General features: G+C 59.1%; 44 protein-coding genes and 2 pseudogenes (2 of these 46 running past the window's edge). 21 read left to right on the top strand and 25 right to left on the bottom strand.

What is annotated here, in order from left to right:
- On the top strand, window position 1 holds a 1-nt sliver of the coding sequence (locus JOE29_RS25005) for a DUF3301 domain-containing protein (protein ID WP_003316050.1). Its footprint begins 392 nt before the window's first position; a 1-nt sliver of its 393-nt coding sequence is all that appears in the window; its start codon lies beyond the left edge, outside the window; its stop codon straddles the left edge of the window (only 1 of its three bases is visible, at window position 1).
- A 129-nt stretch (window positions 2-130) separates the two neighbouring features.
- Here the strand turns inward: JOE29_RS25005 and JOE29_RS25000 are convergent, their stop codons facing one another.
- Window positions 131-1,102 (bottom strand): CobW family GTP-binding protein, encoded by a 972-nt coding sequence (locus JOE29_RS25000; protein WP_210079977.1) that lies wholly within the window; start codon window positions 1,100-1,102, stop codon window positions 131-133.
- Window positions 1,103-1,154: 52 nt separating this feature from the next.
- On the opposite strand from JOE29_RS25000, the gene JOE29_RS24995 reads away from it, so the two are divergent.
- Window positions 1,155-1,529 carry a hypothetical protein gene (locus JOE29_RS24995; protein WP_010422769.1) on the top strand — a complete coding sequence of 125 codons (375 nt, stop codon included), beginning with the start codon at window positions 1,155-1,157 and terminating at the stop codon, window positions 1,527-1,529.
- Between the two features lie 3 nt (window positions 1,530-1,532).
- On the opposite strand, the gene JOE29_RS24990 is transcribed toward JOE29_RS24995, so the two are convergent.
- Together JOE29_RS24990 and zigA are read right to left on the bottom strand one after the other, a co-directional pair.
- Entirely contained in the window at window positions 1,533-2,183 is a 651-nt protein-coding gene (locus JOE29_RS24990; protein WP_099315323.1) for a DUF1826 domain-containing protein, read from the bottom strand.
- Window positions 2,183-3,391 (bottom strand): zinc metallochaperone GTPase ZigA, encoded by a 1,209-nt coding sequence (zigA, locus tag JOE29_RS24985; RefSeq protein WP_017278876.1) that lies wholly within the window; start codon window positions 3,389-3,391, stop codon window positions 2,183-2,185. Before zigA ends, JOE29_RS24990 begins: the two co-directional genes overlap by 1 nt.
- Window positions 3,392-3,531: 140 nt before the next feature.
- On the opposite strand from zigA, the gene JOE29_RS24980 reads away from it, so the two are divergent.
- A complete protein-coding gene (locus JOE29_RS24980; protein ID WP_044313429.1) occupies window positions 3,532-3,915 on the top strand; it encodes a hypothetical protein in 384 nt (127 codons plus the stop codon).
- Window positions 3,916-3,920: 5 nt separating this feature from the next.
- Here JOE29_RS24980 and JOE29_RS24975 read toward each other — a convergent pair whose 3' ends face one another.
- Both JOE29_RS24975 and JOE29_RS24970 read right to left on the bottom strand, forming a co-directional pair.
- Window positions 3,921-5,147, bottom strand: a complete 1,227-nt coding sequence (locus tag JOE29_RS24975) for an N-acetylmuramoyl-L-alanine amidase (RefSeq protein WP_103693980.1) — start codon at window positions 5,145-5,147, stop codon at window positions 3,921-3,923.
- 200 nt (window positions 5,148-5,347) lie between these two features.
- Window positions 5,348-5,869 (bottom strand): DUF3617 domain-containing protein, encoded by a 522-nt coding sequence (locus tag JOE29_RS24970; protein ID WP_003316040.1) that lies wholly within the window; start codon window positions 5,867-5,869, stop codon window positions 5,348-5,350.
- Window positions 5,870-6,038: 169 nt separating this feature from the next.
- Between JOE29_RS24970 and cls the strand changes: the two genes are divergently transcribed.
- Window positions 6,039-7,478, top strand: coding sequence for a cardiolipin synthase (gene cls, locus JOE29_RS24965; protein ID WP_004419280.1), 1,440 nt, complete (start codon window positions 6,039-6,041; stop codon window positions 7,476-7,478).
- 46 nt (window positions 7,479-7,524) lie between these two features.
- Here cls and cfaB read toward each other — a convergent pair whose 3' ends face one another.
- The 5 genes from cfaB to JOE29_RS24940 form a co-directional block, all read right to left on the bottom strand.
- A complete protein-coding gene (cfaB, locus tag JOE29_RS24960) occupies window positions 7,525-8,712 on the bottom strand; it encodes a C17 cyclopropane fatty acid synthase CfaB (protein WP_122255169.1) in 1,188 nt (395 codons plus the stop codon).
- Window positions 8,713-8,949: 237 nt separating this feature from the next.
- The gene (locus JOE29_RS24955; protein WP_210079976.1) at window positions 8,950-10,914 is read right to left on the bottom strand and encodes a heavy metal translocating P-type ATPase; all 1,965 of its coding nucleotides are present in this window, start codon (window positions 10,912-10,914) and stop codon (window positions 8,950-8,952) included.
- Window positions 10,911-11,981 (bottom strand): protease modulator HflK, encoded by a 1,071-nt coding sequence (locus tag JOE29_RS24950; RefSeq protein WP_016569356.1) that lies wholly within the window; start codon window positions 11,979-11,981, stop codon window positions 10,911-10,913. The genes JOE29_RS24955 and JOE29_RS24950 overlap by 4 nt, the downstream gene beginning before the upstream one ends.
- Complete coding sequence (locus tag JOE29_RS24945; RefSeq protein WP_044313431.1) at window positions 11,978-13,012, bottom strand: protease modulator HflC; 1,035 nt, start codon at window positions 13,010-13,012, stop codon at window positions 11,978-11,980. Before JOE29_RS24945 ends, JOE29_RS24950 begins: the two co-directional genes overlap by 4 nt.
- An 11-nt stretch (window positions 13,013-13,023) precedes the next feature.
- Window positions 13,024-14,970 (bottom strand): protease modulator HflK, encoded by a 1,947-nt coding sequence (locus tag JOE29_RS24940; RefSeq protein ID WP_210079975.1) that lies wholly within the window; start codon window positions 14,968-14,970, stop codon window positions 13,024-13,026.
- Window positions 14,971-15,498: 528 nt separating this feature from the next.
- Here JOE29_RS24940 and JOE29_RS24935 point away from each other — a divergent pair.
- From JOE29_RS24935 to JOE29_RS24925, 3 genes are all read left to right on the top strand, one after another.
- On the top strand, window positions 15,499-17,118 hold the full coding sequence (locus JOE29_RS24935) for a glucan biosynthesis protein D (protein WP_003316030.1): 1,620 nt from the start codon (window positions 15,499-15,501) through the stop codon (window positions 17,116-17,118).
- Between the two features lie 376 nt (window positions 17,119-17,494).
- Window positions 17,495-18,778, top strand: a complete 1,284-nt coding sequence (locus JOE29_RS24930; protein WP_210079974.1) for a hypothetical protein — start codon at window positions 17,495-17,497, stop codon at window positions 18,776-18,778.
- Between the two features lie 95 nt (window positions 18,779-18,873).
- Entirely contained in the window at window positions 18,874-20,757 is a 1,884-nt protein-coding gene (locus tag JOE29_RS24925; RefSeq protein WP_137983680.1) for an acyltransferase family protein, read from the top strand.
- A gap of 106 nt (window positions 20,758-20,863) precedes the next feature.
- Here JOE29_RS24925 and JOE29_RS24920 read toward each other — a convergent pair whose 3' ends face one another.
- From JOE29_RS24920 to JOE29_RS24890, 7 genes are all read right to left on the bottom strand, one after another.
- Window positions 20,864-21,502 (bottom strand): response regulator transcription factor, encoded by a 639-nt coding sequence (locus JOE29_RS24920; RefSeq protein WP_003316027.1) that lies wholly within the window; start codon window positions 21,500-21,502, stop codon window positions 20,864-20,866.
- Complete coding sequence (locus JOE29_RS24915) at window positions 21,502-22,569, bottom strand: sensor histidine kinase (protein WP_024665760.1); 1,068 nt, start codon at window positions 22,567-22,569, stop codon at window positions 21,502-21,504. Before JOE29_RS24915 ends, JOE29_RS24920 begins: the two co-directional genes overlap by 1 nt.
- A 51-nt stretch (window positions 22,570-22,620) precedes the next feature.
- Window positions 22,621-23,925, bottom strand: coding sequence for a nitrate/sulfonate/bicarbonate ABC transporter ATP-binding protein (locus JOE29_RS24910; RefSeq protein ID WP_024640682.1), 1,305 nt, complete (start codon window positions 23,923-23,925; stop codon window positions 22,621-22,623).
- Between the two features lie 22 nt (window positions 23,926-23,947).
- Window positions 23,948-25,702, bottom strand: a complete 1,755-nt coding sequence (locus JOE29_RS24905; RefSeq protein ID WP_210079973.1) for an ABC transporter permease subunit — start codon at window positions 25,700-25,702, stop codon at window positions 23,948-23,950.
- Between the two features lie 408 nt (window positions 25,703-26,110).
- Window positions 26,111-28,033: a methyl-accepting chemotaxis protein gene (locus JOE29_RS24900; RefSeq protein ID WP_210079972.1), complete on the bottom strand. Its 1,923-nt coding sequence runs from the start codon at window positions 28,031-28,033 to the stop codon at window positions 26,111-26,113.
- 181 nt (window positions 28,034-28,214) lie between these two features.
- Window positions 28,215-30,245 carry a methyl-accepting chemotaxis protein gene (locus tag JOE29_RS24895; protein WP_044313438.1) on the bottom strand — a complete coding sequence of 677 codons (2,031 nt, stop codon included), beginning with the start codon at window positions 30,243-30,245 and terminating at the stop codon, window positions 28,215-28,217.
- A 425-nt stretch (window positions 30,246-30,670) separates the two neighbouring features.
- Window positions 30,671-30,895 carry a DUF6555 family protein gene (locus JOE29_RS24890; protein WP_003316018.1) on the bottom strand — a complete coding sequence of 75 codons (225 nt, stop codon included), beginning with the start codon at window positions 30,893-30,895 and terminating at the stop codon, window positions 30,671-30,673.
- Window positions 30,896-31,323: 428 nt separating this feature from the next.
- On the opposite strand from JOE29_RS24890, the gene JOE29_RS24885 reads away from it, so the two are divergent.
- Together JOE29_RS24885 and JOE29_RS24880 are read left to right on the top strand one after the other, a co-directional pair.
- Window positions 31,324-32,205 carry a manganese catalase family protein gene (locus tag JOE29_RS24885; RefSeq protein WP_122336462.1) on the top strand — a complete coding sequence of 294 codons (882 nt, stop codon included), beginning with the start codon at window positions 31,324-31,326 and terminating at the stop codon, window positions 32,203-32,205.
- Window positions 32,206-32,241: 36 nt separating this feature from the next.
- Window positions 32,242-32,439: a hypothetical protein gene (locus JOE29_RS24880; protein ID WP_046235637.1), complete on the top strand. Its 198-nt coding sequence runs from the start codon at window positions 32,242-32,244 to the stop codon at window positions 32,437-32,439.
- A 121-nt stretch (window positions 32,440-32,560) separates the two neighbouring features.
- On the opposite strand, the gene JOE29_RS24875 is transcribed toward JOE29_RS24880, so the two are convergent.
- Complete coding sequence (locus tag JOE29_RS24875) at window positions 32,561-33,079, bottom strand: DUF4142 domain-containing protein (RefSeq protein ID WP_003401379.1); 519 nt, start codon at window positions 33,077-33,079, stop codon at window positions 32,561-32,563.
- A 335-nt stretch (window positions 33,080-33,414) separates the two neighbouring features.
- On the opposite strand from JOE29_RS24875, the gene JOE29_RS24870 reads away from it, so the two are divergent.
- The 12 genes from JOE29_RS24870 (at window position 33,415) to JOE29_RS24815 (ending at window position 45,517) form a co-directional block, all read left to right on the top strand.
- On the top strand, window positions 33,415-34,866 hold the full coding sequence (locus JOE29_RS24870; RefSeq protein WP_210079971.1) for an iron-containing redox enzyme family protein: 1,452 nt from the start codon (window positions 33,415-33,417) through the stop codon (window positions 34,864-34,866).
- Complete coding sequence (locus tag JOE29_RS24865) at window positions 34,863-35,831, top strand: class I SAM-dependent methyltransferase (protein WP_210079970.1); 969 nt, start codon at window positions 34,863-34,865, stop codon at window positions 35,829-35,831. The genes JOE29_RS24870 and JOE29_RS24865 overlap by 4 nt, the downstream gene beginning before the upstream one ends.
- A 137-nt stretch (window positions 35,832-35,968) precedes the next feature.
- The gene (locus tag JOE29_RS24860) at window positions 35,969-36,382 is read left to right on the top strand and encodes a VOC family protein (RefSeq protein ID WP_103689300.1); all 414 of its coding nucleotides are present in this window, start codon (window positions 35,969-35,971) and stop codon (window positions 36,380-36,382) included.
- Window positions 36,383-36,656: 274 nt separating this feature from the next.
- Window positions 36,657-37,436 (top strand): ABC transporter ATP-binding protein, encoded by a 780-nt coding sequence (locus JOE29_RS24855; protein WP_057405964.1) that lies wholly within the window; start codon window positions 36,657-36,659, stop codon window positions 37,434-37,436.
- 1 nt (window position 37,437) lies between these two features.
- The gene (locus JOE29_RS24850) at window positions 37,438-38,388 is read left to right on the top strand and encodes an ABC transporter substrate-binding protein (protein WP_057405965.1); all 951 of its coding nucleotides are present in this window, start codon (window positions 37,438-37,440) and stop codon (window positions 38,386-38,388) included.
- Window positions 38,385-39,428: an iron ABC transporter permease gene (locus tag JOE29_RS24845; protein ID WP_057405966.1), complete on the top strand. Its 1,044-nt coding sequence runs from the start codon at window positions 38,385-38,387 to the stop codon at window positions 39,426-39,428. The genes JOE29_RS24850 and JOE29_RS24845 overlap by 4 nt, the downstream gene beginning before the upstream one ends.
- Window positions 39,429-39,612: 184 nt before the next feature.
- On the top strand, window positions 39,613-40,941 hold the full coding sequence (locus JOE29_RS24840; protein WP_057405967.1) for a UDP-glucose/GDP-mannose dehydrogenase family protein: 1,329 nt from the start codon (window positions 39,613-39,615) through the stop codon (window positions 40,939-40,941).
- Window positions 40,938-41,933, top strand: coding sequence for an NAD-dependent epimerase (locus tag JOE29_RS24835; protein ID WP_057405968.1), 996 nt, complete (start codon window positions 40,938-40,940; stop codon window positions 41,931-41,933). Before JOE29_RS24840 ends, JOE29_RS24835 begins: the two co-directional genes overlap by 4 nt.
- An 11-nt stretch (window positions 41,934-41,944) precedes the next feature.
- Window positions 41,945-42,688 (top strand): glycosyltransferase family 2 protein, encoded by a 744-nt coding sequence (locus JOE29_RS24830; RefSeq protein WP_024665772.1) that lies wholly within the window; start codon window positions 41,945-41,947, stop codon window positions 42,686-42,688.
- The gene (locus tag JOE29_RS24825) at window positions 42,685-42,969 is read left to right on the top strand and encodes a lipid-A-disaccharide synthase N-terminal domain-containing protein (protein WP_003367870.1); all 285 of its coding nucleotides are present in this window, start codon (window positions 42,685-42,687) and stop codon (window positions 42,967-42,969) included. The genes JOE29_RS24830 and JOE29_RS24825 overlap by 4 nt, the downstream gene beginning before the upstream one ends.
- Complete coding sequence (locus JOE29_RS24820) at window positions 42,966-44,495, top strand: glycosyltransferase family 39 protein (protein WP_057405969.1); 1,530 nt, start codon at window positions 42,966-42,968, stop codon at window positions 44,493-44,495. Before JOE29_RS24825 ends, JOE29_RS24820 begins: the two co-directional genes overlap by 4 nt.
- 41 nt (window positions 44,496-44,536) lie before the next feature.
- Entirely contained in the window at window positions 44,537-45,517 is a 981-nt protein-coding gene (locus tag JOE29_RS24815; RefSeq protein WP_210079969.1) for an SdiA-regulated domain-containing protein, read from the top strand.
- 458 nt (window positions 45,518-45,975) lie between these two features.
- Here JOE29_RS24815 and JOE29_RS24810 read toward each other — a convergent pair whose 3' ends face one another.
- The 7 genes and pseudogenes from JOE29_RS24810 to JOE29_RS24780 all read right to left on the bottom strand — a co-directional run.
- Complete coding sequence (locus tag JOE29_RS24810; RefSeq protein ID WP_137983211.1) at window positions 45,976-46,386, bottom strand: hypothetical protein; 411 nt, start codon at window positions 46,384-46,386, stop codon at window positions 45,976-45,978.
- A 440-nt stretch (window positions 46,387-46,826) separates the two neighbouring features.
- On the bottom strand, window positions 46,827-47,234 hold the full coding sequence (locus tag JOE29_RS24805; RefSeq protein ID WP_074955069.1) for an Imm63 family immunity protein: 408 nt from the start codon (window positions 47,232-47,234) through the stop codon (window positions 46,827-46,829).
- A gap of 442 nt (window positions 47,235-47,676) precedes the next feature.
- Window positions 47,677-48,081 carry a hypothetical protein gene (locus JOE29_RS24795; RefSeq protein WP_010428178.1) on the bottom strand — a complete coding sequence of 135 codons (405 nt, stop codon included), beginning with the start codon at window positions 48,079-48,081 and terminating at the stop codon, window positions 47,677-47,679.
- Window positions 48,082-48,092: 11 nt separating this feature from the next.
- Window positions 48,093-48,329 (bottom strand): hypothetical protein, encoded by a 237-nt coding sequence (locus JOE29_RS24790; protein WP_010428177.1) that lies wholly within the window; start codon window positions 48,327-48,329, stop codon window positions 48,093-48,095.
- Between the two features lie 237 nt (window positions 48,330-48,566).
- Window positions 48,567-49,025, bottom strand: coding sequence for an SMI1/KNR4 family protein (locus tag JOE29_RS24785; protein ID WP_057405972.1), 459 nt, complete (start codon window positions 49,023-49,025; stop codon window positions 48,567-48,569).
- 6 nt (window positions 49,026-49,031) lie between these two features.
- A pseudogene (locus JOE29_RS25555) lies at window positions 49,032-49,373 on the bottom strand (HNH/ENDO VII family nuclease); the annotation flags it as partial.
- Between the two features lie 195 nt (window positions 49,374-49,568).
- A pseudogene (locus JOE29_RS24780) lies at window positions 49,569-57,671 on the bottom strand (DUF637 domain-containing protein) (its annotated part continues 330 nt past the right edge of the window); the annotation flags it as partial.

Here is a 57,671-nt window from a genome sequence, read left to right as displayed (position 1 = left end):
GCCACGCACGACTCTTGTTGCCGCGATTCAGCGCTCATCTCCATGCGCAAATCCGGCTGACTATCGTGCCAAGGCTCCGGGTTGGCATGCCGTCCCGGACGCTCTGCGTGCTGCCCTCAGCTATCACCTGTCACGCCAGACACTCCGCCATCTGCGCCTGCAACTTATCCACATCCTGCGCTGTGGAAAAGATCAACTCCAGGCGTGAGTCCTGACGCCATTCACTGATTTGCCAGGCCAGCGGAGCCCTGTCTACCACGTTGCCGGAATACCAGCCGCCCTCGCTGTGGATAACCATCTTCGCCCGCCGCCAATCAAGGCTTTCCAGCCAGTGCAGGATGCGCTGCAGGTCGAAGCGCTGCGAGGGATGCCAGCGCCAGCCGATGCTCCAGCCGTCAGCACTGACCTGACTCAGACAGATCGGCACCCTCGGGTCGGTCCATAGCGCGGGCAAGTGGCCGACGCCGTTGGGCAGCATCAGCTTATCCACAGTCTGTTTATCCACAGCGGTGCCACTGGCGAACCCCGGCACACGGCTCAGGGACAGCTCGCCGTGTCGGGTCCAGATCAAGGCATGCGGCAGCAACTGTTCGGCCAATGCCTGGCGAGCGACATCATCCAGTTGCTCGGACTTGTTCATGACCACCAGCCCGGCATGCGCCAGGGCTTCCTGCTGAGTACTCGGCAACGGTTGTCCGGCGAGCATTGCCTGCGCGTCCAGCACCACCACGCCGGGCTGAACATCCAGAACGCCGCGCCACGGCGCTTCGCGCAATTGCGTCATCAGTTGCGCGGGATGGCCCAGCCCCGAAGGCTCGATCAACAGACGGTCCGGCCGCGCCTTGCGCAACAAACGCCCCAGGCCGATCTGGAACGGCACGCCATTGACGCAACACAGGCAGCCGCCAGCCACTTCGCCAAGTGCGATACCATCGGCATCCGTGGTCAGCAGCGCGGCGTCCAGGCCGATCTGCCCGAACTCATTGATCAATATGGCCCAGCGCTCATGGGCAGGTTTCTGCGCCAGCAGACGCTTGATCAGGCTGGTCTTGCCGGCGCCCAACGGGCCACCGATGACATGCGTCGGTATGTTTTGCAGCATGAGATCACTTTTGGCGAATGCGTTGTTCATTGAAGAGCAAGGAAGGATACCGATGCAAGTAATGCGGCTGTCTGCCCGCCTGGCGTTGATGCTGCTGACAGCGTCTTGCGGCTCGGCGTGGGCCGAAGCGTGTCTGGTCCACAGCCAGGCCGAAAGGCTCGACGTGAAGGTCTGCCAGGAAAATATCAACATTCCGGCAAACCTGTTTCACGACAGCTTCTGCCAGCCGCAACTGGCCGGGCAGAAGACCGAGACCACCTATTCGCAACAATGTCCGGCAGGCGCATTCGGCGTTTGCCGCAATGCGCAGGTTGCCAATATGCCGTATCGCGAGCACATCCACTATTACGGCGTCGCCGGTGACGCGCTGTACCTCAAACCCTTTTGCGAAGGCCAGAGCAAGGGGCAGTGGATAACGCCTGACTGAGCATCACGCCAGCCAGTCCAGCGTCAGAATCAACCTGCGCTCGTTGCGCAGCAATTGCGGCGAGCGATGGATCAGGCCAAAACCTTCATTACCGTGCCAGCGCTCGCCCTTGAGCAGCGCCACGTCACCGCTGTTGATCTGCTGGATATGGGCAGCATCCGTCGGCTCAGCGTCCAGACGCCCCAGTTGTTTGCGGTCCATCACCCCTTCATGCAGCCATTGACTGCCAACCCCGCCGTAAGTGGTGATAAGACGCACCGGCACGTGGTCGACATGGAAGCGCGGGCACATGGCCTTGTCGAGCACCCGCAAGCGCAGGCCAACGCATTCGGCACCCAACAGACAGGCATAGGCGCCGACCAGCCAGGAAACGTCGGCAATGAATCCCTGATAGCCCAGCAGGTCGGAATACCCCGTTGCCAGCGCGCTCAGGTCAGGCTCGACCTCGCCGCCCTGCACCTCCAGGGTCATGGATTCGGCTAAAGGCTCACCCATCGACAGCAGCAAGGCACCGAAGTCTTCTATGTGCGCAGGCAGTTGACGCTGCCAGAGCGCCAGGTTGACGCCATCCTGCAGAATATCGCCCAGCACGTCGGGCGTATCGCCCTGTGCCTGTCGGATTGCGGTTTCAGGTTTAAAACGATGAGCCAGCATCAGGCAGCCACCTCTTCATGCCAATCGCCAAACGGATCGGCCAGCGCACGCCAACGGTCGGCGCCCGCCTCCATTTCCGCATCAGTGAGCAGGCAGTTGTCCAGCTCGGCAGTCAGCTGCGCAAAATCAATGTTCTGGCCGATGAACACCAGCTCCTGCCGACAGTCGCCGGTTTCAGTCGACCAGTTCTCCAGAATGGAACTGACGCTTTCCTTGTCCTCAGGCCAGCTGTCACGGTTCACGAAACGCCACCAGCGCCCGGCAAAACCATGACGCATCAAGCCGCCTGCCTGCGACCAGCTGCCCGCATCCTTGTATTTGCTGGCCAGCCAGAAGAAGCCTTTGGAGCGCAACAGCTTGCCGTTGCTCCAGGGACGATTGATGAAATCGAAAAAGCGCTCCGGATGGAACGGTCGGCGAGCACGATAGGCCGTTGATGCAATGCCGTACTCTTCGGTTTCCGGCAGGTGTTCGCCGCGCATTTCCTTGAGCCAGCCCGGTGCCTGGGAAGCGCGCTGGAAGTCAAAACGCCCGGTGTTGAGAATCGTCGCCAACGGCACCTGGCCCATCACCATCGGCACAATCTCGGCCTCCGGGTTGAGGCGCTTGAGGATCGCCATCAGCTCTTCACGCTCACTGGAGCTGATCAGGTCGATCTTGCTGAGCAGGATGACGTCGGCAAACTCGATCTGCTCGATCAGCAGGTCGGTAATCGAGCGATCATCGTCTTCACCCATGGTTTCACCGCGTGTGGACAAGCCGTCTGCCGCCTCGTAATCGAGCAGGAAGTTCACGCCGTCGACTACGGTGACCATGGTGTCCAGGCGCGCCAGGTCCATCAGGCTTTTGCCGGCCTCGTCGCGGAAGGTGAAGGTTTCGGCCACGGGCAACGGCTCGGAGATTCCTGTGGATTCGATCAATAAGTAATCAAAACGACCGTCCTGAGCCAGACGGCTGACCTCTTCGAGCAGATCCTCGCGCAGGGTGCAGCAAATGCAGCCGTTGCTCATCTCGATCAGCTTTTCTTCGGCACGGTTCAGGCTGACATCACGCTGAACTTCGCTGCCGTCGATGTTGATCTCGCTCATGTCATTGACGATCACCGCAACCCGCAGGTTTTCGCGGTTGCGCAGCACATAATTGAGTAAAGTGCTTTTTCCGGCGCCGAGAAAACCGGACAGTACGGTAACGGGTAGAAGATTTGCCATCAGGATTCTCCAGGCAGCTGCAAGGTTTGAACCTTGTTCATGTCGGCTGCGACGAATCCCTCTGGCAGCCAACTCTAATCACAACAGGATGTTATAGTATAACAACCGCAAATAGCTATGGCCTTGCTGAAGGGATCTTCATGAGACGGGTTTCAACAGGCTTGATGGCGATGCTGATCAGCGCGCATTTGATGGCTGCACCACCAAGACCCTCCGCCGATCTCGCCACCTGCACGCGCAGTGCGACGCTGCTGGCGTGCAACGATGCGCACGGCAATAGCTACAGCGTGGCCACCGCCGGATCAACGACCTGGTTGAAGGGTTACGAGGTACTCGACAAGCGCCGCTGGGCGCAGACCAACAGTCGCTATGGCCAGTTGACGTTTTTTACCGGGCTGGCTTCCGACGGCGAAGCCTGGGCAGGCACTGTGCAGCGCGTAGGCTGGACGACAATCACTCGGGTATCCAGCTCAAGCGGTACGCGCAGCAAGATCACCTGCAGCCGCTTGAACGGCTGCCGCTAAGCCGGTCAGACCGGCTGTTCCTGCTTCTGCGCCTGCAGCCAGGCCATGTGCGAATCCACTGGCGGGTTACGCTGGAAATAGCGCTGCAGGCCATCGAACAGGCCATCGGCAACGGCCTGTTGATGACGCGCAGTGACCAGACGCTGACTATCGCGGCTGTTGGAGATGAAACCGGTTTCGACCAGAATCGACGGCACGTCCGGTGATTTGAGAACGGCGAACCCGGCCTGTTCAACGCGCTTCTGATGCAGCGTGGTGATGCCTTCCAGACTGCCCAGGACGGTGTGACCCAGTTGCAGACTGGCCGCAATGGTGGCGTTCATCGACATGTCGAGAATCACCCCGGCAAGCATCGGGTCCTTGTCCTTCAGATTGAGCAGCGACGTGGCACCCAGCAGGTCCGCGCCGTTTTCCCGCTGAGCCATGAAGCGCGCCGTTGCCGACGTTGCACCGCCTTCGGAAAGAGCGAACACCGACGCACCCGATGCCGTCAGACGAGGCGCAGCATCGGCGTGCACGGAAATGAACATGTCGGCGTTGGACTTGTGCGCGAACTCGACACGCTTGCGCAGCGGTACGAAAAAGTCATCGTTGCGCACCAGACGTACGTCGAAGCCTTTCTCGCGCTTCAAGCGTCGGGCCAGCAATTGAGCGATGGAGAGCACCACATCTTTTTCGCGCTCACCCCTCGAACCCACGGCACCAGGATCCTTGCCGCCATGGCCGGCATCGACCACCACCATGATGTCGCGCCCGGTGTGCGCCTTGCTGGTCGGGATCGGTACAGGCACCACCGGCGGCAGCTCAGCCATCTGCACAGGCGCATGGGCCGTGGAACTCATGTCCAGCACCAGCCGATGCCCCTGCCCGCCTTCCGGACCAAGCAGGAAACTGTTGAGCTGTACCGGTGCGGTGAGGTCCAGCACGATGCGCGTGTCGTCGCCCTGGCCGTAGTGCCCGGAGCGAATCGATTTTATGACGGTACGGTCCAGCGCCAACTGGCTGAAGTCGCCGGTCAGCCGTGAACCGCTGACGTCGATGATCAGGCGGTCGGGGGCTGTCAGGGTGAAAGTCTTGTATTGCACCGGGCCGCTCAGGTCGAGGACCAGTCGCAGCTTGTCGTTGGTACGCCAAAGACGGGCGTTACGAATCTGCGTGGCGAAGGCACCCAACGGCAACGTCAGGGCCGCGCTGGCCAGCAGCATATTGAGCAACACTTGGCGTCGGTGCATGGAACGTCTCAAAGAGCAAATTGAGCATCCCGGCTCACGAAGGGTTCATCCACATCATTAGTAACAATATAACATGCAGTTACGAGCGAAAGATGAGGCCCTTCATGAAGATTAAGTCATCTGAAACGCTGCCAGAGGCGACAAAAAATCATCACCTCTAGGCAGCGTGTTCCACGTGGAACATAACTCCATGAATTTGATCAGGTACGCGGGGCGACGTTGCCACATTGGGGCCCCAGCCACACTGCACGGGTGTCCATGCTGCCGTTCTGTTGCTGACCGGTAGCATTGAATGTACCCACAACATTGGTGGTGAACTCACGATCACTCAGGAACTGCGCCTGCCCGGTGCCCTTGGCTTTCGGGCAGCTGAACTGGAAATTCCAGGTCTTGCCGTTGCGCGCAGTAATCTTTTGCGTGCATCCGGATGCCGGGTCAGTCAGCGGAATGTCGTCCGACTGTACTTGCGCCTGAGTCAGGCAAGCCCTCACACCTTTGCCGCCCAGGGTGACGCCCTGCTTCTTCATCATCTGTTCCATCATCGCGCGCTGCTCGGGCGGCAGGTTTTGCAACTGCCCCAGCATCAACTGCATGTCCGGTAGCTGTTGTCCGTCCACTTTCATATTGCTGGACGTCAGCTCCCACAACCCCGGTTGCAGCATCTGCGCCTGAGCCAAAGGAGCCGCCAGACAAAACATCCAAGCCAACATGCGTTTGTTCATTTCAAGATTCCTGATCGGGCATTGCGGATGAAAACGAGACTGGAATAATCCAGCCAAAAGATAAACCTTAGACGGCAGACATGTCGCCCAGTTGCACCCGGAATTAAATAGCGACATTCCTGTTCAGCTGTGGTCTGTTAGGCAGCAAAGGCGAGGAGCATTGTTCCACATGGATTATCACGACCCGTACTTTTTCGGTTACGTCCTGGGTTTCATTCATTTACTCGGTACAGGTGCCGCCATCCATGCATTGCTGACGGTGCGGACTTCCCAAGGCGCCATTGCCTGGGCGATGCCGCTGCTGTTCATTCCCTATTTCACCTTGCTGCCTTACCTGGTGTTCGGCCGAAGCTCATTCGACGCGTACATCAAGGCGCGCCGCCAGGCCAACCAGGAAATGCGGATCGCGATCGGCGACCTCAACTGGCGCCCATGGATGGAAGAAGCTGTGGCTGCGCGTCGATCAGAGGCGTATGCGGCGCTGCGTGCAATGCCCAAGCTGGGCAACATGCCGGCGCTGGCCAACAACAAGGTCAAGTTGCTGATCAATGGCGAGGAAACCTTCGGAGCCATTTTTCAGGCCATCCGTGAAGCGAAAAAGACCATCCTGATTCAGTTCTTCATCATTCATGACGACAAACTCGGCCGCGAACTGCAATCGCTGCTGCTGGAAAAAGCCGCCGAAGGCGTGGCGATCTTTGTACTTTACGACCGCATCGGCAGCCACGCTCTGCCAGGTGCCTATATCGATAAGCTACGCGACGGTGGCGTGCAGATAAAAGCCTTCGCCACACGCGGCGGCTGGCTCAATCGCTTTCAGATCAACTTCCGCAACCACCGCAAGATCGTCGTCGTCGATGGCCTGAAAGGCTATATAGGCGGTCATAACGTGGGTGATGAATACATGGGCCTGAAGCCGCCGCTGGCCCCATGGCGCGATACTCACGTGCAAGTCATCGGCCCGGTGGTCGCCTGCTTGCAGGAGTCGTTCGCTGAGGACTGGTTCTGGGCCACTCGCGAACTGCCACCGCTCAGCCTGCCTGATGAATTTCCCGAAGACGGTGTGCTTTGCCAGTTGCTGACCAGTGGCCCGGCTGATGCGCAGGAAACCTGCTCGCTGTTCTTCGTTGAGGCCATTCATGCGGCCGAAGAACGCGTGTGGATCACCAGCCCCTACTTCATCCCTGACGAAGCCGTCACTGCTGCGCTGACCCTGGCAGTGTTGCGCGGCGTGGACGTGCGCCTGCTGCTGCCGTCGCGCCCCGACCATTACGTGGTGTATGCCGCTTCAAGTCTGTACGCCTTCGATGCTGTGCGTGCCGGAGTGCGGGTATTCCGCTACGAACCGGGCTTCCTGCATCAGAAGGTCGTCCTGGTCGACAACGAGATTACCGCCATCGGCAGCGCCAACCTCGACAACCGCTCGTTCCGCCTTAACTTCGAACTGATGCTGCTGACGGTCGACAGCGACTTCTCCAGCCAGGTGGAATCCATGCTCACCGCCGACTTCAACCTCGCCCGCGAAATCTCCGTGCAGGAAAGCCACGAAACGCGACGCCTGCATCAACTGGGTATGCGTGTGGCGCGGCTGATTTCACCGATTCTGTGAGACCTGTGCTCGCTACGCTGCTTGCCTTGAGGGGCTAAACGGGACGTCACCCATAAATATCCTCACGCGTCAGCGGTAGCCCGGTCTTGCCGTCGGCGAATGGTTTTACGGCGAGTATCTGGTGCAGGTTGATCCAGCCTTTGGTGAATCCATAGGCACAGCCTGCGAGGTACAGCCGCCAGATGCGCAGGGTCTGTTCGGGCACGATGCGCGCGGCTTCGTCTAGCCGGGATTCCAGTCGTGCGCTCCAGTGCTCGAGGGTTTTCGCGTAGTGCGGGCGCAGGCTTTCGACGTCGACCACTTCAAGCCCGGCTTCGCTGATCTGGGCGCTGATCATGGCCAGGTGCGGCAGCTCGCCATTGGGGAAAACATAGCGATCGATGAACTCGCCGGCACCACGCCCGACAGGACGACCGTCGGTATGCCGGGCGGTGATACCGTGATTCATCACCAGGCCGCCCTCCTTCACCGCGCCGAACAGGCGTTGCGCGTACAACGGCAGGTTGGCATGCCCGACGTGCTCGAACATGCCGACACTGACCACCTTGTCGAAGCGCGCATCCTGCGGCAGGTCACGGTAATCGAGCAGTTGCAGGTCGACCTTGTCCTGCAGACCTTCGGCTTGAACCCGCTCGCGAGCCAGCGCCAATTGTTGCTGGCTCAGCGTGATGCCGAAGACCTTCACGCCGTATTCGCGAGCAGCAAAACGCGCCAGCCCGCCCCAGCCGCAGCCGACGTCCAACAGGTACTCACCGCGCTGGAGCCGCAACTTGCGGCACAGGTGGTGGAATTTATCCTGCTGCGCCTGCTCCAGCGATTCGTCGCCGGTCTTGAAATACGCGCAGGAGTAGACCATCTCCCTGTCGAGCCAGAGCTGGTAGAAGTCGTTGGAAACATCGTAGTGATAGGCAATCGAGGCAGCATCAGTGTCTTTGTCATGCTCGACCCGGACCGGATTGCCTGCGCTGTCGTCATCGTCCACCAGCGCGTGGGTCAGTTCATCGCAGACCCGGACCACTTCGCTGATTGAACCCTCCAGCTCCAGCCGTCCCTCCACGAACGCGCTGCCAAGCAGGCCCAGGCTGGGGTGGCTGAAGTCGGAGACCAGTTGCGGATCCTTGACGACTATCGTGACGCTGGGCGAAGGCCCGAGGTCCATCTGATGACCGTCCCAGAGCTTTAGCCGCAACGGCAGATGGAGATTCTGCAGGGCCGTTGGAAGTTGTGTAAGCATTTCAAAATCACCCCCTTATCCAGAAACTCAAAAAAGAGTAATCCAGCAAGGGCCCCGCAAAAGGGCCCGAAAAAGGCATTGGCGACGGCAAAACTGCTATGAATCAACTGCGGGGGAACAGCCCTGTGCCCTCTGATTCGAGCCGAGAGTCAGCCTGAATTTGGATCACACAATGAAACACAGCGCTTAATCTGTAACAGAATTAGTCAAAGCTCAAGCCGTTTGACGCACTGATCATCAGTGCAGGCGTGAGACCTGATGTTGCACACCCACGTCTTCGAGCTTGAGCAATGGCTCCTGAAAGCGCAGCAAACGTCCGGCGTTGCCCAATACCAACAGGGTGCTTAGATTGTGCAGGATAGCTGCGACCATCGCACCCGCAGCACCAAGCAGACCAAAGGCGGCCAGTGCCACGATGGCCAGCGTCCAGCCCAGCCCGATGATGACGTTGACCTGCAGGGTATGACGACACTGGCGGCTGAGTCGCACGCAGGTGCCGAGGCGGCGCAGGTCGCTGCCGATCAGCACGATGTCGGCGGACGCCAGCGCGATATCCGCCCCACCCGCGCCCATCGCCACGCCGACCACGCCCGCCTTCAGGGCCAGCGAATCGTTGACCCCGTCGCCCACCACCATCGGCCGGAACCCTTTGGCAATCTCACCCATGACGCGGTTGAGCTTGTCCTCAGGCAGCGCCTGAGCCTGCACGTCAGCGATGCCGATATCGTGCGCCAGGTTGTCGGCCACGCTCTGCCGATCGCCGGTCAACAGCAACTGTCGCCCCAGGCCCAGGCCACGCAATTCGAACAGTGCCGCCTGGGCTTCGGGTTTGACGCTGTCGGCCAGCAGCAGCCAGGCGAGAAAAACACCGTCCAGCGACAGCCCGGCCAGCGGGCCGTCATGTGCAGGGACGGTAGGCGTGATGATGCCCATCTGCGCGAACAACTCCGGGCGGCCCAGTGCCGCATCACCCTGCCCGGTCGAGGCCACCACCCCCAGACCCTGGCGCTCACGGGTGTCGGTCAACGGCAGCAGCCGGGCGTTGTCCACCAGCCCGGCCAAAGCCCGGCTCACCGGGTGGCTGCTGACCGACCCGAGGCTCGCGGCCAGCTCCAGCAATTGCGGATGCTGTGGACCGTCAGCCTGCACCGACTGCAAGCGCAGTCGGCCATAGGTCAGGGTGCCGGTTTTATCCACAACCAGTGAGTTGAGGTCAGCCAGTTCTTCGAGAAACGCCGAACTGCGGATCAGAATCCCGTGCCGCGCCGCGACCGCAATACCGGCAATGGCAGTGGCCGGGGCCGAAAGCACCAGCGCACAGGGACAGGCTGCGACCAGCACTGCCAGCATCGCCTGGGCATCCTGAGTGATAAACCAGGTGAGCGCCGCGATCAGCAAGACCAGCACCATGTAACTGCCTGCGTAGCGCTCCAGCAGACGCGTGATAGGCGGCTTGGAACGCTCTGCGCTCTGCATCAGCGCGATGACCTTGCCCAGCGTCGACTGATCGCCGATGCGGGTCACTTCAATGCGCAGCAGGCCGTCCAGATTGATGGCGCCACCGAACACCTCGACCCCGACAATGGCTTCCAGCGGGACAGATTCGCCGGTGATCGACGACGTATCCAGACTGGCTTGCCCGGACAGCACCCGACCGTCCGCCGGAACGCGGTCGCCCGCCCGCACCTCCACCTGATCGCCGGCTTTGAGCATCGCGTTATCAACCTCACGCACACTGCCGTCGGCGCTCAGCAAACGGGCCTGGCTGCGGGTCAGGCGTCCCAGCGCTTCGATGGCCTCCTGCGAGCCGATCACACTGCGCTCTTCCAGCACATGACCGAAGATCATGATGATCGGCAGCAAGGCGGCGGTCATCAGGTCACCGGTGGCCCAGGCACCGAGCATCGCCAGCGCGATCAACTGGTCGGTGATGCCGTGCAGGCTCGGATGCCGCAAGCTGTGCCAGCCGGCGCTGATCACCGGTATTGCCACCAACAGTGATGCAGCGCCCAAGAGCAACTGGCTGACACCTTCCTGCTCCGGGGCAAAAAACCGCCAGACCAGTCCCAATCCCAGCAAGCCCAAGGCCAGCATCGCGAGGGTTAGCTGCCGGGCGGCACTGCGCTGTTCTGCGCTGCTCAGCAGACTGCCAGGCGCTTGCGGCTGGTCGGCGTCGTGGGTGTGAACGGCTTCGCCACTCATTGTGGTGCTCCCTGAATGATCAGGCGGGAATCGTCTTTGGGGTCGACCGTGGTCACCGAACCTGCCTGATGCAGAATGGCCGGTACACGTTCACGGTAGAGGCGTTGCATCAGGCCGGGGTCGCTGCGGGTTTCGGCTGATTGGGTCAGGCTGACGACCGTTGCAGTGGCCGCCTGCGCCTTGGCCAGACGCTCGGACGCCTGTGCGTGCGCCACTTGCAGGGTTCGGTCGGCCTGTTGATTGGCGGTCTGGGTCAACTTTTCGGCATCAGTGCGTGCATTGGCCACGGCCTGATCGGCCTGCTGACTGGCCGTCAGCACGGCATTGAACGCATTGACTGCGGAGGTCGGCAGGCTCGACTGCACATCCACCCGAGCGACCTCGACACCGATGCCCATGCCTGTCGCCTTGAGCTCGGCCAGACGCTGATTGATGCCGCGCACCAGATCGCCACGCAGCCGTTCACGTCGCTCGGCAGCCTGGCTGTCAGCACCGATCAGCTCGGGACGGGCAACCAGAATGGTGTCCAGGTCCCGCGCTGCCGTCAGCGCCACAGCGCTGCGATTGACCAGTCGGTCCAGCGCGGGCAATACATGCTCGCCTTGCAACACGAAGGCAGTGGGGTCAGTCACTTTGTAAAACACCGTGACGTCCAGTTGCACCACACCGGCATCGCCAGTCAGCAGAAAACCGGAGCCTGCCAGTGCATCACTCATGGGTGCCGACAGTGTCGCGATTTCATCGGCCTTCAACGCGGCAGGCGAACGCAGCAGGGTTTCCACGCGCCGCTCGATCACCCGATCAGCCGAAGGCAGCAGCACCACCTGTTCGAACGGCTGCGGCCAGGCGACCAGCAATCCTGCGTTCTGAACCCGTTCGATCGCGCCGAAGTGCATGACCACCGCGCGGTTCTGTGGGTCGATCTGGCGCACGTTGGACGTCGCCCAGGCCAGCGCGGCCAGCAGTGTCACGCCATACAGCCCAATAAACGCCAGACGACTCGCCTGCAACCAGGGGCTGTTCACCGGCGGGCGCTGCGCCACGGCTTCGTCGACCGGCTGGCTCATGGCTGCGTTCCGCTCTTGCCATCCAGCGTCGGCGGGCCGTCCACCAGCACGCGGAACGGCGCGGCGTCGGTACGCAGTATCAGACGCGTGCCGGGCGTTACGATGGTGCCCAGCGTGTCCAGCGAGCGCAGCAGGTTGTAGAGCTGCGGCGAGCCCGCATAGGCACGGCCATAGATCTGCGCGGCTTCAACCCGCGACTGTGCTTCAATATCGGCCGCCTTGACCGTGGCATCGGCTTCGACAATCCGTGCGTCGCGCTCGGCGGCCGAACGAATCTGCGCCGCCTCTCGCTTGCCCACGGCGGTGCGCTCGGTGGCGATGGTCTCGCGCTCGGCGCGCATGCGGTCCACGGTAGCGTTGAGCGTCACCGACGGCAGGGTCAGTCGTTCAACGCCGACCTGCAAGACACGCACTCCGTAAGTCGCCAGCAGTTGCTGATCGATCTGCTGGCGCAGCTGATTTTCGAAGGCGGTGATATTCACTTTGCTGGCGTCGGTATTCACCAGGCTGGAGAGGTCGAAACTGCTCGCCGTGGTTTCCAGCGCCGAGCCGACAAAAGTGCGGATCTGCCGCGCCGCTTCGTCGGGCTGGTTCTGTACTGCGCGCATGAAGCGCTGCACGTTGTCGGCGTCGCCCTGCACCTGCCACGCCACGTAGGCCTGAACGATGATGCGCAAGCCATCGCGGGTACCGACGTCCTGCAGACCGCTGGAGGTAGTGCGCAGGCGCAGGTCCACCGGGATGGTCGCCTCGAACGGTGCCGGCCAGCGCCAGTTGAGGCCCGGCTCCAGCAGGACCCGGGACGGGTTGCCGAAGCGCGTGACGACAGTCGCCTCGCCCGAACGCACCTGCACCAGGCTCGCTGCTGCAATCGCAAACGCGATCAGCAGCGCAGCCAGGCTTGCCCGCCGCCAAGGGAACGCTGCCGGGCCGCTGGCGCCATGATGATGGTGATGACCGTGGCCGCCATGGCCGTGGCTGTCATGGCTATCGTGGTCGGCGTGATCGTGATGATGATGGAACAGACTCAAGGGACGACTCCTTACTGAACGGCTTTACGCGGCGCCGTTGGGTCTGCCGGTGGGGTGAAGGTACGCAGGTCGATGGTCGGCGCACTGTCGCCGCCCAGACGATGATCCAGTATCAGCAACTTCGCATTACCCAGGCCCTCGGTCAGTTGGGCCAGGTATTGCTCCAGCAAAAACGCCTGGCCTGCCTTGGCATAGGCCTGACGTTCAGCACTGAAGCGCAGGTCTGCACCCTGTGCGCCGGCCAGAATCTCGCGGGCGGCGGCACTGGCCTGATCACGCGCCACGCTGGCATTGAGCTGCGCCTGATTGGCCTTGTCGCTGGCCGCGCCGCGTTCGCGGGAGATCAGCGCCTGTGCACCGATCTGCGCAGCCTGAACAGCATGATAGGCGTTGGCAGCACCGGCGGGCGGGTGGATGGCTTCAACCACCGTGGCGAGCAATTCGACGCCGCTGTCCAGACGCTGCAAGTCGGCCTGCACGGCCTTGCCGATGTCATCGGCCAGGCCGCTGCGCTGTTCGCCGAGCAGTTCATCCAGCGTGCGCGAAGCAAAATCATGCACCAGCACCCGGCTGGCCGTGCTGCGAATCAAGGCCGGAATGTCAGCGCTGTTATAGGTCGACGCCATGGCTGCGGCATCTGTCAGGCCAATGCGATAGACGAATCGCACGTCCATGTTGACGATCTGAAAGCTCTGCTTGTCGCCGGCACTGCTGGCAATGACCTGGGACTTTTCGTTGATATGGCTGGCATCCCACAGACGGTTGGCGCTGCCCGGTGGCGGGCCTTCGGCCGGGTCCAGCGTCTGCTCGAAGGTGTCGGCGGCAGAAACGCTGGTCGCCAGCTCATGAACCACACCGTTTTCAACCGCCAGCACGCGCCCGAACGGCCAGGGCAAACCCACATGCAGACCGGGACCGAATACATCAACCGGCTTGCCGAAGCGCTCATAAATGCCCCGCCCCTGCATGGGGATTTCATGCACGCCGCTCAGCACCCAGCCCAGCGCTGCGACCACCGCCAGCACCGGCAAAAAGGCGCGACGCATGTAGGTAAAGGCCCAGATCTGGCGCAGATCGATGCCGAAACGGTTGTGCAGTTCGTGCTGCAGGGCAAGCAGCGGGCGCGGCGGCCAGCGCAACAGGTCAGCGATGAAACTGGCGGCCAGCAGGCGCGGTTCGCTACGTGGGTTGCGCGGGCTGAACACCGACAGCACAGCGCGCAGCAGGAACTCCAGCGCCACGCCAAGCGGCAGCAGGCCGATCAACACCGCCAGCCGCGCAGGCCAGACACGCTCTGCACTGGAGAAGAACAGGCACAGCGCGCCAATCAGCAGAACGATGAGCGTCATGCGCACCAGTTGCGCCAGCGCTCCGGCCTCCGGCGACTGACTGTCGGACTCGCTGCTCAACTGTCGCTCTATGACCAGCAGCCCGAACGCCAACAGCAGCATAACGCTGCCGGCCAGGCTACCGGCGGTGGAGAGGTCGGCGCCGGACAGCGCCAGGTTCCAGAAGGCGCGAACGACGATCAACGCCAGCACCGCCCAACCGGCAAGCCACAGGGCCGAGCTGCCCACGTGCCTGACCAGCGATTTGCCGGAGTCACTCAGCCGTTCAAGCAGACGCTCGTACCAGCCGCTCTCGTCGCCAGCAGACAGGTTTTCATCGAGCGTGTCCGCATCCGGCGAACGCAGCGCGCGAGCCCGCCACAGCGCGACATGTCGCGCCGACTGCAAGCCCGCCGTGAGCAGAAACAACGCCGCCGAGGCGTTGCACAGCACCGCCATCCACAAAGAGCCAGGGGAAAACAGATCGATGGACAACGCCAGCAGCAGCCCGAATGCTCCTGCCCCACCGGTCAAATACATCAATCGTCCCAGACGCCGAACCTGTTGCACCGCCATTTGAAAACGCGGCAGGCCTTCAAGGCCTTCGTGCTCATCCAAATCAACCCGCATCACTACCCCGGCACCCGCTTATTTATCGCCCTTTGGAGAGCCCTGCATTGGCATCTGAATGCCAGTGAATCATAGCGTTACGATATAACACGCGGAGTGAAACTTTCGTCAGGACTATTAGCTGAACGAATGTGCGATAGCGGCGCTGCCCAACGGGAAAATCGACCGGAAGTTGTGCAGGTGGCGAGCCCGTGCGTCAGCAAAATGATTGCTGAATATTGCTTGGCAAAAAAGTTTTTAGCGTCGGCCGAAGGCATCGAGTTGATCGGCGCTTCTTGCCCCGATCGTCTGAAAGCCTTGCGCCAAGCGGCGATGCGCTTAATCGATTAGTCTAAAGCGAGGAAAAAAACAGCGTCATAGCCGTCAATACGCCGGATTCATTACCCATGATCGGCGTTTTTTTTTGGCCGATTTCCGAACCGTATCTCGTCTTTGTTATCTGTTGTGGGTAGTTTGCGTTCGGCAAGGAGTCGTTGGCGCGCCATTTTTTGTGCAGGACGCACAGAATTACTCAGAGGCTTCACCTTTATGAATCGCAGAAATCTCCTGAAAGCGTCCATGGCGTTGGCCGCCTACGGCAGCGTATCGGCCTCAGGGCTTTTTGCTGCGCGGGCACTGGCCGCCGCAGCCGATGGCGAGATCGAACACTTCGATTTTGCAGAGTTGCAGGCGCATGCCAAGAAGCTTGCGAGCAAAGGGTATGTGAGCAACAAGCAGGTGCTGCCACCGGTACTTGCGAACATGACGCCGCAGCAATTCAATGCCATCCGCTACGACCCGAATCACTCGCTGTGGAAAGACGTCCACGGCCAGCTCGACGTGCATTTCTTCCACGTCGGCATGGGCTTCAAGACGCCCGTGCGCATGTACAGCGTCGATCCGCAGAGCAAGCAGGCGCGCGAAGTGCACTTCCGCCATGACCTGTTCAACTACGAGAACAGCGGCATCGACAAGAACCAGGTCAAGGGCGACCTGGGCTTTGCCGGTTTCAAGCTGTTCAAGGCGCCTGAAATCGCCATCAATGACGTCGTTTCGTTCCTCGGCGCCAGCTACTTCCGCGCCGTTGACAGCAACAAGCAATACGGCCTCTCGGCCCGCGGCCTGGCCATCGACAGTTACGCCAAGCGTCAGGAAGAATTCCCGGACTTCACCAAGTTCTGGTTTGAAACACCGGACAAGAACGCGACGCGCTTCGTGGTTTACGCACTGCTCGATTCGCCGAGCGCGACCGGTGCCTACCGCTTCGACATCGACTGTCAGGCTGGCCAGGTGGTCATGGAAATCGACGCGCACGTCAATGCGCGTACCGATATCCAGCAACTGGGCATTTCGCCGATGACCAGCATGTTCAGCTGCGGCACTCACGAACGCCGCATGTGCGACACCATCCACCCGCAAATCCACGACTCGGATCGCCTGTCGATGTGGCGTGGCAATGGTGAGTGGATCTGCCGTCCGCTGAACAACCCGGCCAAACCACAATTCAGTGCGTTCTCCGACACCGATCCGAAAGGTTTCGGGCTGGTACAGAGCGATCATGAATTCTCCAGCTATCAGGACACGGTCGTCTGGTACAGCCGCCGTCCAAGCCTGTGGGTCGAGCCGATCACGGCGTGGGGCGAAGGCGAGGTCAGCCTGCTGGAACTGCCGACCACCGGCGAGACGATGGACAACATCGTGGTGTTCTGGACACCGAAGACGCCGGTCAAGGCCGGGGATTCGATGAACTTCGGCTACAAGCTGTTCTGGAGCCCGCTGCCACCGGTGAGCACGCCGCTGGCGCAGGTCCACGCGACGCGTTCAGGCATGGGCGGTTTCCTCGAAGGCTGGGCACCGGGCGAGCACTACCCGACAACCTGGGCACGCCGCTTCGCGGTGGACTTCAACGGCGGCGGTCTGGATCGCCTGCCGGAAGGCACCGGGATCGAACCCATCGTCACGGTCACCCATGGCAAGGTGCAGGACTTCAACATCCTCGTGCTGCCGGACATCAAGGGCTACCGCGTGACCTTCGACTGGGTACCGGACAGCGACTCGGTCGAGCCGGTTGAAATGCGCATGTTCATACGCACTGGCGACCGTACGCTGAGCGAGACCTGGCTCTATCAGTACTTCCCGCCTGCACCGGACAAACGTAAATACCCTTAGTCCGCAGATGGGTGACGCAGAGCGTCAGGAAGGGCATTCCTACGAGCGTGAGGAACGATAAGTGTCTGGGCTGGAGCGTGAGGAACGACAGGGGTTCTCAGGAACATTATCGTGCTCATGCTCCAGCGTGGGCACGCCGTCCTGGACGCTCCGCGTCCTGTCCCGGGCACGGGGCGTGCAACCCATAACCATTAATCCTGACTAATTAATTGACAGTTGCCCCAACTGCGACTGATATACCTGTTGTCATGCCGTTGCGAGCGTCCGCTCCAGACCCCCATCTCCCAAAGCCTGCCTGTGTCGACACGTCCTCGTGATCGTCGGGCGGTAGCTTTGTCCGCGCAATTCCCCTGACGTATTTCACAAGGCAGCCAGCATGGCGTTGAATACTGCGAACGGCGTCGACGCCAGGTCGTCGTTAATGTCCTTTGACAAGTCCACGGTGGTGGTGTGGGTCGCCATCAGCCTGATGCTGGTCGAGACCTTTTCCGGAGCCTTGCGCTTCTACTTCGATCAGGCAGGTCTCAGTCCCCTGCTCTATCTGCCCAAAGCCGCCTGCATCCTGCTGTTTGCGCTCGAACTGCGCACCTTCAGGGCAGGAAGGCTGTTCTGGACATTCATGATTCTGTGGCTGCTTTCCGGGTTGCTGGCCATGCTGCATCGCGCCAGCGTGCACAACCTGGCGTTCAGCCTGTTCGCGCTGAGCCCGCTGGTGTTCGGCCTGGTATGTGGCCGGCACCTGCTGTATCGCCGCAAGCTGTTGTACCGCGCCATTGGCTTCTGCCTGCTGGCTTCGCTGCTGGGGATTGCCCTGGACAAGCTCACCTCCGTGCCATGGAAGGGCTACAGCTACAGCGTCGGTGAAACCCAGTTGAGCGCCAATACCTCATGGAGTGCGGACGAGGTGGATCGCATTGCCGGTTTCGCCAGAGTGTCCAACGTGCTGTCGATCATGATCGCCTTCTACACGCTGTACCTGATCATGTTCCTGCGCTCGCGCCTGATGATGTTATTGCTGAGTGCGGTGGCGCTTTACGCCATCGTGCTGACCACCAGCAAAGCGCCAGCCGCGGCCTTCGCCCTGACCATGGTGCTGCTGTTGTTACGGCGGATGAGCTGGACCTGCAGGACAGTGTGCACCGTGGTGGTAGGCATCGGTCTGCTGTTGCCGGCGCTGGGCCTGATTGTGAGCCCTGATGCCTACGCGGTCAGCAGCGGCGGCTCTCTGGCCTCGCTGTATGACCGCATGATCAACACCTGGCCCGGCCTGATCAATGCGATGAGTCGCGAAGGCTGGATGATCAGCGGCGCAGGCTTCGGCATGGTCGGCAGCACGATGGGGCTGTTTCCGGTGGACGGTGCCGGAGTCTTTCTCGGTATGGACAGCTCCGCCCTGTACCTCTGGGCAATGCTGGGCGTGCTCGGCTTGCTGCTGTATACGCTGCAGATTCCGCTGTTGTTCCGACTGATCGATGATCAGACCCGTGTCGGCCATATGCTGCTGGCAATCAGCTTCTGCTGGTGTCTGATCAGCTGGACCACCGACATGTTCGAGGTCGCTGTCGCCAACCTGTTCATCGGCCTGGCCATTGGTCATGTGATTGCCGGCAGAGAACCGTCTGCGAGCCATGCGCCCGGACTGTCGTCGACTGCACGCTGACCGCCACCCCATCATCACCGCGCTGGCCGCCGACACGTTTCGGCTGATCACCGGCAGCCTCTTCCTCACGATCAGCCAACGGATGGCTTTCTCAAATGGACTTCAGAAAAGACATCAATGGCCTGCGCGCCATCGCAGTGATTGCGGTACTGCTCTTCCACTTTCACCCCGACTGGCTGCCTGGCGGCTTCGCCGGTGTGGATGTGTTTTTCGTGATCTCGGGGTATCTGATCACCGGGATCATCCTGCGCGGCTTGAGGAGCGGTAAGTTCAGGCTGGCGACGTTCTACACGTCACGGGCCAGGCGCATCGTCCCGGCCCTCGCTGCGCTGTGTTTTGCCTTGCTGCTGCTGGGCTGGTTTTCCCTGCTACCGCTGGACTACCGCGCGCTGGGCACACACGTGGCGAGCAGCCTGGGGTTCGTTTCCAATATTGTCTATTGGCGTGAGGCGGGGTATTTCACCGCCAGTGCCCATGAGAAATGGCTGCTGCACACCTGGTCGCTGTCGGTGGAATGGCAGTTCTACCTGCTGTACCCGATCGTGCTGCTGATGCTCAGTCGCTTCGTCGCGCTGCACAACCTGCGCTGGTGGGTACTGGGCGCAAGCCTGACAGGCTTTGTAGCGTGCGTGTCTGCCTCCTCGCAATGGCCGGAGGCGGCGTTTTACCTGCTGCCGACCCGCGCCTGGGAGTTGCTGGCAGGTGGCGTCGCCTGTCTGTTCCCGCTGCAATTGAAGGCCCTGCAGCAGCGCGTTCTGGAACACATCGGACTGACGCTGATCGTGGCCGGTTTCTTTCTGCTGTCCGTGCAGGACACATGGCCGGGTTATCTGGTGCTGATGCCGGTGCTGGGGACGTTCGCGGTGATCGTCGCCGCACGCAACGACTCGCTGCTGACCTGTAACCCGCTGGCCCAATGGACCGGCACACGGTCGTACTCGCTGTACCTTTGGCATTGGCCGGTGGTGGTGTGGATGAATGACGCCGGGTTACTGGGCGAGACCCGCGCAGTGCTGGTGGGCATCGGCATGGCCGTGACGCTGGGTCTGGTCTCATGGTGGCTGATCGAGCAGCCCGCCAGCAGGCCGTCGTCTGATCAGCGCAGCAGATATGCCACGCTCGGCACGCTGATCGCTCTGGTATTCGTGGGCGGAACACTGGTGAGTGCGACTGGCGGTGTGGTATCGCCCCTGCGCCCGGTCAGCGTTTCGGACAAGGCACGTTTCATTCAGGAATACGCTGATCGTCAGCACAACCTGTACGAGCCTTACTGGCTGAAATGTGATGCCTTCTCTGCCCTGACCCAACGCGGCCAATCAGCCATCGACGAAGCCTGCACGCGCAAGCAAGGTGCGGGCGGCGTGTTCCTGTGGGGCGACTCTCACGCGCAGGCGCTGTCGCTCGGCTTGCGTACCTTGCTGACGCACAGCACGCCCTTCTATCAAGTCGCCTCAGCCAGTTGCCGCCCCGCTCTGAGTGACCATCAAGGACGTACCTCTGCGACCAGCAGGGCCTGTGACTACTCCAACAGAACGGCCCTGCAGGGCATCGAAAGGCTGCGTCCGGACATAGTGGTCATCGCGCAGAAGGACGGGCATGACAAGACCGACTGGACGCAGATAGCGATCCGGCTCAAGGGGCTTGGCGTGAAGCATATCGTGCTGATCGGCCCGGTCCCGCAGTGGAACCCGTCGCTGCCCAGCGTCATCGCCAACCGTCATTGGGGGCTGAGCGAATCGCACATCCGCGATCCGGCTCTGGATCAAAGCGTCATGTTGGTGGATCAGGCAACCCGCGCACTGGCCGCATCGGCAGGCATCCAGTTCGTGTCACTGATCGACAAACTGTGCATCGCCGATGCCTGCCGGGTACGCCTGGAAGACAACCGCTCTCTGCTGCAGATCGACTCGGGGCACTTGAGCGCAGAAGGCTCGTTGTACGTGGTGCGCAACTACGTACTGCCGCAGCTGGTGAACTAGTGAGCTGCTGAGTACAAACGTCCTGTTTCTGGAGGCTGTAGCGGCCTCCGGCCAGAGTCAAAAGCGGACTTGTGTATAACGATGAGGGCTCGGCGTGGGCCGTCGATCAGTGCAACTCTTTGAGGCGCTCGGCGAACTTGACGAGGTCGGCGAGGGAATCGGCTTCCATCTTGCGCATCACCGAGCCACGGCGGACCTTGACGGTGATTTCGCTCACGTTCAGCCGGGCTGCAATCTGTTTGTTGAGCAGGCCGCTGACCACCAGTTCCATCACCTGCTGCTCACCGAGATTGAGGCTGGCGTGGCGGCGCTGCAGTTCGGCTTCGACGGCGGCACTCTGGCGCCGGCTGCGATCCTGCGCCAACCCCTGCTGAATGGCGTCGAGCAAGTCCTGATCACGGAAGGGCTTGGTCAGAAACTCCACCGCACCAGCCTTCATGGCTCGCACGGACATGGGAATGTCGCCATGCCCGGTGATGAAAATGACCGGCAAGGAAATCCCCGACCTGGCCATGTGTTCCTGAAAATCCAGGCCACTCATGCCCGGCATGCGGATGTCCAGAATCAGGCAGCCCGGCGCATCAGGGCGCGGGGTGTCCAGAAACTCGCGGGTCGAGCCGAACAGCATGCTGCGCAATCCGACCGAGGCCAGCAGGTCCTCCAGCGAAGAGCGCACCGACAGGTCGTCATCGAGGACGTAGATGATCGGCTCTTCGGTCGGTGAGGCGGTGGCGGCTGTGCTCATCAGGTTTCCATCTTTCCGGTGGGCAGGGTGAAGTGAAACGTAGCACCGATTGCAGGGTTGGGCGTGACCCAGATGCGTCCGCCATGAGCTTCGATGATTGAACGACTGATCGCCAGACCGATCCCCATGCCTTCCTCCTTGGTGGTGTAGAACGCGTCGAACAACCGATGGATGTTTTCCGGCTGCACGCCGATACCACTGTCGCTGACCGCAAATCCGATATCGCCGCCGTCATGCCAGCCCACCCGAATCTCCAGTTGCGCCTGATCCGCCTCGAGCTTTTTCATCGCATCGACGCCGTTGAGCATCAGGTTCAGCAACACTTGCTGGATCTGCACCCGATCAGCCAGCAGCGGCGGCAGGCCCTCCGGAACGTCGACCAGCAGTGCGACGCCCTGCCCCTCTATCTCGCTGTGTGCCAGCGCCACGATCTCGGCAACGGTATCGGCCACGCTGATCCACTCCTTGTGAGTGGACGAACGCTTCGCCAGCGCGCGCACCCGGACGATGATGTCGCCTGCGCGGTTCGCGTCACTGATCATACGGTCGACGGCCTGCCGGGCCTTTTCCAGATTGACCGGCTCGGTGGCCAGCCAGCGCTGGCAGGCATTACCGCTGGTGACAATGGCCGACAGCGGCTGATTGACCTCGTGGGCAATGGACGCCGTCAGTTCACCCAGTTGATTGACCCGTGCGATCCGCGCCAGCTGTGAGCGCGCTTCATGTACCGAGCGGATGGCCAGCGCCATGCGCAGCGCCAGCCAGGTGGTCATGGCAATGGCCGCCAGGCTGATAATGCAATTGATCAGCCCGGACGCCTCACTGCCTCTGGAGGTCGTCATCTCGTAACTGATCACGGTCAGCACCATGCACAGCAATGCCATCGCGATAACGCCTGTGGCCGGCAGGAACCTGACCGCCAGCAGCACCACAACAATCTGGAATACGCCCACGGCGATTTCCAGGTCGGTCAAGGTGTCGGCAACCGCAATGACCAGCGCCAGCATCAGCAACGCGATCAGCCGCACCGCCATAGCGGCCTTGCCGTAGGATTCCGGTTCACGCATGCGCATCATCCCGCTGATTGCAAAAGGGCCGTTGAGTATGTCCTACAAACCTCAGGACGGGTTGTCCAGGCTGAACTGATCGGCCAGTTCGTCATAGGCAAACAACTCCGCGTAGCGCCCCCATTGAATCACTGCGTTGAGGGTCTGCATGGCATCGCTTTCAGACATGAAGTCTTCGAGTTGATCGCGAAAGCGCCGTGCCGGTGCCGTGTGCGTGGGACGATCATCCAGCACCCGCCGAATGTGCGCCACCAGCGGCACGAAGCTCAGCAGGTGCTGGGCGAACAGTTGCTTGCGCTCGTCGACATCCGCCAGCGCATAGCGATTGGCGGCTGGCAGCAGGCGAATGTCGCCGCCCTTCAGTTCAGCGAAGCGCAATAGTTGCAGCACCTCGGCAATCGGGAACAGCTCGTCGGCGTTGTAGTGCAGCGCAGCAGCCAGCTCCGGCAGGTCGGCCTTCAGGCTGTAGGGCGGCGCGTGAATCGCCTCGATCAGCCCGGCCAGTGCGTTGGTGGAAACCTGCGGCAACACCATTCCCAGCCCGGTGCCCGGAAACACGCCCTGACGAATCTCGCCGGCGTCGTTGTCCTGGGTCATCAGCACGTAGATTTCTTCCACCAGCGCCCGGAAGATCGGGTCCTGGCGGTTGCGCGGCTGGGGCAGATCGACCTTTATCTCGCTGATCACCCGCCCAGGATTGGAGGAGAACAGCAGGATGCGGTCGCACATCAGCACGGCTTCGGCGATGTTATGCGTCACCATCAGGATCGACTTGATGGGCATGCGCCCTTCGCTCCACATGTCCAGCAAGTCAGTGCGCAGGGTTTCGGCGGTGAGCACGTCGAGCGCGGAAAACGGCTCGTCCATCAACAGCACGTCAGGATCAATGACCAGCGCGCGCGCCATACCCACACGCTGACGCATGCCTCCGGACAGCTCCTTGGGGTAGGCGCTCTCGAAACCGTCCAGACCGATCAGATCGATGGCCGCCAGTGCGCGCTTGCGGCGTACCGCGGCGGGCACACGTTGCGCTTCGAGGCCGACTTCGACGTTTTCCAGCACGGTCAGCCAGGGAAACAGCGCAAAACTCTGGAACACCATACCCACCGACATCGCCCGCCCTTGCGCACGACGCGGGAAATTCACCTCACCTTCGGTGGGCACCACCAGCCCGGCGATGGAGCGCAGCAGGGTCGACTTGCCCGAACCGGACCGGCCCAGCAGGCCCACTATTTCGTTCTCATTGAGCGTCAGGGTCACGTCATCCAGCACCAGGCGCTCTTTGCTGCCTTTGCCGTACACATGTCGGACTTTCTGAACATCTACCAGGCAACGCGTTTCGACAGCCATCATGATGGCGCCCTCCCCTTACACAAGATCAGACAAGACTCAGACGTCGCTCGGCAAACCCGTACAGCGGGCGCCACAGCAACCGGTTGAACGCAATCACGAAGACCGACATGACCACGATGCCCAGCGCAACGCGCGGAAAGTCACCCGCCTGGGTCGCATTGGCGATGTATGACCCCAGGCCTGCCGCTTCCAGATGCTGATCGCCCCAGGAAACCGCTTCGGCGACGATACTGGCGTTCCACGAACCACCCGACGCGGTCAGCGCACCGGTGATGTAGTAGGGAAACACGCCGGGCAGCGCGACACGGCGCCACCACTGCCAGCCGCGCATGTTGAACATGGTCGCCGCTTCGCGCAGGTCAGTCGGCAAGGCACTGGCCCCGGCGATCACGTTGAACAGGATGTACCACTGGGTGCCGAGCACCATCAGCGGCGACAGCCAGATGTCCGGGTTCAGGTGCAGGCCGACAATCGCGATCACCGCAAACGGAAACAGGACGTTGGCCGGGAACGCCGCCATGAACTGCGCGATTGGCTGCAAGCGTTCAGCCCAGACCGGACGCAAGCCGATCCAGATACCGACGGGCACCCAGATCAGGCTTGCGATGACGATCAGTACGATCACACGCACCATCGTCGCCAAGCCCAGACCAAAGGCCGTGACCATGTCGCTGGCGCCCAGTGACGCCTCGATGAACCTGAACAGGTACACACTGCCAGCCAGGCAGGCAGCCATGACCAGCCCCAGCCACGCGTAGTCGAGCACACGGGCGACGCCTGGTGTGAGCTTCACTTTCCACAGCCGGGAGAACACGCGCCAGTCGATCAGCATCAGGCACTTCCACGGTGCAGCCAGGACCGAACCCAGCATCGGTGCCACACGGGAATGGCCCAGCAGGCTGTACATCCATGAGCGCGGACGCTTCGACGATGCGGTTTGCTCGAAGCGGAATTTGTCCGCCCAGGCGACGATCGGCCTGAACAACAACTGGTCATAGGCCAGAATCACCAGCGCCATTGCGCCCACTGCCCAGGCAATCGCAGCCAGGTTCTTCTGCTCGATGGCCAGCGCCAGCCAGGACCCAATGCCCGGCAGATTGACCGTGGTATCGCCGACCGAAATGGCCTCGCAGGCGACCACGAAAAACCAGCCGCCAGACATCGACATCATCATGTTCCACACCAGCCCCGGAATGGCGAATGGCAGTTCCAGGCGTGTAAAACGCAGTACCGCAGACAGCCCGAACTGACGGCTGACGTCGTTCAGATCACTCGGCACAGTACGCAGTGACTGATAGAAACTGAACGCGAGATTCCAGGCCTGACTGGTGAAGATGGCAAAGATCGCTGCGCATTCGACGCCCATCTGCCGACCGGGAAACAGGCCCATGAAGAAGGTCACGGTGAACGTCAGAAAACCCAGCACCGGCACCGACTGAAGAATATCCAGCGCCGGGATGATCACCTGCTCGGCCTTGCGACTTTTGGCTGCCAGCGTGGCCACTACAAAAGTGAAGATCAATGAAGCGCCCAGCGCGATGAACATACGCAGCGTAGTGCGCAAGGCATATTCGGGCAGGCGCGCCGGGTCGAGGCTCATGGGGCTGGAATTCAGCACGGTCAGCGGCTGCATCATCTGGCCAAGACCATAAATGAACAGGCCAATGAACAGCGTCAGAATGGCCAGGCAAATACTATCGGCCCAATAAGGCGTGCGTGCACCGGGTTTTACGAAACGGGGCGTCCGCAGGCTTTTACCGAATTCAAATATCGAATGCATTGCTCACCTCGAGCCGGCCGCGCAGACGCAGACCCACCCGTTTTATAAGCAAACAGGCAGTCAGCGATAACAGATAAAGGCCGTGAGTTAATAGTTGCCGTACAGTGAGGTAAAGCTTATAGCGTTTCGATCAACCGTAGAAACCTGCAAAAGTAGCTCATGTTTATCTGTAAGTATGAGTGAGGTATACCAACGTATAGTTATATAACTATCGCAACGATAGGTGGCCGGCTGGACTATCGTGCGACGCTCCGCGTCGCATGCCGTTCTGGACGCTCCGCGTCCTCCCTTGAGAAAGCGGTGCGGCCTGGAGATGTAACGCGCAGCGGCACGACATGCATCCCCACGCTGGAGCGTGCGCAACGATAGGTGTCCGTCTGCTCCGCGTGGGCATGACCGTCAGGTGGATCACACCCGGAAGTGGCCGACCATCATCTGCAGCTGGCCACCCAGGCGTGCCAGTTCGACGCTGGAGGCTGCGGTTTCTTCGCTGGCTTCGGCGGTCTGTTCGGAGACGTCGCGAACATTGACGATGCTGCGGCTGATTTCGTCGGCCACCGAGCTTTGCTGTTCGGCAGCGGCAGCGATCTGCTGGTTCATCGCCTGGATGCTCGAGACGGTCCGGGTGATGCTCTCAAGCGACGTACCGGCCCTGCGCGTCAGTTCGACACTGCTGTCTGTCAGCGTGCGGCTGCCGAGCATGATGCCCGACACCTGACGCGTGCCATTCTGCAATGCCGACACCAGCCCTTCGATTTCTTCGGTGGACTGCTGGGTACGTTGCGCCAGACCGCGAACTTCGTCGGCCACCACGGCAAAACCCCGGCCGGCTTCCCCGGCACGCGCGGCTTCGATGGCGGCGTTGAGGGCCAGCAGGTTGGTCTGCTCGGCGACCGCCTTGATCACATCCATGACCTTGCCGATCTTGTCACTTTCCTGCTCAAGCACGTTCATTGCGTCAGATGAGCGAACCACCTCGGCGGCCAGACGTTCTATCTGCTGGATGGCCTCACCGACGACCTTGTCACCGTCACGCGCTTGCTTGTCGGCATCGGAGGCCGCCACGGACGCCTGCTCGGCATTGCGTGCCACTTCATGAACAGTCGCCGACATTTGATGCATGGCGGTGGCCACCTGGTCGGTCTCGACCTTCTGGCTGTTGACCCCTGCACTGGTCTGCTCGGTGACCGCCGACAGTTCTTCGGCCGCGCTGGCAATCTGCGTGACGCCATCGCGAATACCAGAGATCAGTTCACGCAGCGTCGTACCCATGCGCTGGATGCCTTGCTGCAAGACGCCCAGTTCATCGCGTCGGGTGACCGCTTCGGTATGGGTCAGGTCGCCGGACGCAATACGTTCGACGATGGCCAGCGTATCGCGCAATGGGCGAGTGATCTGACGCGTGATGACCACAGCGGCAAGAATGCCCAGCAGCATGACCAACACCACACAACCTGTCTGCAGGCTGCGCGCCTGAGCGGTGTCTTCCTTGCCCATCTGCATCTGCAGGCCGTACAACTCTTCGCCCAGTTTGACGATGGTGGCGCCTTGAGTGGTCAGATCCTTGCGCACGCTCGCAGCTGTCTGAGTGGTTGCCTTGAAGGCATCGACCGAGCTGCGGTAATTGCGCAGAGCGCTTTCAAACTGTGCGATCTGTTCGCGGTTGGCAGTGCCAAAAGCGGCTTTGAGCCTGTCCAGATGACTGATCGCGCTATCGAGCTGCTGGAAGGCTGCTGTCTCGTTCTTGTCGTTCGGATTGCCGGTATAACCGCGCACTTCATAACGCACCAGAACCAGGTCTTGCCGAGCGCTGTTTGCCAACTGGGCCAGATCGAAGCGTGCCGGATCAGAAGGATCGATCTGCATGACCGCATTGTTCAACGACTCGACGGCCTGCATCGCTGCTGTGCCATTGGCGGTCATCTCGTTGCGCACTTTGGCCCCGGCCTGGTACGCCGCGCGCATGCTGTTCAGGGATGCTTCATAGTCGCGAGTGACATCGGCCAGTTCGCGCAGCGGTCTGAGGTTGACCGGATTGTTGAAGCTGACGAGCAGTGATTGCTGCTGCGCCTTGAACACATCCAGCTTGCCTTGCATGTTCTGTGCTGCGGTTTCATCGCCGTCCGTCAGCATGTATTGCAGACGCGCGACTCGCAGAGTGGTCAGGTTGTCACTCAGCCTGGTGATATCGCCGATTCGGTCGGTGCGATAGATGAGCTTGTCGAGGCTGGTCCAGCCAACAAGGGCGAGGACAGCCGTGAAAAAAAGAACGGTCCCAAAGCCCAATGCCAACTTCATGTTGACGCTGATATTCGCAAATCTGCTGTTCATAAAATCTCCTGAAAATGCTTTTTTGTGCGCAACGAAAGAGCCGAGATTTGTTTTTATGGACAGCAAACCCGCGCGCCAGAGCTATCGGCCGCAGAAGAGCAAAACTTGATCGGAAAAAGGCAATCCGCGCGAGCGCGCCGATTAGGGAGGGAAATCGGGGGCTGAACAGCCCCCGATTCAATCAGGCAGTCAGTTTGAAACGCGCCACGACATTGCGCATGTCGCTGGCGACCCGCGCCAGTTCATCGGCGGTGACCGCATTGTTATCGATACCCAGCATCAACGTCCCGGAGCTGTTACGAATCTCCATGACATTGCGGTTGATGTCTTCGGAGACCGCATGCTGCTGTACGGCAGCACTGGCGATCTGCGTGTTCATCTCGACGATACGCTCCACGCCCTGACTTATGCTCGACAGGCTGCCCGAGGCATCGCTGGCGGCACTGATACACGCATGAGCCTTCTGCTGCCCGGCCTGCATCTGCTGCACGGCAGCGTCGGTCGCACTTTGCAGTTGCTGGATGATGCCGCGAATTTCTTCGGTCGACGCCTGAGTGCGCGAAGCCAGCGTGCGGACTTCATCAGCCACTACAGCAAACCCGCGACCCTGCTCGCCCGCCCGCGCAGCTTCGATGGCAGCATTGAGGGCCAACAGATTGGTCTGATCGGCAATGGTGCTGATGACCTGGATAACGCCACCAATCGACTGACTGTGCAGGGCCAGCGCCTGGACTTTCTGGGCACTGACTTCCACTTCTTCGGCCAGCGCCTGAATGGTCGAGTGAGCCTGATGCATGATGCGCAGACCGTTACGTGATGCGGTGTTCGCTTCATCGGCGGCCAACGCAGCACCTTCGGTGTTCTGCGCCACGTCGGCAACGCTCGCGGTCATCTCGTTGATCGCGGTCGCCACTTGCTCCGTTTCAGCCTGCTGCGCGTTCATTGATTGCTTGGCCAGGCCGATGGATGCGCCCAACCGGGAAGCCACATCAGTCAGTTCGTAAGAGGTGCGGTCCATGTGCGAGATAGAACTGGCGAAGGCGTCGGCCATCAGGTTCAGGCCGTTGGCGATATCCGCCACTTCGTCCTTGCTGACGACCGCTACGCGGGCACTCAGATCGCCCTCGCCCAGACGGCGGGTAACGCCCAGCAGGCTGTCGATGGTCAGGCGCAAGGCACGGTAGATGCTGCAGAACGCGTAGAGCAGCAGCAAGCCCATGATTACACACATGGCAATGACGACTTCGCGTTGCAGCACCAGAGCGTCGTTGCGCGTATTCAACTCATCCTGAAGCGCAGTCTGAATTTCGTCCTGAGCCTTGTAGAGGCCCGAAACAACGACGTTGCCGCGCGCACTCAGCGCCTGCCCCTGCTGCACCGAGAACTCTGTGCCTTTTACGTACGCGTGCAGGTCGCCGCGAAAGCTGTCCATCGCTGCAGTAGAGGCAGTGATCGGGTCACTGATGCGCGCGGCCAGTTCTGGCGAACGGCGCTTGAGCAGTCGAATGCTTTGCTCCAGCTCCGCACGAAATTGCAGTTCGATCTTCAGCAGGCTCTCGAGCGAGCCACGCATCGATACACTCAGCCCCTGACCGGTTATCAAACCTGCCGTAATACCGCGGATCTGACCGGCGACGTTGATTTCCCGGGGCATACGGATGGTGCTCAGGTCGATCAGAAACAGCGAGGCGTAATCTTCGTCCAGCACCATGCCTGAGGTAGCCGAGACGTAGTAGATAAAGTTGAGTGTCTGGGCCAGTTGCTCATTCCACTGGGCGAACACTTCATCCTGCGACAGGCCTGGCTTGATACTGTCCATCAGGGAACGGGTGCTTTCGCGCAGGCGCTGTACGCGGTTCTCGGTTTCCAGCTGCTGCCCTTGTCGCGCATCCATGTCGGCAAGGTTAGCAAGAGCAGTCTCGAGCTGAGCGCGGTTGCTGGTCATATCCTGAGCGGCAGAGGCATCGCCGGCCAGCAGACGGTTACTGACCGCACGCTGCAGCATGGAGAGTCGCAGAACGGGGGTGGTCAGTTGCAGGTACTCACGGCCAACGCGCTCTTGCGCGACGGTGTCGATGCTTGCATTCAGGCTGTTGAAAACCCGCAGACCGAGAACGATCAGCGGGATAACGATAATGATGGCTAAAACGGCAAACTTGGCAGGGAAGCGCAGGCGATTGGTCAGGTAGATACCAGGCGAAAAGATGTTCATAGTTTTCTCTTTTTAATTAGGGGTCCAATCCGGGTGGAAAAGCTCCTTTCTTTGCATCACGGGTAATACGGGCCGGCTGTGCTGCGCTGAACGCGGCAACCCATTCAGATAGAGGCACATTGACATCACTTGAGAGCAATGGCCTATCAGGAAGTTCAATGGGTGCTATAGCCTGATACTCGGGCTATCGACCAAACCACGGTTAACGTGAGGTCAAGATCATCGGGAGGATGGCGGGCTAGAGCGATTTGCCGCTAAGACGCTTGCAGCAGGCATGATCCGAATGAGGGTATTCAGGTGAATCAGGCGGGAAACAACCGTTCATCTGACAGTCTGGCGACCGTAGACTTTGCAAAAGGGTAATACCGTCGTGCGCCACGGTGACGCACGACGGTAAGCGTCGTATCGAGGTGATCGAGGGCTATTCAAGCCCTCGCCCACTCCACGTTCGACAGACCGAGCTTTTCCGCCTGAGGCTTGCTCAGCTTCGGCACCGGGTCGGAACGGTACTTGGGGATCGCACCGAACCCGGCATCCACCGAAGCCCAGTGCCAGGCCTCTTTGTTGTCCATGGCACCTGCCCTTATGTAGAACGTCTTGTAACTGCCATGCAGCAGGTAATCGATACGGTAGTGTTTTTCATCAGCCATTGGGGTGCTCCTGCTTTGTCGACTCGCAAAACAGATCGCAGCAGTTTCAAAAAATTCAAAATATTAATACCATCATTTAAATGATGTCATATAGCCATAAGCTATGTGTCCTTATAACTGAACTATGGGGTTTAGTTGACGATAGAGTTTGTTTATAACAGCGCTTTTCACGCTGTTTCCTGCCTTGAACAGTGAGCGCCTACAGGTCAGTCCAAGTAGGCTTCTCCGCCACGATGAACGTCCATTCAGCGACGCCGGGGGAATAATCAATTTCTATTGAACTGCAGTTTAAACACCGTCGGTCCTTTTTAAAAAAAGTTAGCAGTAACGATCGTGCTCTTCAGTCCCTCATAACCTGTGACTGCGTTGAATCGAGCCCACGCACATGGGTTGACGCTTCCCGAGAGATCAAAGCCTGAGGATACGACATGTTCATGTATAACAAGCGACTTCAATATACCGTACGTGTAGCAAGACCCAATCCTGGACTGGCCAACCTTCTGCTTGAGCAGTTCGGCGGGGCTCAGGGTGAACTGGCTGCAGCCGGACGCTATTTCACTCAAGGGTTGAGCGAAGAAGACCCAGGCCGTAAAGACCTGCTGATGGATATCGCCACCGAAGAACTGAGCCACCTTGAAATTGTGGGTTCCATTATTGTCATGCTCAATAAGGGCGCTAAAGGTCAATTGGCTGAAGGCATCGAAGAAGAGGGCGAGTTATATCGCTCTATCAACGGTAACGGCAATGACTCACATATCACCAGCCTGCTGTACGGCTCCGGTGCGCCGCTGACCAACTCTGCCGGTGTGCCCTTTACAGCGGCTTATATCGATACCATCGGTGAGCCTACAGCAGACTTCCGTTCCAACATCGCCGCAGAATCCAGAGCCAAGATTGTTTACGAGCGATTGATGAACGTGACGGATGACCCGGGCGTTAAAGAAGCGCTGGGCTTTCTCATGACTCGCGAAATTGCGCACCAGTTGTCTTTTGAAAAGGCCCTGCACGCCATCCAGCCCAACTTCCCGCAGGGCAAACTGCCGGGCATGCCGGAATTCACTAACAAGTACTTCAACATGTCCGGCGAACCCAATGTACGCGGCGCCTGGAATCAGGGCGGTGACTGGGAGTATGTGGAATCGCCACAAGCGGCTGTCGATGGCGGCGATGGTACGGCCTCGGTCACGCTGGATAAAAAGGACACCGAGGTGCTGGAAATGATGAAGGAACGGACCCAGTCCGACCCGGCCGCCAACCCGATTACCGGTGCCGACCTGGGCTCTGGTTTTGTCCAGGGCAAAGACGCCTGAAACGGCAACCCTTGTTTTGATCAGGAGAATGGAATCATGAAAAAACTCAGCTCCAGTCAACCTCTCACGCCCCGCGACCAGCTGGATAGCGCGTTGACCAACAGGGTGTTTGTAAAAGGACTTCGTGCCTTCGAGGCGCAGGCGTTGCTTGCACGCCGAGGCTTTCAAGTGGTGATGGCGACCAAGGGTTTCGGCGTTGGAACTCTGCTTGAAAACGACCTGCCACGTCGATGATCCAACGGATCATCAACGGCACGCGCCTCAACCAATCACTTTGAAAACGTAATGATGGTTTCTCAGCGTTACCCGCATGACGCTCTACAGGGTGTAGATCCCGTCATGCGGTGCAGAGGATTTACTTCTTGGCAGCATCACCGCCATGCGCAGCAGCGAGTTTTTTCGCATGCTCCAGATGCTTCTCCAGCGTAGGCAGCGTTGCCTTTGCAAACGCCTTCAGCTCTGGATCCTTGCCATTCTCGGCCTCTTCCTTGTACAGCTTGATCGCCTGTTCATGCGCGGAGACCTGATTGTTGGCATAAGCCTGGTCGAACGACTTCTCGCGCATCTCCAGAATCATTGCCTTGGCTTTGTCCATCAGCATAGGGTCTTCGGACACTTCAAGGTTCTTGCTTTTTGCGATCGCAGCCAGCTTCTCATTGGCAGCGGTGTGATCCGTGACCATCTGCTTTGCAAATTCCTTCACATCTGCAGAGACACCTTTCTCATCCTGTGCGAGCTTGCCAACCTGAACTTCGGCGATGCCTTTGGCAGAAGCATCTTCTACGAAATCATCAGCGTCCTGAGCAGCAACAGCCATTTGCGAACCTAGCGAAAGCACAACGGCAATGGCGCTCATGCGAAAATAATTGTTCATTTTCGGTCATCCTTTTATGGGCTGAATACGTCATCGTTATCGATGACATGAACGTTACGACCGGCTTCAAATACCTGCGTTCAGCCTTTTTGATCGGACACGGCATACGCCGATGCCGCGGTCACCTGTTGCGGATGTAAACCCGGACCGGCAATGAAATTTTTCCGCACGACCATCGCCCCCCCTGGAATAGGCACGATCGCCACCTATCGGTACCCGGAAAATTACGCTGAATTTCCCTGTACTGAGGCACTCACTTATCTACGTTGCATAGAAAAACAGAAGCCCCGAATGACCGCGTCAACGTGATGTTCAACTGCCGAGGTACGATTTTCATGACGTCTCTTCAAGTGATGACCGGCGATGCCGTCGTCAAAACCGTCGTTGAAGAAGCCTGTTCAAAAACCGTCTATCAATCATGGATGAATGAACGTGCTCCCGAACATCAACACGATGCGGTCCTGTTTCTGAATCACTGCCTGGCCCTGGCCGAGCGGGAACACTGCGACCTTCCGGCCCAGCCTGAAGCGCTTGAACAGTGGATGGAGCAGAACGTAGGGGTCGTGGCTGATCAATACGCGCTCTATCTTGAGCAACGCCGCGCAGGAAAACCGAGACGGTTTTTCAAAAGCAAAGCGCACGCGATGTATTTCATTCAGCAAGTTGCACCGACCAAAATGGTCGACGGCGCCTGGCTATACGGATTGCTGCCACGCTGGGCAGACTACCGTTTTCACGGCCTGATTCGTACGTACCTTGAAGAACTCGGTGACGGCGAACAGGCGCAGAATCACGTCTCTCTGTACCGGAAACTGCTGGCGGATCTGGACTGCGACACCAGCGCTCCACTGGCAGACGATGCTTACCTGCAGGGAGCGATTCAGCTGTCACTGGGGCAACTGAGCGAGCAGTACCTTCCCGAGGTCATTGGTTACAACCTGGGCTATGAACAGCTGCCACTGCACTTGCTCATCACATCATTCGAGCTGAATGAACTGGGCATTGACCCTTACTATTTCACCCTGCATGTGACGATCGATAACGCCAGCACCGGCCATGCGCGCAAGGCTGCGCAGAGCGTCCTTGAGTTGCTGCCGGTCGGCCAGGAGCGCGACGAGTTTTATCGTCGTGTCGCCAGTGGTTATCGCCTCAATGAGCTGGGCATGGGTTCAACTCAGGTGATCCAGTCGTTCGATCTGGAGCAGGAAGTGATCGCCATGCTCGAGCGCAAGCGCACGTTCGGTCAGCACATGCATTCCGACTACTGCCGTCTCGACGGCAAGACCGTCAACGAGTGGCTCGCCGAGCCCGATCAGATCCCGGAATTTCTTGCCGTACTGGAGAACAGAGGCTGGATCAAGCGTCACGAAGACCCTCTGCACAGTCGCTTCTGGAAACTGTTCGAAGGCGCCGGTGCACCGATGTTCGGCGTCTTCAACGGTTATGAAAAGCAACTCGTGCACGATTGGATCGCCGGCGAGTGGCTGTCGGATGGCAGTGCACAACCCACGGTCGGCAAACGGCTTCCGGAAGCCTTTCGCGCGCGCTTTCGCAACCTGCAGGACGGCGCTCAGCCCTCCCCCGCGCTTGCGGTGCCTGCGTCGGCGGATGCTGATCCGGACGTGCGCGAACTGCACATGAAACTGGAATCTGCGCCCGCCTCGGAGAAGATGTCCACGTTGATCGAAAGCATGTCGCCGGCAAGACACGCGACCGCCGCCGGCCTGCACGCGACGCGTCTGTTTGTGAGCAGCATGGCCGAGCGCATGACAGGAGCCCACGCATGAGTCTTCCCCTCCCCGACAGCGCCGCGCTGATTGCGCTGGCACAGCGTCTTGAAACCAGTGGCTATCGCTTTATCACGCCCACACCCCTGACCCATCGACACGTCAATCAACGCCCGGAAAACCGTACTGCCGCGTCACTGCGTGATGTCTTCGGCTGGAGTCGGCTGATACCGGAGTCCATGCTGCCGGTCGAAGAGGCTCAAGGGCTGCTGGCGGCCGGTATTCTGGAACGCAAGGAAGACGGCCTGAAAAGCCGGGTGAGATTTTCCAGCCTGAATGACCTGCTGCTGGTGCATTCCGCGTTTCCTACCGCAGATGAAGACTCGGTATTTTTCGGTCCGGATACCTATCGCTTCGCGCAGTCCATCGATCGTCATCTGCAAGGCACGTCGCACCCGATCAACCGCGCCGTCGACATCGGCTGCGGTACGGGCGCCGGTGCCATGTTGATCGCGGTCGCCCGTCCGCAGGCTCAGGTGCATGCCGTCGACATCAACCCCAAGGCGCTGCATTTCGCGCAGACCAATGCCGCGGTCGCCGGGCTGAAGAATATGGAGTGCTGCCACAGCGATATTCTCTCGGGCCTGAGCGGAAATTTCGACCTGATCGTCGCCAACCCGCCCTACATGAAAGACACCAAGCGCCGCGCCTACCGCCACGGTGGTGATGCATTGGGCGCGGACCTGTCCGTGCGCATCCTGCGCGAATCATTGGACCGCCTCACGCCGGGCGGCTCGCTGGTGCTTTACACCGGCGTGGCCATGGTGGGCGAGCACGATCCGTTTTTCGAGGCCGTGCAGGCCGATATCGACCATGCGGCACTGGCATGGACGTACCGCGAGCTGGACCCGGATGTCTTCGGCGAAGAGCTGCTTGAAGAGGGCTACGAGGACGTGGACCGTATCGCAGCGGTCGAACTGGTAGTCACCGACGGTCCGCATGACCCACCGAAATATCTTCAATAGTTCATGCTTATAGCGCGCATAAGAACCGAGCATTGGTCAGCCAGTCAGCATCCCGGTGACACTTGCTACGAGCCATCGATCAACACCTTGCTGTTGATCGATGCAGGCTCGTAGCGCACCGAAAAGGATGACGACACATGCCACGCCTGAACAGGATTATCGAAACAGCCCTCTACGTAGAAGATCTGGCGCACGCCAGGGAATTCTATTCCGGCACCCTTGAACTGGAAGTGATGTTCGAAAGCGCGACGCTGGTGGCCTTAAACGTCGGCGGTGTGAGCACCCTGCTGTTGTTCAAGCGCGGCGCGTCACTGCAGACGCAGTACCTGAGCGGCGGAGAGATACCACCCCACGATGCACAGGGCCGGATTCATGTGTGCTTCGCCATCAATGCCGACGAGATGCAACCCTGGGCTGATCGCCTTGCCAAAGCCAGCGTCGCCATAGAAGGCCGCACCGAATGGCCCAAGGGCGGATCAAGTATCTACTTCCGCGACCCTGACGAAAATCTCGTCGAACTCCTAACGCCCGGCTGCTGGGCGATTTACTGAATCGCCAAGGTCACGCGTTGTTCTGCAAAGGTGGGTCAATAAAGCGGGCAATCGAATGTTGATACGCGAGTGTGCCGCCCCTCAAATGTTATGTTATAACAATTGAGTGTTTTTAACTCAGCCTTCCCTAGCGATCTTCCCACGCCATGATCAAGCCTGTTTCCCAATCCTTTCCAGTCACCACAAAGCACGCCTTGCAGGCCGGTCAGCACGCTTGGCAATGGCTACCGGGTGAGCCGCCCTCGCGGCACGTCACTGTGGGTACGCGTGTTTGATGCTGGCGCTGGAACGCCTCGCGTGGGCACCGGAACAGACGTCAGTCTGCACGCACGAACACTTTGCCTTGAAGGATATCGACCTGCAGATCGCCGCAGGCGAGTTCGTCGGCCTGATCGGGCCCAATGGCAGCGGCAAAACCAGCCTGCTGCGTTGCGCATTCCGCTACAGCCGCCCGCACAGCGGCAAGGTCGCCATCAAGGCCCGCGATATCTGGTCCTGCAGCCCGCGCTGGTGCGCCCGGCACGTGGCAGTGGTTGCCCAGGAGTTTCCCGATGCATTCGGCCTGACGCTGCTGGATGTGGCAAACATGGGTCGCGCGCCCCATCAAGGGTTCTTTGCCGCAGACAGTGATCACGACCGCGCAATTGTACAAAACGCGCTGAACGCCGTCGGGCTGGCGGGCTATGAGCAGCATCGGTTCGACACGCTTTCCGGCGGCGAGAAGCAGCGTTGTCTGCTGGCGCGGGCGCTGGTGCAAGAACCCCGATTGATGGTGCTGGACGAGCCCACCAATCACCTCGACCCGCGCCATCAACTGGAATTGCTCGGGCTGGTCAAACAGCTCGGCATGGCCACGCTGGCCAGTATTCATGACCTGAACCTGGCGGCGGCATTCTGTGATCGCCTGTGTGTCATTCATCACGGCCGGCTCATTGCGCAAGGCACGCCCCGGGAGGTGCTGACCCCGGAAATGCTGTTCAACGTGTTCGGCGCCAAGGCGCTGGTCGACAGCCACCCTCTGCGTGACTACCCACGCATCACCTGGATACCCTGAGATGAACTGCCTGTCCGCCCGCCTGGCTTTGGTCGCGTTGCTATGCAGCCCGATGGCGTATGCCGCCTACCCCGTCACGGTGCAAAGCTGCGACCGCTCGGTGACGTTCACGGCTGCGCCGCAGCGTGCCGTCAGCAACGATGTGAACCTCACCAAAATGATGGTTGCTCTGGGTTTGCAGTCGCACATGGTCGGCTACAGCGGCATCACCGGCTGGAACAAGCCCGACCAGGCGCTGTTGCGCGACCTGGGCAAGCTGCCCGAGCTGTCCAGTAAATATCCGTCTCTGGAAACGCTGCTCAATGCCAACGCCGACTTCTATTTTGCCGGCTGGAACTATGGTATGCGCGTGGGTGGCGATGTCACGCCGCAAAGTCTCGCCCCGCTGGGCATTCAGGCCTACGAACTGACCGAATCCTGCGCCCAGATAATGCCCCGCACCGAAGCGACGCTGGAGGATGTCTACAACGACCTGCTCAATCTGGGTCGGATATTCGATGTGCAGACCCGGGCCGAAACGCTGGTTGCACAGATGCGCCGCAGCGTGAGCGACGTCGAGAAAAGCGTGGCAGGCAAATCGCCGCCCAGGGTATTCCTGTATGACAGCGGCGAAGACCGGCCGATGACCGCCGGGCGTCTGGCCATTCCCCAGGCGCTGATCAGCGCTGCGGGCGGCCGCAATGTCATGGGCAACGTCGCGGCCAGCTGGACCCACGTCAACTGGGAGTCGGTCGTGCAAAGCAATCCCGAGGTGATCGTGCTCGTCGACTACGGCGAAGTCAGCGCTGCGCAGAAACAGCACTTTCTTGAAAGCAATCCGGCACTGCAATCCGTGGACGCGATCCGCAACCGGCGTTATGTCGTGCTGCCCTATGTGGCGGTGACGCCCGGCATCGACAATGTCACGGCCATCGAAACGCTTGCAGCGGCATTTCATGACGTGAAGCGATGACGCTGGCGCAGTGGCTGACCGAACGGCCGCGTCGTTACCTGGGCCTGTTGATCGCTCTGACGCTTTTGCTGCTGATGTCGTGCCTGGTGTGCATCACCTTCGGCGCGGCCCCCGTGCCCTTGAGCCGGGTGATGGCTATCCTGATGTTCAAAGTCTCAGGTTCTGCCGAACATCCACCGCTCTGGACAGCAGGTCAGGAAACCATCGTCTGGCTGATACGCACGCCCCGCGTACTGCTGGGCGCGCTGGCAGGCGCAGGGCTGGCGCTGATTGGCTGTGTTCTGCAAGCCGCGACCCGTAATCCGCTGGCCGATCCGCATTTGCTGGGAGCGACCTCGGGCGCCACGCTTGGCGCAGTGATCGTGGTCATGCATGTGGGCGAAGTATTTGGCATGCTGACATTGCCACTGGCCGCCTTTGTAGGCTCGCTGGTCAGCCTGTGCCTGGTGCTGTGGCTGGCCAGTCACCAAGGCCGCCTGGACAGCCAGCGCCTGCTGCTCGGCGGCGTGGCCGTGTCCTTCGTGATGATGGCAATCGCCAACCTGTCGTTGTTTCTGGGCGACCACCGCGCCAGTTCCTCGGTGCTGTTCTGGATGCTCGGCGGGCTGGGTCTGGCCCGTTGGGAATTGCTTGCGGTGCCGTTTATCACAGTGCTGTGCGGTTGGGTCCTGCTGCAAGGGCTGGGTCGTTCACTGAACGCGCTGATGGGCGGCGACCAGACCGCCGTGAGCCTTGGCCTGCAAGTGCGCAACGTGCGCCTGCTGGTTTTTCTGATCGCCTCACTGATGACCGGCGTACTGGTCGCCCTGTGCGGCTCCATCGGTTTTGTCGGCCTGATGGTGCCGCACATGGCCAGACGTCTGGTGGGCTCGGAGCATCGACGATTGTTACCCGTCGCCACCCTTCTGGGCGCATTGTTGATGGTCTGGGTCGACGTCATCTCCCGCACGCTGATCGCCCCCGAAGACCTGCCGATAGGCATTACGACCGCCTTGTTGGGAGGGCTGTTTTTCATTTTCATGATGAAGCGCGGTCAGTGACTGGCAGTCCTGCTTGCGGCGGGCAAACAGGACTGCCCGCGGCCCTTCTGGCTACATGACAAACTTGTGTCATCGTTTCTTAACACCTTTATGACATTTATTTTGCGCTGGTTATTTAAGGCTGCCGACGCACCTGAATACAAACCGGCTCATCCATTCATGCATGAAGCAGAAGGAGCGACACTTGAGAGTGACAGTGTTCGGAACCGGTTATGTGGGACTTACCCTTGCTGCTTGTCTGGCTGAAGTAGGCCATACCGTGTGTTGCATGGACGTCGACAGCAAGCGCATTGACGCGCTGCGCGAAGGCATATGTCCGATATTCGAACCTGGTCTTGGCGAACTTCTACGCAATGGCCTGGACTGCAAGAGACTGAGTTTCACGACCGATGAAGTACACGCCAGTCGCTTTGCAGAGTTGCTATTCATCGCAGTCGGTACGCCAGCGCAAGCCGACGGCAAGGCGGACCTGAGCCAGGTGCTTGCCGTACTGCACTCGGTGATCAGACACGCCGAAAATGCCCCGATAATTGTCAACAAATCGACCTCGCCAGTGGGCACCGTCGACCGCCTGCTCGCTGAGATCGCTGCCAGTACGCGACGCGATGACGGCTTTGAAGTGATCAGCAACCCCGAGTTTTTCAAGGAAGGCTGCGCGGTCAGCGATTGCCTGCGTCCGGATCGCATTATCGTCGGCGGGGCCAGCCCGCGGGCGCTGGAGCAGATGCGCGAGTTGTATCAGCCGTTCAGTCGCAACCGCGAGAAGTTCGTGGTCATGGATGCGCGCAGCGCAGAGCTGTCCAAATACGCTGCCAACTGCCTGCTGGCGACCAAGATTTCGTTCATCAACGAGATCGCCAACCTCGCTGAACAAGTAGGTGCCGACATAGAACAGGTGCGGCTAGGCATCGGCTCCGACCCGCGTATTGGCTATGACTTCATTTACCCAGGCTGCGGCTTCGGCGGCTCATGCTTTCCCAAGGACTTGCAGGCGCTGATCGGCACAGCCAGCGAGCACGGCGTGGAAACAGCGTTGCTCAACGCCGTGGAACAGGTCAATCGCCGCCAGAAGCACCGCTTGTTTGAAAATATCCATACGCATTATCGTGGTGATCTCAGGGGCAAGGTCTTCGCCGTCTGGGGACTGGCCTTCAAGCCCAATACCGATGACATTCGCGAAGCCTCCAGCCATACCCTGCTCAAAGCGCTCTGGGCAGCCGGTGCCAGGGTTCAGGCACATGACCCTCAGGCACTGGAAGCGGTCAGGCATCATTACGGCGAGCGAAACGACCTGCAACTGGTGCAGTGCAAGCAGGATGCTCTGGAAGGCGCAGACGCTCTGGTGGTGGTGACCGAATGGCAGGACTACCGCGTGCTGGATCTGGACCAGCTCGGCGAAAAACTCGGTGATCGCGTGGTGTTCGATGGCCGCAACCTGTTCGACCCGTCGCAACTGCGTGAAGCGGGCTTTACCTACTACGGCATTGGTCGTGGCCGGGCGACTCCGGCATGACGGTGCTGGTGACAGGTGCTGCGGGGTTCATCGGCTTTCATGTCGCCAGGCGTCTGTGCGAACTCGGTGTGGAGGTCGTCGGTATCGACAACCTCAACGATTACTACAGCGTCGAGCTCAAGCAATCGCGCCTTGCCATACTCCAGCGCCTGCCAGGTTTCACGTTCCACAGGCTGGACATCACCGATGCCGAAGGTCTGTCCACCCTCTTCTCGCAAAACGCCTTCGAACAGGTCATTCATCTGGCGGCGCAGGCCGGTGTGCGTTATTCGCTTGAACAACCGAATGTTTACGCCCAATCCAATCTGGTCGGCTTTATCAACGTGCTCGAGGCCTGTCGGCAGTATCGACCGGCGCACCTGATCTACGCGTCGAGCAGCTCGGTCTACGGCGCCAATACGCGCATGCCGTTTCAGGTAGAGGATGCCGTCGACCGGCCGCTGTCCCTGTATGCCGCCACCAAGCGCGCCAACGAACTCAGCGCCTACAGCTATTGCCACTTGTACGGCCTGCGCGCCACAGGGCTGCGCTTTTTCACCGTCTACGGCCCCTGGGGCCGGCCGGACATGGCGCTGTTCAAGTTCACAAAAGCCATGCTGGCCGGCCAGCCTGTGGATATCTACAACCACGGCGAAATGGCGCGGGACTTCACCTACATCGACGACATTGTCGAAAGCATCCTGCGCCTGCGTCTGCTGCCGCCCGATGCGGTTGGCAGCGAGCCGCCTCATCAGCTCTTCAACATCGGCCGGGGTCAGCCCGTCAAGCTGCTGGAGTTCGTCGATTGCCTGGAGGCCGCGCTAGGTCTGCGCGCCGAAAGGCGCTACCTGCCCTTGCAAGCGGGCGACGTGCTGCAAACCTGGGCAGACGTCAGTGCGCTGAGCCAATGGATCGACTTTCAACCGCAGGTCTCGGTCGACACCGGCGTAAGGGCCTTCGTCGACTGGTATCGGGAGCACTATCAGGCCCGGATCTGTGCGCCACTTCAATAACAAGGACTTCCATGACCACGCCCACTTTTCTCTCCGTCGTGATCCCGGCCAAAAACGAAGCCGATAATCTGCCCAGCCTGATAAAAGAGATTTGCACAGCGCTGGACGGTGAGCGCTACGAGATACTGGTCGTTGATGACGGCAGCACAGACGACACCTTGAAAGTGCTGACGCACCTCAAGGACAGCGGGCTGACCATGTTGCGGATCCTGCACCACGAGCGATCGCTCGGGCAGAGCACTTCGGTCTATCACGCAGCACTGGCGGCCAACGGCACCTGGCTGGCGACCCTGGACGGTGACGGTCAGAACGACCCGGCGGATATTCCCGGGATGTTGGCGCTGGTACGCGCTCACGCAAACGGCTCCGGGGCGATTCAGCTGGTGGCCGGTCACCGGGTGAATCGGCGCGATACCGCCAGCAAACGCTGGGCCTCGCGCTTTGCCAACGGCCTGCGCAGCCGGCTTCTCAAGGACGCGACTCCAGACACCGGGTGCGGCCTGAAACTGATCGAGCGGGCAGCGTTTCTGCGCCTGCCGTACTTCGACCATATGCATCGGTTCATTCCAGCGCTGATTCAGCGACATAACGGCCGTATGGTCACGCACCCCGTCAACCACCGCCATCGCCAGGCCGGCGTGTCCAAGTACGGCAACCTGGACCGCGCGCTGGTCGGCATTCTTGATCTGGTCGGGGTCTGGTGGCTGATCCGTCGGACTCGGCTGGATGTTCAGGCACAGGAACTGCGGCCATGAAGCCGGACAACGAGACTTTCTGGCTGATCCTCGGCTTTGTCGGGCAGGCGGTTTTTACCGGGCGCTTTGTCCTGCAATGGCTGTACAGCGAATTCAAGAAGCGCAGCATCATCCCGGTGGGCTTCTGGTACCTGAGCATGCTGGGCAGCACGATCCTGCTGGCCTACGCCATTTACCGACAGGACCCGGTCTTCATCGCCGGCCAGGCCTTTGGTCTGCTGGTGTACATGCGCAACCTGCAGCTGATCAGCCGACAGGCCAAGACACCTGAGGAGCAATGACGGTGCGAACTCACCTTTCGCCTCGCCTCGAGGGATGGCTACTGGTCGCGCTGGCCGTTTTACTGGTCGGGGGCGGCCTGGGCTTGCGTCTGCCGCAGAACGTGGACGAAGAGCGTTTTCTCGGCGTTGCCCTGGAAATGCTGCAGAACGGCTCATGGTTCGTCCCGCACCGCGCCGCGCAGATCTATGCCGACAAACCGCCGCTGTTCATGTGGGCGACGGCATTCTTCATTTGGCTGACCGGCAGCCCGAATATCGCGCTTTACCTGCCCGGGCTGCTCTCTGCAGGCGCAACCACCGCAGTCCTCTACGATCTGGGCACCCGCCTGTGGAACCGACGCATCGGTCGGTACGCCGCCTTGTTGTTCCTGGCCACCTATCAGACCTACAGCATCCTGCGCACCGGGCAGATCGACAGTTTTCTGTGCCTGTGGATTGCGCTGGGCTTCTATGGCCTGGTCCGCCACGTGCTGCTCGGGCCGGCCTGGGGCTGGTTCTATTTCAGCTGTGCGGCCATGGGTCTGGGCATCATCACCAAGGGCGTCGGTTTTGTTCCCGCGTTGATGCTGATCCCTTACGCCTATGCCGCGCGTAAAGGTTGGCACGGTGTGGTGGCCATGCCTGGACAGGCCGCGCGCTGGGCGCTGGGTCTGCTGGTGTTATTGCTGGCCTGCTGCCTGTGGCTGGTGCCGATGATTATCTCGGTCGTGCGTGACGGCGGCCCGGAAGGCTTCGCCTACGTGCAGGAAATACTCTTGCACCAGACGGCCAATCGCTACGCCAGCGCTTGGGACCATCGCGAGCCCTTCTGGTATTTCTTCGTCAAAGTCATCCCGCAGTATTGGCTGCCGCTGGTGTTGGTGCTGCCCTGGCTGATCCCGGCCTGGCGCCGACAGTTGAGTAAGCACGATGGCCGGGTTCTGGTACTGCTCGGCTGGGTGTTGCTGGTACTGCTGTTCTTCAGCCTCTCCAGTGGCAAACGCAAGATCTACATCTTTCCGGCGCTGCCCGGTCTGGTACTGGTGGCTGCCCCCTTGCTGCCCTGGCTTTTGAAACGCTGGTTCCATGACCGCGTCAGGGCTCGGCGAATCGTCCCGGTGGTGGTGGTTGTCTGGCTTGGTCTGTGGTTCGCCAGAGGGTTCGTCGAACCCGTCATAGAGGGCCAAAACCCACACAAGGAACTGATGGAACAGGCCGCTTATGTCACGCAAGGTGCCGATCTGGTGCTGGTCAACTGGCGCGAGGGGCACTGGCTCTATGCACGCCAACCCATTGTGCATTTCGGTTTTGCCAAGCCATCGGCAACCGAACAGGCCGCCCGTTGGCTAAGAGAACACCCCGGCACCTTTGCGCTGGTGCCAGGCGAGCAACTGGCCAATTGCTTCTTGCCGGAAAAAGCCCGGCCGCTGGGACAGACCTCAAGAGCTGACTGGTTCATCGTCGATGCCGATGCCGACAACGGCCTGTGTAAACCGGAAAGTCCTATGCAGGCCTATCGCTTCGCCTGGCAGCAAAATGTTGATTAATCCCCCGCCCAGCCGCCCAACACGCGAGAGTGAATGAAACCATGCAGCTGGAAACGATCAAGGCAAAGCGCCTGACGTGGTCGAACGTCGCTCGAAGGCAGGTATCACTCGCACAACTCGTGCTGAGTGCAGGTGCTCTCGGGCTGCTGATCCTGGCCTACGCCGTGTCGACACACTTTCAGGTCCACCAACAGCTGTATCAGTACGGTCGCACCTGGTTAAAGGGCAATACGGCAGCCGACAAGAATATCTGGCTGCCGGATTTCCATGTGGTTATCGACGCCAAACCACTTGCCCCGGACGTCGCCAATATCTCCGGGATCACCTACGACTACGACAATGACCGACTGCTGGCAGTGACCAACAAAGGCCCCATACAACTGCTGGCGCTGAACGCGAACGGCGACATAATCGACCGCTACCCATTGATCGGTTTCGACGACACAGAGGGTGTGGCTTATCTGGGTAACGGTCGCATCGTGCTGTGCGATGAAGATCTCCAGCAACTGGACATCATCACGTTGCCGACGGAGGCACGCCCCATCCACGTCGAGGAAGCTCAGTTCATTGCGCTACTGATCAACCCCAGTATTCATAACAAGGGATTCGAAGGCGTAACCTACGATCCCGCCAACGACCGCCTGTTCGCGATCAAAGAGCGCGATCCACGCCAGATGTTCGAGGTTTCCGGCGTCCTGCGCTCCATCGATCAGGGCCGCTTGCAGATCAAAATTGCCGACCGGCTGGACTGGATCACGAAAAGTGTCGCTGCACGCGACCTTTCAGACGGCTACTACGACCCGCGAACCGGCCATTTACTGCTGCTCAGCGACCAGTCGCGCTCGATCACAGAACTGGACAGCAAAGGACGATTCGTCAGCATTCGATCACTGCTGGGTACCTTCTCCGACCTCAAGCACAGCGCCCCCCAACCCGAAGGCCTGACCATGGATCGTGCAGGCAACCTGTACGTCGTGAGCGAGCCGAATTTGTTTTACAAGTTTTCGAAAGTGCCGGAATAGGTAGTGAAGAAACCAGGCCTTGAGGGCGACTTTCGGGGAGTGGGGTCTGTTTTGGGAGAGCTTACGGAATTCGGAAAAATGTGCCAGTTGCTCAGGAACGTGAGCCGTGACAGATCGGGTTTTCGCGGTGGTTGCAATGATGAAGTGCTCCTGATTGTCACTCGATTCAAAGTTAATCACAGCAAATAATCTAGCATCCTCAAGCGTGCCGTCAGCTTGGGCCTATTCCTAGGCCTAGTCGATAACCTACCCGATAGAACCCACGGCTTTTGTTAGAGGGTATGGACACAGTATCAGGCGAGTGACTGCCTTGCTTCTGCAATGAAACCTCAAGGAGATGAGTGCAAGTCAAACCATTGATATCGACTTGTGCTTAAGTATAAGTCGAAATTCAAGAAATATTTGCTCGTCAAAGCTGTTTTAAAGCACGAGCAAACTGTATAAAAGACTCTAAAACCTCAACGCCATCGCACACCAACACAACAAGAGCCTCCTTTCGGATCCAGGTAAGAAGTTATAAACCCCCAAAAAAAATCATAAGAAATCATATTCTCATTTTTTTTATCAGGCTTACCTAGCAAGTCTTCAAGTATTTTGTCATGCAATTCCCTAAGAGCAGTGAGATCAGAGTTTACGGAGCTGATAACTGTAAATTTAAAACCAATCAGTGCATCACGATAAAAATCAAACTGCATATTTGATCTTTGTCCAAAAACCATGTGTGGACCGCTTACACAAGATGACCAATCTCCATTAATGCTTGATTCGATATAAACACCCAATCCCTTTTCAAGCTCAACCTTCGTCAGCCGAGGTTTAAGAGTAAATTTATTGCCAATTAAAACATAACCATATTTAGTATCTACCATAGATGACACTCACTGATTTTTAAAAGGAATAGAGCACAGGGGTACGAGTATGTTCTCAAAATTCGGAACGAATATCTGATCAACATTTCCAGTACCTAGATCAGGGTTAGCCAATGCGACTCCCGATGCAGCATCCGCATCCGAACTCAGCCTGTAGACGGTCACACCTCTTCTATATTTTGGATAAGCTGGATTATTTGTATTAGGGGCGATCTGAAGCCCATCGTAATACCCGGCAGCTGTGCCATCTGTAGTTTTAAAACCTTCTATCGTTGTGTAGTTGGGTGACTGACCTAGTGCTGTGCCAACAACTAAATCTCCCTCACGAATTTTAATATCACTATAGACGCCTACACCAAATTAAGGATCAGTTCCTTGCCAGCTTGCCGCAACTTTTTATGGAGATTGGGCTTTTGGACCTACTCAGCTCTTTTGTATTGCTATACATCTGAGTACGGGGCGTTAATTAATATTGATTCAATTTCATCAGCCGCCTTTCTCTCCCACTCCTCACTGATACGACCAAGGATTGAAACATACTGAAAAAAAAGCAGTCTTCGCGAGTCAACACCGACACGTCTATTAGCCAATTCGTAGTCTGATGCCAACTTAAATGCTACATCACTAATAAACCAATACAGCAACTCATCCAGAGAAGCTGTATGCTTTCTGAATATTTCAAAACACCTCTCAGAGCATACATAATCAAAGCCATCAGATTTCACTTCCACATGAGGGCTTCCATTTTCTGGAGAACTATTTCTTACAACCAAAAGACACCTTGGAGCTCCAATTTTCTCACCCAAAGAGTATACGGATTTTTGTATTTCTTCGATTACTGACTTCATATTAATTAGTCCTTCTCAGATAACCTTCCTTCACTAATCGCTCAACATTAAACCTTTCAGAAAGGTCAGGCAAGATTTGAGTCCCTCTGCCTAACTCACCAAATGCAGGAGCAATCTCTCCCTGAATAACTGGCAATGGCCTGAGCACTTCGTACTGATAGTATTCCTCGGCTTTTGAGCCAGGCGCCAATGCTCGTTGTTCAAAAGGAACACCTTGAGGTGATAAGAAGGATCCTTGAGGTCCACCATAACGGTCCAACTTAGTACCCACTGGTAATGTGTTCTTAATAGGATCGCCAGAGAAACCCAAGTTTTCCGGCCAATCCCAACTACCATCAGCTTTCTTAAACTGATCGTAGTAAGAAAACCCTCCGACTTCATTATCTGCAGTAGCGCCGATTGATGCATGGGTCGTTGGTGGAGTTACTTTTGGCCCAACTCATCAACTGTCGCTCTGATTCAAAATCTTTACCTCGCGCCAGTAAATATTTTCTGGTAAAGGCTGATTCTGATTGAATCGGGAGAAAACTTCGATCACATCGTCAATATTAAACCACTCATCTTTCTTTAATTGAACACGCCCTGCACCAAACGACAGCAAGCTCCCATCTTCAAAGTTCGTGCTGGAATTTGAATGATACCCTCTAAACAGAGCTTTACTTTTTGCGTCATATCTTTCAATAAAGCAAGTGAATCTGCCTCCTGCCACTTGCACATAATTACCGTCGTCGTCAGTTATGCATGCGTATGAGCTTGGACCGTAGCTTTTTAATTTTTTTAACACTTTTACAAGCTGCGCCTGGTTAACGTCAATTAATACGGGACTATTTTCGGCTTCGAGCTTCATATTCCTCACCTTCACGGCACATAAACTGTTGTAGCGCTTTCGATGACTTCGCCTTTTAGCCGTCCCTTCCCTTGCGCCCCAAACTGATTGACAAAATAATCGGTGAATTCTTGATAGCTGGTCTTACTAGCAGTTCCGCTTTTCACCTCAAGACCGTGTAATTTACCATTTGCGTCACGGACTACAATGTCATACCTACGATCACCGAGAGGCCCTTTAACGACCATCTCAGTGCCTACAACTTCCATTCCATTTACTTCTAAATGCTTAGCAAACTCATCTGCCTTAACTGTTCCCGGAGGAGCTAGACCCTTCGGGCTAGCAAATTTTCCGTCAGGGGTTCGATAGCTTCCATCTGAATGCAGATTTACTTCGGGGGCTAGGTCGGTCTCTGGACCAACTTTCTTCCCGCCCGTCGCATCTGGGCTTGCTACCTCTTTTGGACCTAGCCTTTCTCAACCTTTATTTAAACGCAGAATCATTATTCAACTGAAAGAAATTATTCTTTTTTCTAAGAAATCGATAAAGTTCTTCGCATACAAACTAGAAGTTTTATCAGAAAGTTCAAGCCTATAAACAGGATACTCCCCATCATTAAGACCATCGTCCGTGGCAAAATAAAATGATTCCCCTGCACCCGGCGGTTCGCAGATAAATAGCCTCTCCTTCCCACACAACCCATTTCGACCGTTAACGATTGACATATAAACGATATCACCCCCCCTTACACTATCAAAATCCATTTCGTAGATACTATAAATCTCCTCCCCAGATATTTCCCCGCCAGAATAACACTTCAGCCACCATTTATAGCTATCAGGCAACTTCAACCCAAGACGAGCTTCAGCTTTATAAATCCACTCATCAGCAATCCCGTCACCATATTCAGCAAACTCAACGAAATCCGACTCTTTAATAAGATTAATGATTCTCGAATAATCCACGCCTAATTACTCCCCGCTCCGAGCCCGCAACTTCCAATATTCCGACTGATAAGAATTAAACTCTTTAGCCTGCTTTGTCAATGTTTTTGCATTCAAATCCGTAGGAACTGAAACATAATCAGTCGTAGGGTTTCTGTATTCTGCAGAGTCTTTGTAACGAGTATACCTAAAGCTTTGAGCGGCATTGGATGGGACATGAAGAACACTGCTATTCTGGCTATGGAAAACAGAACCAACTTCTGCAAGTGAACCACGAGTACCAGCGAATCCATTAATTTCAGTTTGCGAGAGATGATGTAACTCAACTGATTTCCCATCATACCCAATTGGTGCTCGACCCGAGGCCATCCTCTCAAGGTTTGAGCCTTCAACAGTTTTACCTCGTACTCTCCAGGTCGATAGGGCCTCTGGGTCAAAGAGGTCGTTACGTTGATAAACAGTCCTATCTAGAACTGTTGTTTTATTCCAAAAAATATCAGCTTTAGGCGTTGTACTTGCAACACTACTACCCGCCATCGTGCCCGTACCAGCAGAACCTGGCCCTTTTGGACCTACAAAGTCGTAATCTCCGGGAACCGGAATCGGCTTGATAGGCGGCGTATCAAAAAGCTCTTCGGTAGACTTTCCTGCAAAGCCGAATTCGTCACCCCCCTTCGCAACCGCTCCCCACTTACCCAGCGAAACGACCCGCTCTACCGGTACAAGGTTCAGCCCGAACTCCACATTGCCCTGATTGCGGATCGCAGCAGCCGCTTCGTTATTGCCCTGCATCTGGTAAGCAGTTGCCAGCCCTTCCTTGCTCTGGCTTGACTCAAGGCTGTTCCATGCGGAGGCGAGAGGGTTTTTGGTCAGTGACATCACGCCATTGGCCAGTTGCTCACTGCTCTGCACCGGGCTGCTCAGCAGCGACCAGGCAGAACTCACCGTATTGGAAATGGCTGCCTTGGTGCCCTGCCATGTGCCGGAGAGACCGCCGCTGACCGTGTTACCGAGGTCGTAGGAAACAGCGATGTTTCTGTCGTAGAAGCGGGAGTAGTCGTACGTCAGGTCCCCAGTATAAGCACCCTGAAAGTTGATCGAGTTGATTGAAGTGTCGGTGTACCTTGCTGGATTGGTCTCCGCAAACTGGTCGAGCAGCGTGGACGTTTCAGCCGGGTTGTATGCTCTTTCAGCATGTGTAGTCGGCACATCGAATGAAGTTGGCGCAGCGTATTGGCCAGCTATTGGTGCCAGTGCGTTACCCAGATATTTAAGGGTAGTTGCGTCCGGCACCGTGCCATTCTCGGTCATCACTCCGTTCCAGTTCTTGTCGGTATAGTAGACCGCAGCTTGGGCCAGACGCCGCTCGGCTTCTGCTGGAGAGATATTCGTATCAGACGCAAATTGCGGTGCTTCCTTCTTGATCAGATCGACAGCTGTCGGGTGCAGTTGCTCGTTATAACGCTCAACATTCCCCGCCACCCACGCAGCATCATTCGGATCGCCGTTCACCAGTGAGCCCGCCGCAATGCCGACGATCTGGGCGGTCGCGACGCGGAACTGATCGTCCGTCACAAAACGGGTATCCAGGTACTTGCCGAGGTTATCCGTCGCGACGCCCGTCAGCCCCTCAGCCGCTCCGGCAGCAATTGCGCCGGTTTTGAAGTCTCCCCCACGGGCGGCTGACAGTGCGCCGCCCAGCATGGCGTGCAGAAAGATTTTCTCTGCCGAGCCGGGGCTCAGATCCATGTAGTCTGCAAAGTCACCCAGGTTTTTGTTGCCAACGGCAGCTGCCAGATCAAAACCTTGCGATACCAACGCAGAGCCCAGATTGTCTTTCAGGCTACCTCCGTTAATGGCCGTGGAGATGCCGCTCTCGATAACCGCATGCGTGCCGCTGCGCACGACTGCATCCTGCGCTTTCTGCCAGCTGAGCCATTCACTGGAGTAGCCCGGATTTTGTACCGGCCCACCTGTGATGACCTTCGCCCCATTGCCGTTGGCCGGGCTTGCACCCTGAAACCAGGTGCTGTCGGCATAGTTCAACGCACCGGCAGTCAATGCGCCAATGGTGGCGTTCTTCAGGCTGTCGCTGCCAAAGGTATCCTTGAGAGCAGTGCCCAGATTGCCCTTGTTGTTGATGACGCTCACCGCGCCGGTGCTGGCCATGGACGTCAGTGCTGCCGTGGCCATTACGTTACCCCAGCCGGCAGCTGTATAAGAAGCGCCAGCTGCGAGAGCTTGAGTGGTGGTTGCTGCCGCCATGGCGCTTCCCGAACCTGCGGTCGCACCTGCTGCGCCTCCTGCCAGCGCACTCGCCCCGCCTGCCGTTAAAACTGTGACGATGATGATCACCGCCAGCATCGCTCCCTGGCCCATGCCCGAGTGGCTGTATTTGAACGAGTCGTGAAGCTCTTTCACCTGCCGCCAATCCACATCCCCGCGCTTCTCGGCGTCCTTGATCCAGGCCAGTTGCGGGTCGGCCTTGACCATGGTGTCGATGGTCTGGCTGACGGTTTGTTGATTGACTTGTTTGACGTCGATCTTCAGCCCGTTTACGGCCTGGATCACGGTCTGGCCTTGGGCCACCAGTTCGCTCTGGCGCAGGGTTTCGTCGGTGTTGCCTTTGCCTTTCATCGAGAACCAGGCCATGTCGCTCTTGCTCTTGGTATGGCTCTCGTCGTGCAGGTCTTTCACGCCTTCGAAGGTCACTGCCCCGCCGCTTTGCAGGGTCAGGTCCTGGCCGCTTTTCAGCTTGGCGACCTGGTACAGCTGATCGCCGTTGCTGGCCAGTGTGAGGTTGCCAGCAGTGCGAATTTCAGTACCAACGTTGGTGGTCTGAGTGACTTCATCGCGCTGGGCTTTTTTCGCCCCGAAACTACCTTTTGCCTTCATGTCGTACAGGGTGTGCGTGCTGTCCTGTGCGGCGAGTAGGCTCAGGGTGTTGCCGCTGTACAGGTACGCTTCGTTGCCGGCGGTGATCTTGCTGGCGACAAGCGTGGTGTTGCGGCCAGCCTGGACGCTCACGTTGTTGCCTGCGGTCAGTTCGCTGGCAAGCTGGGTGGTGCGGTCGTTGGCTTCAGTGATGCGTTTTTTGCCGTCCTTGGTTTTGGTCGCGATGTTGTGAACATCGCCCGCCGAACTGACGTTGATGTCCTGACCTGCAGCCAGCCTCAGGTCATTGCCCGCGCTGGCCTGACTGGCCAGAACATTGATATCCCGCCCCGCATCAATCCCAAGATCGCCGCCCGCTGTAACGGTTGAACCCAGGTTTTTCACATCCGTGGTGATGACCGACTTGTGCCCGCCATCGAACAGTTCGTGCTTTTCGCTGCTGTCGGTTTTGGCCAGCAGGTTGATGTCGTTGCCCGCCTTGAGCGACAGGTCGCCACCAGCGCTCATGGCGCCGTAGTTGGTGATGTCGCGACCAGCGTTGAGGGCGAGGTTTTCACGAGCGGTGATGGTGCTGCCCGCGTCGGTTACGGTGCGCATACCCGCGCCGTCACGCACCTGGATGGCGGTGCGGTCGTTGAGGATGTCGCCTTTGACGGCGGTGAGGCTGACCTGCCCGCCACGAATCTCGCCGGCCATCGCGTTGCGCATGCTGTCTTGGGCGATCATCTGCAGGTTGTTGCCGGCGTCGACCAGCCCGCCCTGATAGATACTGCCACCGCTGCTGACGTTGAGGTTGTTACTGGCGCGCAGGGTTCCTACGTTGATCAGGTCGCCGCCCGAGATCAGGTTCAGGTCGCGGCCCTGGATGAGGCTGTTCCCGCGCAGGTTGCGTGAGTCTGCCTGTGCCAGGTACAGCACCGGTACAAGGACTTTCTGGCCGTCGACGACACGGTTTTCCATCCACACGATGTCGTGGGTCAGGGCGCTGACCTGTTCGGCGTTCAGCGCGACGCCGAGGCTGAGGTTCAGGGCGCTTTTGCTGGCCAGCGCGTTGTCCATGAGATAGCGGTACTGGTCGTAATCGCTGGTGAGGCCGTCGGCGAGGAAGCGCTGTCCTGTTTGTGCCAGTACTGCGTCGCGTATCAGGCGCTGTTCGTACAGGCCGTCACCCAGACGACGCCAGTTGTTGTCGGGGCTGATGTTGAGGCGACTGAGGATGTAATCGGAACCGAGGAACTGCGACAGGTTGGTCAGGTTCGGGTTGGTTTCTATCAGGTAATTACTGGTCGGGTCAGGGTTGCGAATGAACAGTCCGTAATCGCCTTTGGGCAGCTGGAAGGTCGCGCCTGCGGTTGGGTCCACGGCGGCGAACGGAATGCCGCTGTAGTCCACTGGAGTGAAGACCGTCTGCACGCTGCCATCGGCGGCGACGCGCTGGACGGGCTTGACCGACGCCACGGTCGCAGTGCTCGCGTCGGTGGCCTGTTTGTTGATGGTGATGTCGATGCCACCGACCTTGATGCCTGTCTGATCCTCACCCAGCTTTCCGGTGAGTATTTCCGGGGTGTTGTTGGCGCGCAGCGAACCGTTTTGCACAGTGCGGGCGACGTTCAGGTTGACCGTACCACCCGCTTGAAGCGTGGCGGCGTACTTGGGCTGCGGGCTGTCTGTCCAGACAGTGACGTTGCTTTGCTCTTCAAAGCGGCTGTCAGAGGAGCGTGACTTGAGCAGCTCAAAACGTGCCAAGTCAAAGTTGCCAGCAGCCACAGCGGCTTTGAAGGCCGGGATGTCGACAAACTCCATCTGGTCCCAGTAGTCGGTGTCGATCCGACCCGGTGTGCCGATCGAGATGCTGTTCTGCCCGGTACGCTCTGAGGCGCCCTGGTTGAGCAAGTCGTTGGCAGTGATGCTCAGGTTGCCATTGGCGGCCAGCAGGCTGTAACGGTTCTGTACGTTGTCAGCCTGAATGGTCAGGTCCTTGCCTGCCACCAGTCGGGCCGGCGGGGAATCCTTGACGGCGGTTTCGAGCAGCGTCTGCTCAATCGTAATAGCGCCGCGCTTGAACGAGTCATGCCCGTCGCAATGCTGGCCGCACTGCCAGTTCAGGCTGCCGCTGACGATTTTCTGGCCCAGCTCGAACTCGGCCTTGGCGTTTTCCACAGCGGCGGCATTGATGGTGATTGCGCCTTCGCTTTCCACCGTGCCGGACAGGTTGCTGAAGCGTTGTGCAGCGCTGCCGTCCAGATTGGCCACGCTCAAATCACCACGACTGTAGACGTCGCCGTACAGGTTGCTGAACGTGCCAGTGCGCAAGGTCATGGCGCCGCCACTGAACAGTAGCGAGTCGGCGCTGTTGGTGATGGCGTTGCTGGCATTGAGGTTAACGGCGCCCTGTGCGCCCAATGTGCCGCGGTTGTCGATCTGCTCTGCGTCGATGCGCAGGTTCTGGCGAGCGGTCAGGTAGCCGAGGTTGTCGAGGGTGCCGCCGAGTTTCAGGCGCGTGTCGCTGCCAGCGCCAATGCGGCCACCGTTCTGGCTGACGTTGTTGGCGGTGATGGTCAAAAGGTTTTGCGCAGACAGGCGGCCGCTGTTGGTCAGATCGCCGTTCAGGTTGAGCGTCAGGTCGCCATCGCTGAGCAGTTCGCCACCGTTGTTGAGGCTGTTCAGGTTGAGGGTCAGACCGGTCCCGCTGGCCAGCCGGTCACCGGCCAGCAGTGCCAGTGAGTCGCTGGTGTAGGTCAATGCGTTGTTGAGCTGCACATTGCCCAGCCCGTCGACAGCGCCGAAATTCCAGTCCCCGCTGCCCAGCGCGGTAATGCTGCCACCCGCCCCGGAGACGCGATTGAAGTCCAGTGTCAGCAGGCCGGTGTTAGCGTGCTCGATGCTGCCTGCGCGATTGTCCAGCGCATCGGCCTTGAGGGTGAAGTCGGTGTTGCCGACTTCGATACGGCCGTTCTGGTTGATGATGCTGCCGGCGAAATCGAACGTGCTGGTGTCGGTGGTCAGGGCGCGCAGTGCGCCGGTGCCTGTGTTGTTGATGCCAGCATTGTTATTGACCACGTTGCCCAAAGCGCGCAGTTGCCCCGAGGTGTTGTCCAGCGAGCCGCCTTGCAGGTTCAGCTTGGTATTGGATTCGATCAGGCCACCGCGGTTGACCAGATTGGTGGCGGTGAGGTTGACGCTGTCGCCGCTGAGTTGGGCGCCGTTGGTGTTCGACAGCGTGGTGCCAGTCGATACCAGTGAGGTCCTGGCGAAGAGTTTGCCCGCATTGCTGGTCAGCGAGTCCACGTTCAAGGTCAGGCTGTCGACCAGACTGGAGACCATGCCAGCCTTGCTGCCATCGCTGCTGGTGTCCAGCGAACCGGCGGTGACGCTTACGGTGTCGCCCTGAATCGTACCGCCGACGTTGCTGACGGTGCCGCTGCCCAATTCCAGTCGTGTGATGCCGCCACTGCTGAGCAGCGTACCGCCGTTGTTATCCAGCGCGCCGCCGGTGTAGATCAGCCCCCCGCTGCCCGCGACCAGTTGGCCTTGCTGGCCGTTGCGCAGGGTGGTTGCTTGCAGGCTCAGCTGTTTGCCACGAATGCTGCCGCCCTGGTTGTTGAGGTCAGACGAACCGCTGATCGTGACCTGGCTGCTGCCCGCATCGATGATGCCGGTCATGTTGCTCAGCAGGTTGCTGACTTTAAGAGTCACGTCGCCGCCATTGCTGACCACTGCGCCGTTGTTGTCGTTGATCAGCCGTGGTGCGTCGATCAGCACGTTCTGGCCAAGCAGCGTACCGGCGCTGTTGTCCAGCCATGCGCCGCTGACCCGCAGGCCGGCATCGCTTTGAATCTGACCGCCGCGGTTGAGCAACTGAGCCTGGCTCGCCGTTGGGGCAAAGCTCAGGGCCATGCCCTGCGTACCAGCTGCCAGCAGGCCTTGCTCGCGGTTGTCGAGACCGGCGGCGTTCAGGTCGATGCGGTCACCGACGATTTTGCCGCCACGGTTATCGATCTGCGCACCGGGCGCGCTTACGTTGACGCCGGCCCCCAGCACGCTGCCACTGCGGTTATCCAAGCCTGTCGCGTTAAGGTCGAGATTACCGGTGACTGCCAGCAGGCGGCCAGTCTGGTTCAGGACATTGCCACCGGTGATGCTCAGCAGGTTTTGCGCCTGCACTGTGCCGCCGGTGTTATCCAGTATGCCGGTCGCCGTAACCCGTGCATCGCCCGCACGGGCCGACAGCAGGCCGGAGCGGTTATTGAGCGAAGTGGACGCAACGGTAAGGCTATTGCCATCGATCTGACCCGCACTGTTATCCAGTGCATCCGCACTGATCGTCAGGCTGCCGCCAGATGCCTGAATCAGGCCGCTACGGTTGTCGATTTGCGCGCCCGGCGCAGTCACGTTGATGCTCGTCCCCAGCAGGCTGCCGCTCTGGTTAAGAACATTGCCACCGGTGACGCTCAACAGGTTCTGCGCCTGAACGGTGCCGCCGGTGTTATCCAGCGTGTTGCGCGCCGTCACACGTGCATCGCCTGCACGAGCTGACAACAAGCCGGAGCGGTTGTTGAGCGTGGTGGACGCAACCGTAAGGCTACCGGCGTCGATCTGACCGGCACTGTTGTCCAGTCCGCCCGCGCTGATCGCCAGACTGCCGCCTGCCGCCTGAATAAGTCCTTCGCGGTTATCGAGGCTGTCGAGTTGCAGGCTGGCCGCCTGCCCGGTAGCAAAACGAATCACGCCGGACAGGTTGACGATGGCCGGGGTCGAGATGAACAGCGACTGTTCACCGACAAGACGTGCCGCCAATCCCTGATTAATGATCTGGCCGCTGGTCAGGTTGACCGCGCCGCCTTGCACCACGCTCTGGTTGTTGAGGGTCTGAGCCGCATTGATAGTCAGTGCGCGACTGGCTTCTATGCTGCCGGTGTTGACGACCACCGGCGCGTTGATCGTGACGTCACCGCTCGCGTTGCGGCTGTTGTCGGCTTCGATGCCCGAAGCGATGGTCCCCGCGTTAGTGATTTTGGCTGCGTTGATCTCCACGCGGCCACGAGCAGCCAGGCTTTGCTGGTTGACGAGTTCGCCGGGGGTGCGCACGTTGGCGCTTGCCGCGTAGGCCTTGCCGGTCATCTCGACGCTAGCCGCGTTGATGTTCAAAGCGCCCTGCGCAGAGGCCTGCGCCATGTTCAGGTGACCGTTGGCGTCTATCTGAATATCGCCGCCACTGGCAGCCATATTGCCTGCAGTCTTTACGCCGACACCCTGTTCGGTGCCGACCAGCTTGATCGCGTTGGCGTACATACCGCCAAGCGCAGAAGAATCAATGGCCAGTTGCGGCTTGTCGGCGGCATTGGCAGCACGCTGTGTGGTCGCCAGCGTGTCGGCGTTGACGTCGTTGGTACCGGTGACGATGTTGAGTTGCTTTGCGTAGATATCGGCGTTGATCTTCGCAGAACGGGTGATCAAATCGAATTGGTCGACTGCGCTTGCATCCAGGCCTTTGCCATCGATCGTGACGCTGCCGCCGTCCACGGCAAAATGGTCGAGTTTGCCGTTCGCATCGAGTACCGGTTTGCCAGTGCTGAGGGTGACGCGAGGCGTGTTGATAAAGCCGCAACCGCTGCAGGTGACGCCATACGGGTTGGCAATGATCACGCGGGCTGCCTGCCCGGCCACCTCGGTGTACCCATTCAACTGGCTGGCGTTGGCGCCGGTCACTTCGTTGAGGATGGTGCTTGCGGCGCGCCCGCCTAACTGATTATTGCCAAGGATATTGCCGCC

The organism is Pseudomonas sp. PvP009, assembly GCF_017832995.1.
GTDB classification, from domain to species: Bacteria; Pseudomonadota; Gammaproteobacteria; order Pseudomonadales; family Pseudomonadaceae; genus Aquipseudomonas; species Aquipseudomonas syringae.
This window is presented reverse-complemented; position numbering and strand designations above follow the sequence as displayed.

Excerpts from the sequence above, each read along its gene's own strand:
- JOE29_RS25000 (WP_210079977.1), bottom strand. The coding sequence starts at position 1,102 with ATGCTGCAAAACATACCGACGCATGTCATCGGTGGCCCGTTGGGCGCC.
- JOE29_RS24995 (WP_010422769.1), top strand. The coding sequence starts at position 1,155 with ATGCAAGTAATGCGGCTGTCTGCCCGCCTGGCGTTGATGCTGCTGACA.
- JOE29_RS24990 (WP_099315323.1), bottom strand. The coding sequence starts at position 2,183 with ATGCTGGCTCATCGTTTTAAACCTGAAACCGCAATCCGACAGGCACAG.
- zigA (WP_017278876.1), bottom strand. The coding sequence starts at position 3,391 with ATGGCAAATCTTCTACCCGTTACCGTACTGTCCGGTTTTCTCGGCGCC.
- JOE29_RS24980 (WP_044313429.1), top strand. The coding sequence starts at position 3,532 with ATGAGACGGGTTTCAACAGGCTTGATGGCGATGCTGATCAGCGCGCAT.
- JOE29_RS24975 (WP_103693980.1), bottom strand. The coding sequence starts at position 5,147 with ATGCACCGACGCCAAGTGTTGCTCAATATGCTGCTGGCCAGCGCGGCC.
- JOE29_RS24970 (WP_003316040.1), bottom strand. The coding sequence starts at position 5,869 with ATGAACAAACGCATGTTGGCTTGGATGTTTTGTCTGGCGGCTCCTTTG.
- cls (WP_004419280.1), top strand. The coding sequence starts at position 6,039 with ATGGATTATCACGACCCGTACTTTTTCGGTTACGTCCTGGGTTTCATT.
- cfaB (WP_122255169.1), bottom strand. The coding sequence starts at position 8,712 with ATGCTTACACAACTTCCAACGGCCCTGCAGAATCTCCATCTGCCGTTG.
- JOE29_RS24955 (WP_210079976.1), bottom strand. The coding sequence starts at position 10,914 with ATGAGTGGCGAAGCCGTTCACACCCACGACGCCGACCAGCCGCAAGCG.
- JOE29_RS24950 (WP_016569356.1), bottom strand. The coding sequence starts at position 11,981 with ATGAGCCAGCCGGTCGACGAAGCCGTGGCGCAGCGCCCGCCGGTGAAC.
- JOE29_RS24940 (WP_210079975.1), bottom strand. The coding sequence starts at position 14,970 with ATGCGGGTTGATTTGGATGAGCACGAAGGCCTTGAAGGCCTGCCGCGT.
- JOE29_RS24935 (WP_003316030.1), top strand. The coding sequence starts at position 15,499 with ATGAATCGCAGAAATCTCCTGAAAGCGTCCATGGCGTTGGCCGCCTAC.
- JOE29_RS24930 (WP_210079974.1), top strand. The coding sequence starts at position 17,495 with ATGGCGTTGAATACTGCGAACGGCGTCGACGCCAGGTCGTCGTTAATG.
- JOE29_RS24925 (WP_137983680.1), top strand. The coding sequence starts at position 18,874 with ATGGACTTCAGAAAAGACATCAATGGCCTGCGCGCCATCGCAGTGATT.
- JOE29_RS24920 (WP_003316027.1), bottom strand. The coding sequence starts at position 21,502 with ATGAGCACAGCCGCCACCGCCTCACCGACCGAAGAGCCGATCATCTAC.
- JOE29_RS24915 (WP_024665760.1), bottom strand. The coding sequence starts at position 22,569 with ATGCGTGAACCGGAATCCTACGGCAAGGCCGCTATGGCGGTGCGGCTG.
- JOE29_RS24905 (WP_210079973.1), bottom strand. The coding sequence starts at position 25,702 with ATGCATTCGATATTTGAATTCGGTAAAAGCCTGCGGACGCCCCGTTTC.
- JOE29_RS24900 (WP_210079972.1), bottom strand. The coding sequence starts at position 28,033 with ATGAACAGCAGATTTGCGAATATCAGCGTCAACATGAAGTTGGCATTG.
- JOE29_RS24895 (WP_044313438.1), bottom strand. The coding sequence starts at position 30,245 with ATGAACATCTTTTCGCCTGGTATCTACCTGACCAATCGCCTGCGCTTC.
- JOE29_RS24890 (WP_003316018.1), bottom strand. The coding sequence starts at position 30,895 with ATGGCTGATGAAAAACACTACCGTATCGATTACCTGCTGCATGGCAGT.
- JOE29_RS24885 (WP_122336462.1), top strand. The coding sequence starts at position 31,324 with ATGTTCATGTATAACAAGCGACTTCAATATACCGTACGTGTAGCAAGA.
- JOE29_RS24880 (WP_046235637.1), top strand. The coding sequence starts at position 32,242 with ATGAAAAAACTCAGCTCCAGTCAACCTCTCACGCCCCGCGACCAGCTG.
- JOE29_RS24875 (WP_003401379.1), bottom strand. The coding sequence starts at position 33,079 with ATGAACAATTATTTTCGCATGAGCGCCATTGCCGTTGTGCTTTCGCTA.
- JOE29_RS24870 (WP_210079971.1), top strand. The coding sequence starts at position 33,415 with ATGACGTCTCTTCAAGTGATGACCGGCGATGCCGTCGTCAAAACCGTC.
- JOE29_RS24865 (WP_210079970.1), top strand. The coding sequence starts at position 34,863 with ATGAGTCTTCCCCTCCCCGACAGCGCCGCGCTGATTGCGCTGGCACAG.
- JOE29_RS24860 (WP_103689300.1), top strand. The coding sequence starts at position 35,969 with ATGCCACGCCTGAACAGGATTATCGAAACAGCCCTCTACGTAGAAGAT.
- JOE29_RS24855 (WP_057405964.1), top strand. The coding sequence starts at position 36,657 with ATGCTGGCGCTGGAACGCCTCGCGTGGGCACCGGAACAGACGTCAGTC.
- JOE29_RS24850 (WP_057405965.1), top strand. The coding sequence starts at position 37,438 with ATGAACTGCCTGTCCGCCCGCCTGGCTTTGGTCGCGTTGCTATGCAGC.
- JOE29_RS24845 (WP_057405966.1), top strand. The coding sequence starts at position 38,385 with ATGACGCTGGCGCAGTGGCTGACCGAACGGCCGCGTCGTTACCTGGGC.
- JOE29_RS24835 (WP_057405968.1), top strand. The coding sequence starts at position 40,938 with ATGACGGTGCTGGTGACAGGTGCTGCGGGGTTCATCGGCTTTCATGTC.
- JOE29_RS24830 (WP_024665772.1), top strand. The coding sequence starts at position 41,945 with ATGACCACGCCCACTTTTCTCTCCGTCGTGATCCCGGCCAAAAACGAA.
- JOE29_RS24825 (WP_003367870.1), top strand. The coding sequence starts at position 42,685 with ATGAAGCCGGACAACGAGACTTTCTGGCTGATCCTCGGCTTTGTCGGG.
- JOE29_RS24820 (WP_057405969.1), top strand. The coding sequence starts at position 42,966 with ATGACGGTGCGAACTCACCTTTCGCCTCGCCTCGAGGGATGGCTACTG.
- JOE29_RS24815 (WP_210079969.1), top strand. The coding sequence starts at position 44,537 with ATGCAGCTGGAAACGATCAAGGCAAAGCGCCTGACGTGGTCGAACGTC.
- JOE29_RS24810 (WP_137983211.1), bottom strand. The coding sequence starts at position 46,386 with ATGGTAGATACTAAATATGGTTATGTTTTAATTGGCAATAAATTTACT.
- JOE29_RS24805 (WP_074955069.1), bottom strand. The coding sequence starts at position 47,234 with ATGAAGTCAGTAATCGAAGAAATACAAAAATCCGTATACTCTTTGGGT.
- JOE29_RS24795 (WP_010428178.1), bottom strand. The coding sequence starts at position 48,081 with ATGAAGCTCGAAGCCGAAAATAGTCCCGTATTAATTGACGTTAACCAG.
- JOE29_RS24790 (WP_010428177.1), bottom strand. The coding sequence starts at position 48,329 with ATGGAAGTTGTAGGCACTGAGATGGTCGTTAAAGGGCCTCTCGGTGAT.